This is a genomic window from Sinorhizobium sp. FG01 (genome assembly GCF_002531875.1).
In the GTDB taxonomy this organism is placed as follows: domain Bacteria; phylum Pseudomonadota; class Alphaproteobacteria; order Rhizobiales; family Rhizobiaceae; genus Sinorhizobium; species Sinorhizobium fredii_C.
This window is the reverse complement of record NZ_NWTB01000006.1, coordinates 398,225-452,614: the sequence shown is the minus strand read 5'-3', so window position 1 is coordinate 452,614 and position 54,390 is coordinate 398,225. Positions and strand designations below refer to the sequence as shown.

The following is a 54,390-nucleotide window of genomic DNA, read 5'->3' as shown; positions in this document are numbered from 1 at the left end:
GGCAGCGCGCCGATCTTCCAGCGGTAGAGCAGGTCGTTCAGGCAATGGCCGAAACGCGACACCATCAGCAGCACCTTGGTGCGTTCCGCCTGGTCATAGAGCGCCGTTTCCATGGCGAACTTTTCGGCGATTGGCTTCAACCCCTCCTCGAGTGCGGCACGGCCGACGCCCTCTTCCGAAATGAAGGAAATGCGCATGAAGAACAGGCCGGTTTCAAGATCGTCGAATTGCGAGCTGTCGATGATGTTGCAGCCCTGCTCGGCGAGATAGGCGGAAAGCGCCGCGACGATGCCGCGGGTGGATTTGCAGGTTACCGTCAAGACATAGCTGTTCATCATTTGTCCTTAGCTGTCGCATCATTGGGCGTTGCGCCCATTTGCTTCCCTACTGCATGTTCCTTAAATCGATCTCGATTCAAGGACAAAGACATGCAGCAACTCAAGGTGCTAGCGACCTTTGCGCGTCTGATAACACGCGCGGTGCTGTAAACCGGAGCCAATTAAAGGATAATTCCTGCAGCAATTGAAAGTGCTGCAGCGACCTTTTGCGTCTGAAACGACGCAACGGCGCTGTCACGATCATCTTACGCGGAACGCCGCGTGCTCCTGCTTATCGATCTTGCCGAGGAATTCCTTCAACTCCGCCGGCTCGATACCGACCAGATGTGCCTTCTCCGGGTAGGCGCCGGAGCGGACATCCTCGGCATATTCTCGGAAGGCGGCGATACGCTCCCGCTGCAGCCGCTCGAATTCGGCGGCAAAGTTGCGATAGACCTTGGCATGGCGGGGATAATGGCCGCGGTTCTGCCCGAGCACGTCTTCGGCAAAGAGATACTGGGCATCGCATCCGGTGCCCGCTCCCATCGAAAGCATCAGCAGCGAGGTGCGCTCAGAAATCGCGGCCGCCACTTCTCCCGGCACAACCTCCATCTCGGCCGAAAAGGCGCCCGCCTCTTCGAGCGCCTTCACCTGGCGCCAGATCTCGAGCGCGCTCGCCGCCGTCTTGCCGACAGCGCGGAAGCCGCCGGTCCAGGTGGCCTTTGACGGGATCAGCCCGACATGGCCGCAGACCGGGATGCCTTCCTCGCGCAGCCGCTTGACCGTCGAAAGGCCGGCCGCACAATAAACGGCATCGCCGCCCGCCCGCATCGCCTGGAACGCGCCGCGCAGATAGTCTTCGGCGGTGACAAAGTCGCCATATTCGAGGCCGGGAAAGGCAAAGACCGTCGGCGCCGCCTCGCGGAATTCCGGTCCCAGCAGCGCCGGCGGAACGGATACGAGGTCGATGCCGGCCTTCTCGGCGGCTTCGGCCTCCTCCAGCGTCACGACGCGCAGCATGGTGAGTTGTCGCTTGCCCTTGATCGACAAGAGATCGGCAACGGTCGGGCGACGGTGTTTCATGGAAATCTCCGGTGAATGCTTGGAAGGGGGCGAACTGCAGCGGCCGTCAGGCCGCCAGCAGCGTCTTCAGCTTGGTTTCGGGCGAGGAAAGCGCCGCCGGGTCGGGCCTGCTGCCGGCGGCGATCAGCATTTCGGCGAGGCGAATGTCGCGGGCGACCGCGTTGCCTGGCCCGATGCCGCTTGCGGCAATCAGCCGGCCTTCGCCATCGAGATGAAAGAGAACGAAGCCGCCGTCCGTCAGATCGCGCCGTACTGTCGTCGCGGCGCCGTCGGCAAGGCCGGCGATCTGCAGGGTCAGCTCGTATTGATCCGACCAGAACCACGGCACGCTCGCGACAGGCTCGGCCAAACCCATGAGATTGGCCGCAGCGAGCGTCCCCTGATCCTGCGCGTTTCGCCAGGCTTCGAGGCGCACCCGCCGCCCGTCATAGTGCGACAGGGGAAAGGAACAGCAATCGCCGGCCGCATAGATGTCGGGGTCCGATGTCCGCAGCGTCTCATCGACCGCGATGCCGTTTTCGATCAGAATGCCGGCGGCTTCCGCAAGCTCGGTATTCGGGACCGCGCCAATGCCGACGACGATCAGGTCGGCGAGCCTGCTGGTGCCTTCGGCGAAGAGCACCCTTGCGCCGCCGTCATCCGCCTCGAGCGCGGCGATGCGCCCGCCGCATACGATCTCGACACCTTCCTGCCGATGTCGCTCGGCAACGACATCCGCGATTTCCTGCGGCACGCCGCGCGATAGGACGCGCGGCAGGCCCTCGATGAGCACGACGTCGGCGCCGAGCTTGCGGGCCGTCGCGGCAAGCTCGAGGCCTATGAAGCCGCCGCCGATGATGGCGAGCTTTCGGCCGGGTACCAGCGCCCTGCGGATCGCCAGAGCGTCGGCGTGCGTCCGGAGCATCCGGATGCGCTCGGCGTTTCCGCTCATGCCCGGAAGGGCGCGTGGCCGGGCGCCGGTCGCGAGCAGCAGCCGATCATAGTCGATCGCACGGCCGCCTTCGAGCCGCACAGCCTTTCGCCGTCGGTCGATCGCCTCGACCGCGACGCCCGTCACCACGGTGATGCGCGCCTCTTCGTAACGCTCGAGGCCGGCCACATATTTCGGCGGCTCGGCCCCGACGAGCCCGTCCTTGGAAAGCGGCGGACGCTCATAGGGGAGATGCGGCTCGGCGCCGATCAGCGTGATTTCGCCTTCGAAACCCTTTTCCCTGAGAGCAAAGGCCGCCCTTGCCCCGCATTCGCCGGCGCCGACGATAACGATATGGCTCATGTTCTCCTCCCCTCGCCCCTGAAGCGTCAGGAAATCGCGATAAAGACGCTGCCGGCCTCGACCTTGACCGGATAGGTCGTGAGATTGACGCAGACGGGCGCGCCCTTGGACTGGCCGGTCTTGTAGTTGAAGCGGCCGTTGTGCTTCGGACATTCGATGATGTCCTCCATCACCAGCCCGTCGGCGAGGTGGATCTGCTCATGCGTGCAGAGCCCATCGGTGGCAAAATATTCGTCATCGGGGCTGCGGTAGACGGCAAAGGTGCGCCCTTCATGGTCGAAACGAATGACGTCTTCCTCGTCGATTTCGTCGGCGGCACAGACCTCGACCCAGTTCGAGCTCATGGGTTTCCTCCATTCAGTCGTTTGTTCTGATTTGCGGGATCGCCTGCCGCTCACTCGGCGGCCTGGGCTTCCCGGTCGTTGTGGAATTCTTCGCGATAGGGCTTTGCCGTCGGCGGCAGTTCGCGCTTCAGGAAATAATCCTCGTTACGCAGCTGCCGGAGGAAGGCCGGGATCATTTCGCGATAGCCGTCGAGGATCGATGGGTTGGCCGCCGGCAGGTCGTGCTTGATCATCGCGTGCAGCCTCGGCAGCGCGTGATAGGGCACCATGGGGAACATGTGATGCTCCACATGGTAGTTCATGTTCCAGTAGATGAAGCGGCTCACCGGATTCATGTAGACGGTGCGGCTGTTCAGCCGGTGGTCGATGACATTGTCGGCAAGGCCGCCATGCTGCAGCAGGCCGGTCAGCACGTGGTGCCAGGCGCCGTAAAGCCGCGGCAGGCCGATCAGCATCAAGGGCAGTATCGAGCCGAGATAGACCGAGAGACCGGTGGTCGCCAGATAGATGGCAAGCCAGATGCGGGCGACGAGAATCGCCTTCGACCGTTCCATTTCCGGAATGAAGGTCTTTTCCGCTGCGCTGATCACGCCGAAAGCGTTGCGCAGCATGTCGATGACCGCATACCAGACATCGATGATGCCGAAGAAATTGAGGACGAGACGAATGAGATCCGGCGGCCGCATGACGGCGATTTCCGGGTCGCGGCCGACGATGACCGTGTCGGTGTGGTGGCGCGTGTGGCTCCATCGCCAGGTCACCGGATTGCGCATGATCATGAAGCAGGCGATCAAGTAGACGGCGTCGTTCATCCACATCGTCTTGAAGGCGGTGCCGTGGCCGCATTCGTGCCAGCGGCTGTCGGAGGCCGAGCCGTAAAGGACGCCATAGGCAAGGAAGAACGGCACGGCGAACCAGGTGCCCCAGAAATAGGTGCCGAGCCCACCGAGGACAGCCATGCTGCCGAGCCAGATCGCTGTGTCGCGAATGGCCGGACCATCCTCGCGCTTCATCAGCTCCTTCATCTGCTTGCGCGGAATTTCCGTATGGTACCACTCGGCCGCGGCGAGGCCGTTCGCCACCGCGGCTTGGGCATCGCGGCCCAGCAGGCTGTAATCTCGTTTCGTCGGACCTGTCGTCATCCCTGCCTCCCGAAGAGCGCTCCGGATTGCGCCTTCATCTGATGCGAGGAGAATAAGTTGACTTTTGACAGCTCTCAATGCAGCTATGATATATTCTATCAAAACACATCATAACTGTGGCCTCATTCATGAGGTAATGCTGTCAGGGAGGCGGAGATGAGCAGCAGGCCGACGATAGCGGATCTGGCGCGGGCCGCGGGGGTGAGTGTTGCGACGGTGGACCGGGTGCTGAACGGACGCCACCCGGTGCGCGAGGAGACGGCGCGGCGCGTCTACGACGCGGCAAAGGAAATCGGCTACCATGCGGTCGGGCTGCTGCGGCAGCGGGTTTTCGAGGACCTGCCGCAGTACCGTCTGGGTTTTCTCCTGCAGAAGCCGCAGCAAGCCTTCTATCAGGCGGTCGCTCGGGAAATGGAGAGTGCGGCGCTGTCACTGACCAATGTCCGGGTCATCCCGCAGATCGACTTCGTCGCCAATTCGACGCCGGCGGGGATTACCGAGAAACTTAAGACAATGGCGGCACGCAATCAGGCAATCGCCTTCGTCGCCCCCGACTACCCGGCCGTCACTGCCGCGGTCGAGGAACTGAGAGAGCGCGGCATTCCGACCTTCTCACTGCTTTCCGATTTCGCGTCCGGCGTGCGCGAGGGCTATATCGGCCTGAACAACCAAAAGGTCGGGCGAACGGCCGCCTGGATGATCGCCAAGGCGGCCAAGCGACCTGGCAAGGTCGCCGCATTCATCGGCAGCCATCGCTTTCTCGGCCATGAACTGCGCGAGATCGCCTTCCGCTCCTATTTTCGCGAAAAGGCGCCGGAGTTCGAGGTGCTGGACACGATGGTCAACCTCGATACCGCCGAGATCACCCATGAGGCGACCCTCGACCTCCTGAAACGCCACCCGGACCTTCTCGGTTTCTACGTCTGCGGCGGCGGCATGGAGGGGGCGATCTCGGCGATCCGCGAGGAGAAGTTGGTCGGCAAGCTGCTCGTCGTCGTCAACGAGCTGACACCGGAATCGCGCGGCGCCCTTGCCGACGAGGCGGTCATCATGGCGGTCGCCACACCGGTCCAGACGCTGGCGCGAGAGACGGTCAACCTGATGATCGGTGCGATCGACCGGGGTACCGCCGGCGTTCCAGGGCAGACCATCCTGCCCTTCGACATCTACACGCCGGAGAATATCTGACCGCTAGGTCTAGTTCTGCGCCGAGAGCCGAATTGCGTGCGGGCGCATCGGAAACAGGTGAAGCAACGCGGGAACATCGCCCTGCCCCTCACGTTGTAAGTGACGCCGCCAGCGCACAACTGCAGGCGAGGCTTCATGAGGAGGTTGCGTGGGCAGATCCGTGAACGAAAAACGAAATGGGGCCCCGCTCATCCATGGTGCCGGCGATCTGCCGTCGGTCATGGTCGACGATTACAATCTGGGGCTTCGTTCCGGCGACGGTTTCTTAGGGGACAAGGCCAACAAATTTGCCTTTCAGGAAAAACTCGATGCCTGGCGCAAGCGCGTGCGCAAGGGCGGTGAAGACCCGCTCGGCAACACCCCGACCGACGGCCTGTCGAAAAAGCAGATCGACGCATTCCTGCTCGGAGACGACAAGGAGGCGGCCGCCCTCGTCATGGGAGCGGTCGACGAATTTGCCGGCGAACTCTCCGGCGTGCTCGGGAAATTCCTGCAGCAGAAGAGCTGGAAGAATACCGAGCGCGTGGTGATCGGCGGCGGCTTCCGAGGGAGCGCCGTCGGTGAACTCACCATTGCCCGGGCAATGGTGCTGTTGAAGGCAGAAGGTCTGAAGATCGAGCTCGCGCCCATTGTCCACCATCCGGACGATGCGGGGCTCATCGGTGCCGCTCATCTCATGCCCGGCTGGATGCTCAAGGGCCACAGGGCCATACTTGCCATCGACATCGGCGGCACCAATGTGCGCGTGGGCATCGTCGAGCTGCGCTTGAAGGAAGAGACCGACCTCTCGAAGGCCAGAGTCTGGAAATCGGACATCTGGCGGCATGCGAAGGACAAGCCCACCAGGAGCGCCACGATCGAACGCCTCATAGCGATGATCGACAAGCTCGTCGCTAAGGCGGACAAGGCCGGCCTCGCGCCGGCACCGGTGATCGGCGTCGCCTGCCCCGGCGCCATCAATGCCGATGGCTCGATCCTGCGCGGCGGCCAGAACTTGCCGGGCGGCAACTGGGAGAGCGAGCACTTCAACCTGCCCGTCGCGCTCAAGCGAGCCATTCCGCAAATCGGCGAGGAGGAAACCTTCGTCATCATGCACAACGACGCCGTTGTTCAGGGTCTCTCGCAGATACCCTTCATGCAGGACGTTTCCGACTGGGGAATTCTGACGATCGGCACCGGCCTCGGCAACGCCCACTTCAGCAACAAGGCTGATAACTGCGACCCGTCCTGAACCGCGCCAGCTCTGACGCCACAGCACGCAGCGGTTGCCTTTCCCGCCAGGTTTCCTAGCTACGGACATGTCAACGCTTTGAAGGAAACGCACTGAATGAGCCGGAATGGCCTCTATCTCATCATCACTCTTCTCGCCGTGGTCGCTGTCGGACTGGGCATCTACGTCTACCGCGAAGAAAACCAGCCAGGCATCGAGATCAAGATTGGCGAGCAGGGTATTTCGGTCGAGGAGAATTGACCTACCTGTGCCTCAAGCGGAGGTCTGGCGACCCCGTCCCCGCACGCAAGACATCGACCGTCCGATGCAGGCCAGCCTCGCTAAGCGCGACTTCGCAGCACCTCATCGCGCGTGGCCCCCTCGCCTACAATGATAGTGTAGTGCAAGCTATGATGCTGCCGCCGACTCGCCGCAGCTGGCGCTGGTGTTTCTCATCTTATCCGCTGGAGCCGCCATGTTCGACCTGATCATTCGTAACGCCAATCTGCCGGACGGGCGCAGCGGCATCGATATCGGCATCCAAGGCGAAAGGATCGCCGAGGTGGCGGCGAAGATCGAAGCGTCGGGCAAGGAGGAGATCGACGCGACCGGCCGGCTCGCCACGCCGCCCTTCGTCGATCCGCACTTTCACATGGACGCGACGCTGTCGCTCGGGCTGCCGCGCATGAACCGCTCCGGCACGCTGCTCGAGGGCATCGCGCTCTGGGGCGAACTGCGCCCCACTCTGACGCGCGAGGCACTGATCGAAAGGGCCCTGCGCTATTGCGACCTGGCGGTCTCGCAAGGGCTCCTCGCCATTCGCAGCCACGTGGACATCAGCGATCCGCGGCTGGTTACCGTCGAGGCGCTGCTCGAAGTCCGCGAAAGGATCGCGCCCTATATCGACCTGCAGCTCGTCGCCTTCCCGCAGGACGGCTACTACCGCTCGCCCGGCGCCGTCGACGCGTTGAACCGGGCGCTCGACATGGGCGTCGACATCGTCGGCGGCATTCCGCATTTCGAGCGCACCATGAGCGACGGGACGGCGTCGGTGGAAGCGCTGTGCCGGCTCGCCGCCGAGCGCGGAATGCCCGTCGACATGCATTGCGACGAGACCGATGATCCGATGTCGCGTCATATCGAAACGCTGGCAGCGCAGACGATCCGCTTCGGCCTGAAGGGCCGGGTGGCGGGATCGCACCTCACCTCGATGCATTCGATGGACAACTACTACGTTTCGAAACTCGTCCCGCTGATGGCGGAGGCCGAGATCAACGTCATTCCCAATCCGCTGATCAACATCATGCTGCAGGGCCGGCACGACACCTATCCGAAGCGTCGCGGCCTGACGCGCGTGCGCGAGCTGATGGAGGCCGGCCTCAACGTCTCCTTTGGCCACGATTGCGTCATGGACCCCTGGTACTCGATGGGCTCCGGCGACATGCTGGAGGTCGGGCATATGGCGATCCACGTCGCCCAGATGGCCGGGATTGACGACAAGCGGAAGATCTTCGACGCGCTGACCGTCAATTCGGCGAAGACGATGGGCCTCGAAGGCTATGGTCTCGACAAGGGCTGCAACGCCGACCTCGTCATTCTCCAGGCACGCGATACGCTGGAGGCCCTGCGGCTGAGGCCGAACCGGCTCGCCGTGATCCGTCGCGGCAAGGTCATCGCCCGCACGCCGCCACGGCTAAGTGAGCTGCATATCGAGGGACGACCTTCGGCCGTCGATGCCGCCAATTATGCGCCATGGTCCGGGGACTGACGTCTCCTGCGAGTGCCGCTACTGCGCGACCGCTCGCCTCGGCGAACTTGCCATCAGCCGCGCATAGGCGATCGCCGAAAGCATGTTGACGTGGTTCGCCTTGCCGGTGCCGGCGATGTCGAAAGCAGTTCCGTGATCGACGGAGACGCGGTCGATCGGCAACCCGAGCGAGACGTTCACCGCCGTATCGAAGGCGACGAGCTTGATCGGGATGTGTCCCTGGTCGTGATATTGCGCGATGACGAGGTCGAAGGCGCCGTTATAGGCGCGCGCGAAGACGGTATCGGCCGAGATCGGACCGGAAACGTCGATGCCCCTGGCCCTGGCCAGTTCGACGGCGGGCGCCAGGAAGCGGGTGTCCTCGTCGCCGAAGAGACCATTCTCGCCGCAGTGCGGGTTAAGGCCGGCGACGGCGATGCGCGGCTTCATACCAAGTCGCAGGAAATGATTGTGGCCGGCCTCGATCGTCGCCAGCACCCGCTCGACCGTCGCGCGCGCGATGGCGCCGCGCAGCGACACGTGAGTCGACACGTGGATGGTGTTGAGCCGCTCGGAAGCAAGCAGCATGAAGGAGCTTTTCGAGCCGGTGAGGTGCGCCAGAAGACCGGTGTGGCCGTCGAAATGATGGCCCGCGAGATTCATCGCCTCCTTGTTGATCGGCGCCGTCACGATGCAATCGGCCTCGCCCGCCGTCGCCATTTCAACGGCGCGGCGGATATAGCGCACCGAGGCCTCGCCGGCCGTGGCGTTCACCTTGCCGATCTCCGGCAAGGGCGCGTCGATCGGCACCTCCTCGACCAAAACGGCGCCGTCCGTCGGGTGCGACGCGAAGTCGACAGCCGCGGATGTGGCGCGATTCGCCCGTTCCAGCGCCTCGATATTGCCGACGACGATAAAGCTCGCGAGCTCCTTGCGCGGCAGCGAGGCGAGCGCCTTGACGATCACCTCCGGCCCCACGCCGGCCGGATCGCCGAGCGTGATTGCGACGCGGGTGTCCTTGCCCATGGTTTTCTCCCTGTGCCCCGCCTAGAAGGCCGCTTCATAGATTGTGAGAATGTCGGCGCGCGACAGGTCGCGCGGATTGTTGTCGAGCAGCCGCCGGATGGCGAAGGCATCGTCGGCCATCGTGCCGAGGTCGTTGGCAAGCACGCCGAGCTGCCTGAGCTTCATTTCGATGCCGAGCGCGGCGCAGAACCCATGCGCGGCATCGAAGACCGAGTCGACGCGCTCCGAGGCAGGCAGGCCGAGCGCCTCGAGCACCGCCCTCGTCTTGTCCGGCACGGCCGGCGTGTTGAAGGCGAGCACATGCGGGAAGATCAGCGCATTGGCGGCGCCATGGGCGACGTGCCAGCGCGTGCCGAGCGGATAGGCAAGCGCATGCCCGCCGGCCGTATTCACCGGGCCGAGGCAATAGCCGCCGTAAAGCGAGGCGAGCGACAGCCCGGCGCGGGCCTCCGCATCATTGCCGTCGCGGACGGCGCGGGCGAGATAGCGGCCGACAAGCCGCACGCCTTCGATCGCATAGATGTCGATGGCGGCATGGGCCTTGCGGTTGGTGAAGGCCTCGACGCAATGGGCGAGCGCATCCACGCCTGTTGCCGCGGTCACCTTCGGCGGCACTGTGAAGGTGAGCACCGGGTCGATGACGGCGATATCGGCGAGCATATGGATGCTTTCGACGGCGAGCTTGGCTGTCGTCTCCGGGTCGGTGACGAGAGCGCGAATTCCCGCCTCGCTGCCGGTTCCGGATGTGGTCGGCACCTGGGCAAGCGCGGCTTTGCGCGGGCCCGCGACCTTGCCGGCTCCGACGACTTCGGCAAGCCGCTGCGGCGAGCCGGCAAGAACCGCCGCAAGCTTGGCGAGGTCCATGGCGCTGCCGCCGCCGAAGCCGACGATCAGATCGGCCCTGGCATCCTCCGCTGCCGAGAGCACACGCTCGAGATCGCTCGTATCCGGCTCGGCCTTGACCTCGCCATAGACGGTCACCTCGCCAGCGAGCCCGAGAACTTCAGTCCGCGTTGCGTTGAAGGCATCGGAAATCACGAGGACACGGCGGTATCCCTTGCTGGCGGCCCATGTGCCGAGCCTTGCCGCCACACCGGTGCCGAATTCGATCAGGTCTGGTCTCACCATGGAAATGGGCGTTTCCAGATTGCTCATCCGCTCGATCCTCCCTGAACCCGGCGCCGCAAGTACGACAAGATGTAAAGTTGTTATCCTTTATGTCGCCCTATGGCAAGAGCCGTGACCGCTCTTTTGTCCGTGACATGTTCTTTGCTGCTTCACCGTGGCCGATGACGACGCCGGACGGTTACCACTATCGCTTTGTAAACCAAACGCAATTCCTGTTCGCGCGCTGCGGCTTCCGCCAGCGCACAGCGATTGACCCTGGCAAGCCGGCGATGCGATGGCAGCAGCTCCACTTGTCAATTCTGGGCCGCGGCCGGTCAGCCGGACGCCAGTTCACCCGGCATTTTCGAGGAAGCCCGGCTCCAACCGGACGTATTTGATCGCCCGACGAAAGTAGGTGTAGGCGACGTGCAGCCGGCCCTCGGCGTCCTCAACGATCGACGGATAGGAGAATTCGCGATTGAGCGAATCCTTCGAGTTGTTGCTGAGGCAATAGCCATCGCCCGTGTCGAGATCGATGCGGCGCGGGAAGGTTCGGCCGCCGTCCGTCGAAAAAGCCAGGCTTAACGGCGCGCGCGGCACGCCCCAGACGGCCGGACGGGCGGAGACGACCTCATTGGCGGAAGCGCCCTCCTCGCCGCCGTCGATCTCGTCATAAAGCGAGTGCCGGCGCGCATCCGACATGGACGCATTGCTATGGTTGTAAACCATTGTAATGGCGCCGTTTTTTGTGCGAATGGCCTGGATCGACGAATTGTTGTTCGGCAGGTCGACCGCTTCCGGCGCCGTCCAGTTGAGCCCCGCATCGTCCGACTGGCTTCTGAGCACATGGGTCGCAAAACGGTTGCGATAGAAGGCGATCATCGTGGCACCGTCGGCCGGAACGATGTTCATGTGAACCGCGCCGATGCTGTCGGGCACGTCGGACATCGTCCAGCTCCTGCCCTCGTCGCGCGAAATCAGCACGGCGGCGCGATCGACGTCGCCGGTCCAGCGCCGGCCCGCTTTCCCGATGCAGCGAAACACCGGCAGAAGCCAGGCGCCGGCGTCATTGACGATGATCGGCTGGCGCACGAAGGTGCCGGGAATGTCGCAAAGCACTTCCGTCGGACCGAAAGACTTGCCGCGGTCATCGGAAATGCGCCGTTTGACCACCGCTCCATCCTGGTTGCCGGAGGTCTGCGAGGTAAAGAGCAGCCAGACGCGGCCGTCCGGCGCCGTGAAGATCAATGGATTCTGCTCGGACTTCGCCGGGTCGTCCGACATCTTTTCCGGATTGGACCAGCGGCGCTGGCCGGGCTCCAGCCGCGACATGTAAACCGAGATATCGCCCATGCCCTCCATCGTTCCGCCGAACCAGACGCAAGTCAGGGTGCCATCCGGCAGAAAGGCAAGATTGGCCGCGTGGTTCTGCACGCAAGGGGATGGAAGATAGGCGTCGCAGCGGCCGGGCTCGGCCGGGGTCGGCACGAGCTCGCCCGTCATCCGGGACGGAACCTCGTGCGGCTCCAGGGCGGAATAGGTCATCCGATCCTCCTCAGTCCAAAGCCGCGAATTTTTCGGCGAGATCGGCGCGCTCGCTGTCGTTCAGCGGCACGAGCGGCGCGCGCGTCTGGCGCCAGGCATCCTCCCCGCGCCTCAGGGCGACCATCGCCTTGATCGTCGGGATCTGCACATAGGAATTCGACAGAGTCCGATAGGCGTTGATGCGCGCCTGCGCCGCCTGGACCTCGGCCGCCTTTGCCGGATCCGAAACATGGTCGAAAATCAGCCGCAGGGAATCGGCGACGAGATTGGACGTAGCGGTGATGCAGCCCGCGCCTCCGACCTGCAGGAGCGGCAGAAGCAAGGGATCGGCGCCGGCCAGCACGGAAAAGCCCGGCAGCTCCGCCACCAGCGCCTGCATGTTGGCAAAGTCGCCGGCGGAATCCTTGATGCCGACGATGGTCTCGGGAAAGGCCGCCGCGAGCCGCTTGACCAGCGGGATCGAGAGCGGAATCCCGGAGACCTGCGGAATATGATAGAGGATCACCTTCAGCCGGTTGTCGGCGATCTTTTCAACGATTTGCGAATAGGCTGCGTAGAGCCCCTCGTCGCTGACGCCTTTGTAGTAGAAGGGCGGAAGCATCACGACCTTCGTCACCCCGAGCGAGAGCGCATGCTTCGTCAGCGCAACCGTTTCCGGTATGGCGGCAACCCCGGTGCCGGGCATCAGCCGGTCGGCGGCAATGCCGGTTCCGAGGGCGCTCTCCAGGATTGCCCTGCGCTCGTCCTGCGAAAACGAATTGGCCTCGCCGGTCGTGCCGAGGAGGGCGATTCCATGGCACCCCTCCGCCAGCAGCCTGCCGCAATGATCGGAAAAGAGCGCGAGGTCGGGATCGCCGCTGGCCTTAAGCGGCGTCGCAGCGGCGCAATAAACGCCGGTCACCACATGTCGTCCGTTCATCTGCGCCTCCTCCGCGGTCCCGCAAACGGTTGACGAACTTGTCAGATGCGGCCTTCCGGACCGCTTTTCGCCGCTTCCCGATGCGCTTCATCGCTCCTGTTTGGTTCAACATGACCCATGTTGTCAATATGAAAAACGGAGCTCCAATTTTCGCGCATCTGCAACCAATTGATTATACGTGATTTTTTCAACAACGCCGACCTCGCTGTTGAACGGACGTGCAATTTTAGTTGACATATTTACAATATTGTCCAGTGTAGGGCCAATCAGAGCACCATGATCCGGGGAGAGCGGAGGCGCTCGATTTCACGCACGGGAGGAAGAAATGACCAGACGGAATGACCTCGACTCCGCAACGGCGGGCATCTCGCGGCGGGAGGCGCTGAAGCTCGGTCTCGGCGCCACGGTGGCGCTGACGATCGCCGGCATGAACGCGCGCATCGTGATGGCCCAGGAAGGCCAGGTGCTGAAGGTGGCCAATCCGGCCTTCAACCAGGACTGGTCGCCGCTGCGCGGCGGCGGCGTCCCCTATCGCTGGAACTCCATCTGGTGGGCCTCGCCGATGTTCTTCGACAGCGAAGGCAAGATCAATCCTTATGTCTTCACGAGCTGGGAGTCCTCCGAGGGCGATAAGGTCTGGACCTTCAAGATTGATCCGAATGCCACTTTCTCCGATGGCAGCAAGATCACCGCCGAGGACGTCAAGGGATCGTGGAACGTCTCGGCGATGCCGAACACCAAGAACCAGCGCGCCGACCAAGTGTTGAGCAAGGTCGCCGGCTATGCGGAGTTAAGCGGCGGCAGCGCCAAAGAGATTTCCGGCATCGCCACGCCGGACGAAGGCACCGTCGTCGTGACGCTGAGCGAGGCCGACCCGATCTTCTTCATGCGCCTTGCCAACCATATCGCGCCGATCACCAAGGCCGAGCAGTCGCGCGGTGAAGACGGCGAGGAGATCGCCGATTGGTACACACCGGACAGCGGCGCCGTCTATTCCGGTCCGTTCAAGTTGACGGCGATCGACATCGATGCCGGCACGCTCACCTTCGAGCCCAACGAGAATTTCTTCGGCCCGAAGCCGAAGCTGGCGCGAATCGAGATCGGCTCGATCGAGGACAACGTCACCGCGACGTCACTGTTGAAATCCGGCGAATTCAACGCCCATACGGAACTTGTCACCTCGACGATCATCCAGGACCTCGGAGCGGACTTCGCCTCCGGCCCAATCATCCCGACCAGCCAGCATTTCTGGTTCAACACGGCGCGCAAGCCGATGGACGATCCGAAGGTGCGCGAGGCGTTGATCCGCGCCGTCGATCGCGAAGGGCTGATGAAGGCCTCCTTCCCCGACGGTCCGCACAAGAAGACGGACCAGATCCTGAACTCCGTGCCGGGCGCCGACAATTCCGGCTTCGAGCCCTACCCTTACGATCCGGAAGGCGCCAAGAAGCTGCTTGCCGAGTCGAGCTATGGCGGACCGGAGAAGCTGCCGAAGCTTCTCTTCGTCGGTGTATCCGGCCCGGCGATTGAGGCGGCTGCGCAGTTCATCGCCGAACAATGGCGCCAGAATCTCGGTATTTCCGCCGTCGACATGAAGCCGCAGCAGGACGCCTATGCCGGCCCCGACCAGAATGCCGTACAGATCTTCCGCGACGACGTCGGCACCCGCGTGCCGGATGCCGTCTCCTACCTGCAGGGTTCCATCGCTTCGACCTCCTCGAATGCCCAGAACAAGCTCGGCGGCTATAAGAACGACAAGGTCGACAGCCTGCTGAAGGAAGCCTCAACGAAGGCGGCCGACGATCCGCAGCGCGTGGCGCTCGCCCAGGAGGCGCAAAAGGCCTTCCGCGACGACTGGACCTTCATCCCCTGGTATGCTCAGGCGATGTCGCGCTGGGCGACCGCCGAGGTCAAGGGCATCGACAAGAACCTCGACTGGCAGGTTGCCAAGCCCTGGGAGATTTCGGTCGGCTGATACGGCCGGCTGCTGTCGACCTTAAACAGGACGAGTCGCGCGAAGGCTTCCGGGCCTTCGCGCTCAAATAGGCGCATGGAACGCAAGCTTCGGCTTCCGTGGCGGTCCTGGCGCCCATAACGGCCGGCACGCCAGCGCCCTTTACGGACCCAGGGCGGCTCAGGCAAAGCATGACGCCCGGAGATCGCCATGGCGGGTTGGCCGGCACCATGCGGGAGGAATGAGCGACATGCTGCGTTACGTCGCGACACGATTTGCCATCTGGATACCATCGGTTCTCTTGGTGATGATGGCTGTCTATGCCCTCGCCTTTTACGGCGCCGGCGACCCGATTAAGCTGATCTTCCTGCGTGCGCCGGGAGACGTCGCCTATAATCCGGAACGCATCGAGGCGATCCGCGAAGGCGCCGGGCTCAACAAGCCCTTCATCGAGCAGTTCGGCTACTATGTTTGGAACCTGCTCCAGGGCGATTTCGGCAACTCGCTGAACTCCGGGCGCTCCGTCTGGGCGATGGTCAAGGCGGCCGCACCCGTCTCCTTCAAGCTGGCGCTCTGCTCGATCATTCTCACCGCGCTCATTGCCATTCCGCTCGGGATGATCGCGGCGCTCAACCAGAACCGCCGCCTCGACTACATCATCCTCGGCTCGGCGCTCTTCCTCTGGGCGATCCCGGCCTATGTCGCGGGGCCGCTCTTGATGGTCGCCCTTATCGTTCTTCTGCCGGGCGTCAACGTGCCCTACGGCTGGGGCGGTGTCTTCGACATCCGCATCCTCCTGCCGCTGGTCGTGCTGTCCTTCCAGCCGATCGCCCTCATCATTCGCCAGACGCGCGCCGCGGTGATCGAGGTGCTTTCCGAGGATTTCGTCCGGACCGCCCGGGCGAAGGGCGTGCCCGAGATCGTCGTGGCGCTCAAGCATATCCTGCGGCCGGTGCTGACCCCGGTCGTCACCCAACTCGGCCTCATCATGATCACCATCGTCAATGGCGCGATCTTCGTGGAACTCGTCTTCGGCCTGCCGGGCCTCGGCCGGCTGACCGTCAAGGCGCTGACCAATTCCGACTATCCGGTGATCCTGGCGATCACCCTTATCGGCTCGTTCCTGGTGATGATCTCGAACCTCCTGGTCGACATCCTCTATCCGTTCCTCGATCCGCGCGCCGTCGATGCCAAGAGGAGCCGCTGACATGTCTAGCGTTCAAGCCCAGCCCGCCCCTCTTATGGATGAAGCGCCGGTCAGCCTGTGGCGCGATGCCTGGTACCGACTGAAGCGAAACCGCCTGGCGATCTTCGGCCTCGGCATCATCATCCTGCTCGCCTTCGTCGCGCTGTTCGGCCCCTATCTGACGCCTTACGACTTCCTCAGCCAGGATCTCGAGGCCCGCAACCAGGCGCCGTCCCTCGCCCACCTCTTCGGTACCGACGATCTCGGCCGCGACGTCTTCAGCCGCGTCGTTTACGGCACGCGGACCGCCTTTGTCGTCGCCGTCGTGGTGACGGCAATCGCGCTTGTCATCGGTACGGTTCTCGGCGCGGTCGCCGGCTTCTTCGGCAACCCCTTCGACCGGGTGATCATGTGGCTGACCGACATCACCATGTCGGTGCCGAACCTGCTTCTCGTCGTCGTCATCAACGCATCGCTGAAGACGCCGATCGCGCAATGGATGGAGGCGCGCTATCTCGAAACGCTGAATCCGTTCTACCGCGAGACGGTCTGGATCGATTTCCTGCTCGTCTTCGGCTCCATGGCGCTGATTTCCTGGCCCCCCTATGCGCGTCTGGTGCGAGCCCAGGTGCTCTCCATCCGCAGCCGGCCCTATATCACCGCCGCCCAGGCGCTCGGCCTGTCGAACCGCATCATCCTAATGCGCTATGTGATACCGAACGCGCTCGGGCCGCTGATCGTTGCCGTCAGTGCCGGCCTCGGCACCGCGATGGTGCTCGAGAGCGCCTTCTCCTTCCTCGGCGTCGGCGTCAATCCGCCGACGCCCAGCTGGGGCAACATGATCTCGGACGGACTGCGCGTCTGGCAACACTACCCGCATCTGCTCGCCGCACCGGCGGCCGTCCTCGGCCTCGCATCCGTCATGCCCTGAACCCGCGAGGTAGCAAATGATGAACGCGAACACGGAATATCGCCTGCTCGACGTCAAGGGACTGACGGTCGAAATCGAAACGCGTAGCGGCCCCGCGGTCATCGTCGACGGCATCGACCTGCATGTCGACAAGGGCGAGACGCTCGGCGTCGTCGGCGAATCCGGCTGCGGCAAGAGCCTCACCATGCTGAGCCTGATGCGGCTTTTGCCCAACAAGATCCGCGTCGCCAAGGGCGAGGCGCATTTCGACGGCCACGACCTGCAGAAGATGTCGAATCGGGAGCTGAGAAAGGTGCGCGGCGGCGACATCGGCTTCGTCTTCCAGGATCCGATGACCTCGCTCAACCCGGTAATGCGGATCGGCGACCAGCTCGCCGAGCCGTTGATCTACCATCGCGGCATGAACAGGAAACAAGCCCGCGAACGTGCCATCGAGCTACTCCGCCTCGTCGGCATTCCGGGGCCCGAGGACCGCATTCAGGCTTATCCGCACGAACTCTCCGGCGGCATGCGCCAGCGCGTCATGATCGCCATCGGGCTTGCCTGCGAGCCGAAGCTGTTGATCGCCGACGAGCCGACAACGGCGCTCGACGTGACGATCCAGGCGCAGATCGTCGACCTGGTGAAGGGCTTGCGCGAAAAGCTCGGCATGTCGGTGGTCTGGATCACCCATGACCTGGCGCTGATCGCCGGCCTCGTCGACCGCGTTGTGGTGCTTTACGCCGGCACCGTCGTCGAGGATGCCCCGGTCGACGCGCTCTACGCCAATCCGCGCCACCCCTATACGCGCGGGCTGCTCGCCTCGATTCCGAAACTCTCCGATGCTCCGGCCTCGCGGCTGAACTCGATCGGCGGCACGCCGCCGGAACCGGGCCGCAGGCCTGAGGGCTGTCCCTTCGCGCCGCGCTGTCCGCTGGCGATGGACATCTGTCGCTCGCATGTGCCGAAGCTCGAGCCCGTTTCCGCTGCAGGAAGCCACCGCGCCGCCTGCTTCGCCGTCGAAAAAGCGCTGGAGGCCGCCTGATGGGTGCAGAACCGCTGCTGAAGATCGAAAACCTCGTCAAGCACTTCCATGTGCGGCTCGGCGCCTTCGGCGAACGGGCGGCGACAGTGCACGCGCTCGACGATGTCAGCCTCGATATCGTCGAAGGCGAGACGCTCAGCCTCGTCGGCGAGTCCGGTTGCGGCAAGTCGACGACCGGCTTCACCATCCTGAACCTCCATCGGGCGACCTCCGGCAAGGTTCTCTACAAGGGCCAGAACCTGACGGCGCTTGACGAGAAGCGGATGCGGCCCTTCCGGCGCGACCTGCAGATCGTCTTCCAGGATCCCTATTCGACGCTCAACCCGCGTATGACCGTCGGCGAGGCGATCGGCGAACCCATCCTGTTCCACAAGCTCGCCAGCAAGGCGGAACTCGAAGCAAAGGTTGCGGCACTGCTCACCGATGTCGGCCTGCCGCCGCGCTTCGCCTCACGCTATCCGCACGAGCTTTCCGGCGGCCAACGCCAGCGTGTGGCAATTGCCCGGGCGCTCGCCTGCCAGCCGAAGTTCATCGTCTGCGACGAAGCGATCTCGGCTCTTGATGTCTCGATCCAGGCGCAGATCATCAATCTGCTGCTCGATCTGCAGGAGAAGTACCGCCTCACCTACCTGTTCATCGCCCACGACCTGGCGGTCGTACGCCACATCTCGACCCGCGTCGGCGTCATGTATCTCGGTCGGCTCGCCGAGCTTGCCAGCCGCGACGCGCTCTTCGAGACGCCATTGCATCCCTATACCAAGGCGCTGCTCTCGGCGGTGCCTGAAACCGATCCCGAACATGAGCGCAGCCGCAAGCGGCAGATCCTCGAAGGCGACGTGCCGAGCCCGCTTGCCCCGCCCTCCGGCTGCCGCTTCCACACCCGCTGCCCGATCGCCATGGAGGTCTGCCGCCGGGTGGTTCCGAAGTGGAAGGAGGCGCGGCCGGGGCATCTCGTCGCCTGCCACGCCGTAAACGGCGAATAGCATGACCCTCAAAGTCGCCATCATCGCCGATGATCTGACGGGCGCCCTCGATACCGGAACGCCCTTCGTCGATGCAGGCCTGAGCGTCGCCGTGGCGCTCGACGTCGAGGCAGTCGAGGCCGCGATTGCGACGGGCGCGGAGGTCGTCGTGGTCAATACGGTGTCGCGCGCGCTCGATTCCGTCCGGGCTGCGGATCGCGTCAGGCGGGCCGCCGCCGCCCTGTGCCGAACCTCGCCCGTATTCGTGCTGAAGAAGATCGACTCGCGCCTCAAGGGCAATGTCGGGGCGGAGAGCGAAGCGCTGGCCTTTGCCGTCGGCCGCCGGCGCTTGGCTGTCGCTCCTGCCGTGCCCGACCAGGGACGCTACACCCGCGAAGCCCGTGTCGCCGGTTTCGGCGTCGGCGAACCCCTGCCGATCGAGCCGCTCTTTTCCGGCAGCGCCATCGACGTTCGGATCGCCGACGCGGCCTCAGACGAGGATCTCGACGCGCTAGTCGAAAGCCTCGACTGGTCGACCAGCATCGGCGTTGGAGCGCGCGGCCTCGGGCGTGCGCTTGCCCGGCGGCTCGCCCGGCCTTCGTCGCCGGCACCTTTCGCGCCGTCGCCGTGCACGCTCTTTGCTTTCGGTTCGCGTGATCCGATCACCGAGACGCAGATGGCGGTGCTGCTCGAAAGCGGTCACATCGCCAGTCACGTCGATGCACCGGCCGGCGAAGTGCCTGGTGAGCGCGGACCGGCGCGGCTGCCGGCACTGTTGAGATGCACCGGGACGTTGGCCGAGGCACCGGAGATTGTGGCGGAACGCTTCGCCGCAGGCGTTGCCCGTCTCGTCGCCGCCATGGCGCCCGACATGCTGATGATGGGCGGCGGTGATACGGCCTATGCTATCCTGCATACGCTGGGGGCTCGCGTGCTGTTGCCGAGGGGCGAGATCGAGGCGGGAATCCCCTGGTTCGAGACGGAGCGCCGGGGCGGCGGGAGGATGCGGTCAGCGATGAAGTCGGGGGGCTTCGGCAATGCGCAATCTCTGCTAAAGGTTCTGCGAGACGCGCCAGAATTACGGCATGCGGCCGATGAACAGGATGGGTAAGCGAATGGCGGAGAATGGCGGCCTTGGCCATGAGGCGGCAGCCGAAGCGAAAAGCGAACGCGGCAAATCGGTAAAGCTCGTCGATCGGGTCTTCAACCAGTTGCACGAGCGGATCCGCACCGGCAACTACGCACCGGATTCGAGGCTTCCGGGCGAGCATGAGCTCGCCTCGATGCTGGGCGTCTCCCGCCCCGTCGTGCGCGATGCGCTCGGGAGGCTGCGCGAGCAGGGCCTGATCTATTCGCGCCAGGGTGCGGGCACCTTCGTCAGCGCCCAGGTCTCGGCCGCCGCGCAGCTCGCCTATTCGCCGGTCAAGTCGATCGCCGACATTCAGCGCTGCTATGAATTCCGCCTGACGATCGAGCCCGCCGCCGCCTATTACGCCGCCCAGCGACGCGACGAGGCGGCGATCGCTCGGATCGCCGCGGCGCTTGCCGAACTGCGCGAAGCGACAAGCCATCAGTTGCACCGCACCGATGCCGATTTCCTCTTCCACAAGGCGGTCGCCGAAGCGGCCAACAACCACTACTACACCGCCTCGCTCGAGGCCCTGCGCGCCCATATCGCCGTCGGCATGCACCTTCACGGCCTTTCGCTGATGGGCCCGCGGCCAGGCCTGGAACAGGTCTACGAGGAACACCGGCAGATCTACCGCGCCGTTCAGGAGGGCCGCGCCGAAGAGGCCCGCGACCTGATGCGCAAGCACCTCGAAGGTTCGCGCGACCGGCTCTTCGAGGGCAAGGTCCTCGATCTTTCCTTCTGAGTTCAGGGCTTCGAAAGAGGAACGAAAAAGCCCGGCACTTAAGTGCCGGGCAGGAAGCAGGGTTTTGGCAATCCCTGCGGGGAAGTGGTATGTCGGGGGATCGGATGTGCCGCGCGGCTGCATTCAGTATCGATGCTGCAGCCGTGCCGTCCTTCTATTGCCCGTAGGCACCGGCCGGCGCGCCCTCGTCGGCACGCCGCTTGAACTGGCGGATCGAGGCGTTCATCCAGACTATCGAGACGGCGACGATCACGAAGAGCAGCATGAAACAGCTTGACCAGAGGCCGGTCCAGTCCTTGAGGAAACCGAAGGCGACGGGCAGGATGAAGCCGCCAAGGCCGCCCATCATGCCGACGACGCCGCCGACAGCGCCGACATGCTCAGGATAATAGGCGGGAATGTGCTTGTAGACGGCCGCCTTGCCGAGGCTCATCACGAAGCCGAGCACGAAGGTAACGGCGACGAACACGACCGGGGTAATCTGGAACGCGCCGCCCTCGGGCACGGAGAGGATGAGCGTTGCGACGGCCGACACGGCGAACATCGCATACATGATCTTGCGCGCGCCGATCCTGTCGGAAAGAGCGCCGCCATAGGCACGGAAAATGCTGCCGGGAATGGAGTAGGCCGCGGCGATCATGCCCGCCGTCTCGAGATTGAAACCGTAGACGCCGACGAGGTAACGCGGCAGCCACAGCGCTAGCGCGACGAAGCCGCCGAAGGCGAAGAAATAGTAGAGCGAGAAGCGCCAGACCTGAACGTTCCTGAGGGGCGCGAATTCGGCGAGGAAGCTCTTGCGCGGCTGGCTCACCTCGCGGCGGGCACGGAACTTCGGATCGTCGTCAGTCGTGAACCAGAAGACGATGGCCGTCAGCAACAACCCGGCCGCCCAGACCTGCGCGACCGTCTGCCAGCCATAGGCGACGAGAACGAACGGCGCCAGGAACTTGGTAACCGCCGCGCCGACATTGCCGGCACCGAAGATGCCAAGCGCCGTCCCCTGCTTTTCCGGCGGGAAGAAGGGGGAGACATAGGCGACACCGACGGCGAAGGAGCCGCCGGCAATGCCGACGCCGAGGCCGGCGAGCAGCATTTCAGGGAAGGTGGTGGCGTAGGCGAGGAGAAAGGTCGAAAGCGCGGCCGCCAGCATGGTGACCGTATAGACGAGCCGGCCGCCGTAGCGGTTGGTCCAGATGCCGAGCACGATGCGGATCAGCGAGCCGGTGAGGATCGGCATGCCGATCAGCAGGCCGAACTGCGCTTCGCTTAGTCCCAGTTCCTGCTTGATGCGCACGCCGATGATCGAAAAGATCGTCCACACGGCAAAACAGATGGTGAAAGCGGTCGTCGAGATCCACAGGGCGCGGCCCTGCTCCCCGGCAGTGATCTTCTGTGACTGGTGAACAGCGGACATAGCTTCTCCCGGCGCAAAGGCGCCATTCGATCGTTGATCCTGGAAATGCCCCGAACAACGCGCGTCGCTTCTCAGCGATCGCCGCTTCCATCCTGCTTAAGCAACCTTGCTCCTGGTGCGCGACATTGGGCACCGCCGGCGGTCAGCTCGGGCTCGCCAGATGAGAAGCAAGGGACATGCCAACTAAAGCGATTTGCCATAAGCGCTGCAAAAGCAGTGGCTTGCTCGAAGAAGCTCTACCGTCTCGCTGGGCAGGTGACCAAAAATTAGCCTGCCGGGGTAGGCCTGATGAAACAATGGGCATGTCCGATGGCGATTTATCCGCAACGGGTAGACGGCCTCTTGGACGTAGGGCCGCGCGGGAGATGCGCTGAGCGGGCCGGCGATCCGGCTAAGGGGCAGCGGCAACACCGCTGCCCCTTAGCCGGATCACATTGCAAGATCCAGCCGTGGCGCCAAGCTGGCCGTTAGCGCGCCGCCACGAAGAACGCCTGGCGAAGGTCCGCAATCACCTCTTCCGCCTGTGGAGGCCGACATTCAGCCGGATCGTGCGGTCGCTGACGCCAAAGCGCGCGACGATCGTCAGGACGCCGTGGTCGCGGGAGGCCTTGGTGATCGCCGGCAGTTCCTGCAGCGATCATACGATCCGTGTCCGTACCGTCTATATAGTCGACCTCACCGTCATCGAGAAGCGACTGTTGCCCTGGGCGATCGCCACGAAATCGCAAAGCGTCTGCAGCAGGCCGAAAACGATGCCGAAGGCGAGCAACCGGCCGTAGGCCGAAAGGTGCCGTAATATAGGGCTGACGAAGGCCGCCCTTGTAGTCGCCGATCGTCGTTACGATCAGCGGCGTTTTGATCTTACTGGCACCGGAACTGCTCTTCGCCGTGACCGTCTCGCCGTCCTTTTTCTGTCCCCTGCCGCCCGAGATCGTCAGCGGCTGCAGCGCCGTGGCGCCCCCTGCCGCAATGCAGCAAGATTGATATATTGTTCAATCAAACTGAGTTGCATGGCCCTATCACCGGCGTGTGCTTCTCCGGTTCGGACGCGCCGAGGTCGGTCTCGGTGGTCATGCGCAAGGAAATGGACGAGCGTGGGGCGCAGGACCATCAATATTTCCTTGAGTGAAGAGTCAGTTTTTCCGAGAGTGACTTTCAAACCTCGAATGATAGCCGGCCGCTAGCGCCGCATCCAGGCGTGTCAGGGAACCCCGGCGACGCGATTTCGTTCTCCTATGATCAAGGGAGTAATGGCTATGTTCGCCCGAAGAAATGAGCGCCTGGCGCCCGAGAAGCAGGCCTCAGCCACCTTCCCGGTCGCGGTCCTGCTGTTGCGCCATTTTCGTCTACCTGACGATCGGCGGCGGCTTTTTGGATGGCGGAGCAGACACGGTCGTCTATACGCCGCAGGTCGCCGACTCGGCGGGGCAGCGCTGATCGGCCGAACGCGCCGGCTGACGCCCGCATTCGCGACTTGTGAGGAGGCGAGCGGTCCGCAGTCTTAATGTTGCCTCAGCCTCGTCAGCAGGAACAATCGTCACACCAGTGGACTGTCCGGACGTATCAAGGGAGTTCCGCCATGAAACCCGACCCCACCGGCCCCGGTCCCGGACCGGGCCGAGCCGCCCACAGCAACAAGTGATCCATCATTGCCGCGTTCCCGCATCAATGATGCAAGCCAAGATGGAAAGCACGGGAACGAAAGGGTTCAGAGGCAGTTAGGTGGGCCAGAAGCCAAGGGACGCCGACATGTTCAAGTCATGGAACGAATGCGTCATCGTGGACTTGCCCGATCTCGACGGTGTCCAGATCGTCTGGAGCCGGCCGAAGCGGCAAGGTTGCTTAGCGAACATTGGCCAGTCTCCCATGGCAACGCCTACAACGCCGCCCTCAATGCCTGCACCGACGCCATGCTCGGAACGGCCCCAGAGGATCAAGCGCGCCAAGCTTTTGTCGCTGCGGTCAAGGAAGCGAAAATCAAGATGATGCGGTGACGGTGTGTCACCAGCGTGTACTCTTCTCCCTCATTCCTGTGACGAGCACAAGAGATGAGGAGGGAGAAGCATCCCCGAGACCAAAGGTGCGCACGGTCATGTGCAGTGTCCGACGAAGGAATGCCGCGAATATCAATCCCTCCTCAGCACATCAGAGCTCGTCGTCCGTCACCTTCGGCGGAACGCGGCCCGTATGATGGACCGGATTGTCCTTTCCGGCTGCTTCGGTCGGCTTCTCGCGCCGCTCCGACGTTCCGCTCCTTGCCGGCGGTTCGTCGGCCTCCTCGCCGGCTGGGCGAGCTTGATCCGGCAAGGGCTTCGGATCCATATTCATCTCCTTCGGATCGGGCTTCCAGGTAGGAGACGGCATGGGTTGATTCTTGAGGGCTTCGTCCTTGGGATTGCTCATCGTCACGATCCTTTTCCAGCTCCAAGGATCGAACCCTCGGCTCGTCCGAAGGTTCCTTGACGTGGCCGGGCGTATCGGAGGTGGAACCTATCTTGTGACAAGTCTGTTCGGGTGGCGCCAGATTGTTCGCAAAGGAGCGATTTTCACGTGGCGAGGAACGTTTCGGCCGAGGCAGAACAGGAAGCTCCAGATCGATTGCTGACCGCGCGACGTTCGCGGTCATTGGTGATCCTGATCGCAATCGCAGCTGGAATCGTCGTTTGCTACCTGCTGGCCGTGCCTTTTCTGCCGGCGCTGACCTGGGCGCTGGTCCTCGCGATCATGTTCCACCCGCTCCACCGCCGGATCGCAAAGGACCTCCGCTACCCGGAAATCGCCGCTGCGGCGACGGTGGCGATTGCCGCCTTCATCGTCGCCGTGCCGCTCATGCTGATTGCCGAGCGGCTGGTCAACGAGGCAGCCAAGGGCGCCCAGATCATCGCGGAAGGGCTGAGGACGGGAAGCTGGCGCGACGCCATTGCCAGCTATCCGCGTATCGGGCTGGTTCTGCTGTGGATCGAGACCCAGCTCGACCTCGCTGGGCTTGCAGGCAACGCCGCGACCTTGCTCACCAATTTCAGCGCAATCCTGGTCCGCCGATCGGTGGTGCAGATTATCGACCTCGTGCTAACCTTCTATTTCCTGTTCTATTTCCTGCGCGACGGCCGCGAAGCCCTGGCCATGCTCAAGAACTTCTCTCCGCTGACATCCCCAGAGATGAACAGGCTGTTCCTGCGCGTCAGCGAAACGGTGCACGCGATCGTCTTCGGGACCTTCGCTGTCGCGCTGGTGCAGGGCACCTTGGGCGGCCTGATGTTCTGGCTGCTTGGTCTGCCGTCGCCGCTCCTCTGGGGTCTTGCAATGGGCCTGCTGGCGATGGTGCCGGTTCTCGGCGCCTTCATCATCTGGATTCCGGCCGCTCTGTCGCTTGCGCTGACCGGCGAATGGGGCAAGGCGCTGATCCTGACTGTCTGGGGCGCCGGCGTGGTGGCAACCGTCGACAACCTGCTCTATCCGATGTTCGTCGGGGAACGGCTGAAGCTGCACACCGTCGTGGCATTCATGAGCATGATCGGCGGCGTCATCGTCTTCGGACCGGCAGGGCTGGTGATCGGACCGGTGACTTTCACGGTGACTTTGCTGCTGCTCGATACATGGCGTGCCCACAACCGGGAAAGCGACAGTTCATCGCCGCCTCCCCCACTCTAGATCCGTCACCGGCGTTGCGTCCCTTCCAGGCGATCGTCCGCCTCGGTCAGGCACCCTTTGGCAGTCGGCTCGATGTCTAATTCGACCAGGATCGGCAGATGATCGGAAGCAACCCGCGCAAGGACGCTGCTATGCACCTTGCAATCGCGGACACTTATCCCGTCGCCGACGAAGACATGGTCGATCCGCAGCAGCGGCAAGCGGGAGGGAAAGGTCGGGCGCGGCTTGGCATTCGATTGGACCTGTACATCCTTGAGATGTGTCGCCAGCAGCCTGTAAGCGGCCGAGCGGGCGATGGCGTTGAGGTCGCCCGCAAGGATCACACGCGCGTCTCCCCGCCCTATGCCGCCGAGCCAGCCGGGACCGAGCAAAGCCGTCGCCTGGCGGACCCGCTCCGAACCGCGCAGCCCGAGATGGGTGACGATGACTTGAAGCTTGGCATGAGCGAGATCGATCTCCACCCAGAGCGCTCCGCGCGGCTCCCCGGTCGACGGCAGCACATCCGCCTTCACGAGCCGCATCGGCAGCGCCGTCAGCACCGCGTCGCCGTACCGCTCGTCCTTCAGGTGCAGAGCCGGATGAAAATGCGCGGCCATGTTGAGGTGGGTGGCGATCATATGCGCCTGGTCTGTGCCGCCGCTGCGGGCACGTCCGACGTCCACCTCCTGCAGGGCGATGATGTCGGGCCGGCATTCGCCGATCACCGCGGCTATGCGCGCCGGGTCGAGCCTTCGGTCGGTCCCGAAGCAGGCATGGACATTGTAGGTGAGGAAGCGAAGCGGTCGAGCCATGGTGCTTTTTCGGGCAGAGATCAAAGTGCTGCAGCGACCTTTGCGCGTTCGATAGGGCAGCGCGTCGCTGCAGGTCCTGCGTTCGGGAACACACGGGACCTGCATTTCGTTCCGGTGGACGCGCAAAGGAACGAGGCCGATGCCGAAGAAAATCATTGCCAGACTATTCATATTCGCCGCCATCGGCGTCGCCGCCTGGCTGATCTACCGAACGCTTCGTCAATACACGTTCGAGGAGATCGTCGGCTCCATCCTGCAGATCCCATTTGCACATCTGCTGGCGGGGATCGGCTTCGTCGTCCTCTCCTATCTCTGCCTGACGCTGTTCGACACGCTCGCGGTGCGCTATGTCGGCCACAAGCTTCCCTATCGTCAGGTGGCGCTTGCCTCCTTCACCAGCCTGTCGATCGGCCACAATGTCGGCATGGCGGCCTTGAGCAGCGGCGCGGTCCGGTATCGGTTCTATTCGCGCTGGGGATTGAGTGTCGAGCAGATCGCCAAAATCATCCTCTTCTGCGGCGTCACCGTCGGCGTCGGCCTCCTGACCCTTGCCGGCCTTTGTTGTCTGATCATGCCGGAGAGCGCCGCGCCGATCATCGGCCTGTCGGAAGGCGGCGCCCGTCTTCTCGGCATCACCTGCCTTGCCGCCTCGGCTGGCTATATCGTGCTCGCCGGGTTCTTGCGCGGTTCGCTTCGCCTATTCCGATGGTCGTTCGAAATGCCGCCGCTGCGGATCGCCGCCGGCCAGGTCCTGGTCGGCACGGCCAACTTCCTCTGCGTCAGCGCCTGCCTGCATCAATTGGTGTTGGCGTTCGGAACTCCTGGCTTCTTCGAAACCGCGACGGCCTATGTCGGCGCCAACCTGACCGCTCTCGTCAGCCACGTTCCGGGCGGCATCGGTGTGCTCGAGGCAACGATCGCCTTCCTGCTCGGGCAGTCGGCGAGCATCGGCGCCCTCATCGCCTTCAGGGCGATCTATTTCTTCCTGCCGCTGCCGCTCGGCTTGATTTCGCTGTCGATCGCGGAAGTCCGCCGCTGGGATAATGCGAGAAGCCTGGATAGCAAGGCGAAAAGCTGACCGATCCATCGCCGCAGCAGAGCGCCTGTGCGGCGGAAGGGCCTGAACGGCCCGCGCGGATCGACGATGTCGGTTGCCCAGACCAGCGCGGTCGCGCCGTGGCCTTCGATCCCGTCGAAGGTCCGCAGACCACGCCGACGCGTGTTCAACCGTTCGACGACGGCGACGAGGGAGCCTGTTTCCTGCAGCATGCTCTCGATCTTCGCCGGCTCGACGTCCAGATGCTCCGCCAGAAGCGCGTTGCGAAAGCCTGCGATCGCGGCACTTTGCTCCTCGTTCGCCGCCTCCACCGCAACGTCGCACTCGGTATCGAACCCTTCCGAACGGTGGTTGAAATTCGACGACCCGACCCGAAGAAACCGCTCGTCGATAGCGACCACCTTGGAATGGATGATCACCTCCTGTTCGGAGCCGTCCGCCGCAGGGACGACGGGATAGGCGACCCGCAGCCTGCCGTAGCGATCCGTCCGCTTCAGCCGCCGGATAAGGCGGTCGCGATTGCCCCCCATCACCACCCTTTCGAGAAACCCGTGCGAACTGCGCGTCGTGATGACCACGATCTCGGGTCCGTCGGGCTCCTGCAGCCGCTCGCACAGAACCTTGCCGATCCGATGCGAGGCGAAATACTGGTTCTCGATATAGATGTGGCGCCGGGCACTTCGCAAAGCGTCGAGGGTGAGCCGCAGCGCTTCCTGCCGCCCACGCCTCTTGCCGAAGCCTGGCTCGGTGCGGGCGATCCCGATCCGGCAATTGGTCAGGAGAGGTTCGATGCCGGGCGGCCAGGCGACCGCCGACGAGCCTGGAGCGCCGATACCTTCGCCGACCGAAGACTTCCAGCGGGAGCGGCAGAGATCGCCGATCGCCCGGCTCGCCTCGCCCTCCAGCACCACCTGGATGTCATGGACCGGATCATAAGGATTTCCGTCCGGATCGCGGCGCAGGTCATTCTCGGCCAGGTGGTCCGGCGTGTCCCAGCGCCGGGCGGTCAGATCGATGCCGCCGACGAAAGCGATCCGGTCGTCGATGGAGACGAGTTTCTGGTGATGAGAACCGCGCAACGCGTGGTGGCTGGCGAAACGGAGCTCGACCTGCGGATGGGAAGCCCATTGCTGGCCGCGAAACAGTCGCAACGACTTTCCCGAATAGATCGGCCCCATCGCCCAGATCAAAATGCGGATCCTGAGATTCGGCTTTTGCGCGACCAGCGCCTCGAGCTTGGTGCCGAGCGCCTTTGCGTCCGGATCGTCCGGCCGCAGCTTGATGCGCGGATCGAAATCCCATCCGGTGATCCAGACCTGCTCTTCGGCCTGTTCGAGCACCCGATCGAGGCAGGCATAATAGGCCGCCCCGTCCACGAGGAAGGACACCCGCTCGGCCGGCGCGCTGCGCCAGATATTCTCGGCTTCTTTGATGATCGGTCGGCGTGCCCGGCGCAATCGGCTGGGCGGGGTGCCAGTGAAAACGGTCTTCCAGGCCAAGCTTCTTTTCCCGTGGGTGGCGACTGCAAAAAAATCCATTTCAACCGAGATTGTTCCCGCTACGCCCGCGGAACAAAGCTCGGCCGCAGCGTGTTGTGCCCGCATAGATGTCAAACCGACCTGCCATGCCCCTGCCCAAAGCGACTTACCGACTGCAATTTCGAAACGGGATGGACTTCGAAAAAGCCGCGGAGTTGATCCCGCATCTCGTCGATCTCGGCATTTCACACCTTTATGCCTCGCCGATTTTTTCCGCGGTCGGCGGCTCGACGCATGGCTATGACATAGTCGACTTCAACGAGATCGACCCAGCCTTGGGCGGTATCGACGGGTTACGCCGGCTCGTCCGAGAACTGAGAGCGCATGGACTCGGGATCATCCTCGATATCGTGCCGAACCACATGGCCGCGCATCTCGAGAACCGTTGGTGGCACAGCGTCGTCGAATGGGGACAGGCGAGTGCGTTCGCCGGCCATTTCGACATCGACTGGCGTGCGCCGCTCACACTTCCGTTTCTTGGCCGGCAGTTCGAAGAGGAACTGGCGGACGGCAGCATACGGCTGACATTCGATCATGACCGAAACTGCCTGGCCTTTGCCTATTACGACGCCCTCTACCCTCTCAACCCCGCCTCCTACCCGGCGGCCCTTGAAGGTTGCAACCTCGCTCTCGACAGGCTGATCGGCGTCGCCAAGAAAGCGGAAGCGAACAATGCCGTAGGCTTTCACTCCGAAGTGGCTTCTCTCCTAAAGACGCCCCCTGTTGCCGCCGCTCTCGACGCGCATCTTCAGCGGGTCTCCGCCGACAAGCCGTTGCTGCAGCGACTTCACGACATGCAAAGCTGGCGGCTGATGAGCTGGAAAGCGGCGCGGGACCACCTCAGCTATCGGAGGTTCTTCGAGATCGCCGGCCTCGTCGGCCTTCGCGTCGAAGATCCAGCGGTCTTCGAGGCCACCCACAGGCTTGTCCTCGGCCTTGTCGAGGAAGGATTGGTCGACGGACTGCGCGTCGATCACATTGACGGCCTTGCCGATCCGGAGGTTTATCTTCACAGGCTGCGGGAACGCGCCGGCGAGCACACCTATATCATCGTCGAGAAAATACTCGAGGCGAACGAGGTGCTGCCGGAGGAATGGCCGGTCGATGGCACCACGGGCTACGAGTTCATCTCGACACTTGCCGATCTGCTCTCCGACGAATCTTCCGGGCTTTGGAAAGAAGATCACCGATCCGCGACGGAGAGGGACGTTACCGAAAGCAAGCTGCAGGTGCTGAGCCACAATTTCAACGCTGAAGTCCGACGGCTCGCCGCATTGGCGGGGCGCGCGCAGGGCTATGACAACGCACCGGCCGGAAGCGAGCAAATCGCCGAGGCCATTCGCCATCTGATCGCAGCAATGCCGGTTTACCGCACCTATCTCAGCGACCGTGGCGCAAGCGAGCACGATCGGCGGATGCTCGACGGGATCGAGTCCCGGTCACGCGCTGCCGCACCGGAGGTCGGCGCCGAGATCGCGACGATCACGGCTTGCCTGAGGTCGAACGATGCCGAAACGGATCGACAGGCGGCGACCGAATTGCGGGCGCGCTTTCAGCAATTGAGCGGCGCGGTCATGGCCAAGGCGGTCGAAGATACGTTTTTCTACCGCCGCGGCGACTATCTCGCCGCCAATGAGGTGGGTGCTGCGCCCTCCTGGGCGCCGTGTGGCGTCCCCCGGTTCCACGAGGGGATGCGGGAACGGGGAAGCAGAAGCCTGGCCGGCCTGTCGACAACCGCGACCCACGACACGAAACGGGGCGAGGACGCCCGCGCCCGCCTCTACGTGATCAGCGAGGCACTGGAGCTCTGGGCGGCGGCAGTCCACCGCTGGCGCGACATGAACCGGGCTGGCCTCCAGCCTGGCGCCTTTGCCCCGGAAACCTCCGTCGAGCAGTTTCTCTATCAGAGCCTGCTCGGCGCTTGGCCGATCAAACCCCACGCTGACGAGAAGGATCTGCTTTCCCTGCGCGAGCGTATGGAAGACTTCGCCGTGAAGGCGCTGCGCGAGGCGAAGCTCCGGACAAGCTGGGATGCCCCGGACGAGCCCTATGAAGCGGCGGTCACCGGATTTCTTCGCGGCATCCTCGACTGGCAAAATCGAGCCTTTCTCGACGACTTCGAGAATACGACCGCGCCCTTCATCCGCGCCGGCCTGATCAACAGCCTCTCGCAAACGCTGGTGAAACTCACCGCGCCGGGCATTCCGGACATCTATCAGGGCAGCGAGCGCCTCGACCTCTCGCTGGTGGATCCGGACAACCGCCGCGGCTTCTCACCGCGGCCCTCGCTGCGCGACCTGCGGCGTCAGCCGACAGCCGGCGACTTCGAAGACTGCAAACAGTGGCTGATCAGGCTCTGCCTGAACCATCGCCAAGGCCGAGGCGCGGCGCTGCTGGCGAGCGGCGAATACCTCCCCTTGGATATCCAAGGCCCTGCCTCCCGACACGCCGCCGCATTCATGCGCCGCAGGGAGGATCAGCTTTCGGTCACCCTCGTCCCACGGCTCGTCTTCAGGCATCTTGGAGAGGGGCTGTCCGTTCGTTCCGACCTTTGGCGTGACACCTACCTGTTGTGGCCGGAGGAGTGCGAACCGAGGCGATTGCGAAACCTCGCAACGGGCGCGACCGTCGACTCGCAGCGACGCATTGTGATCTCGGAGGTTTTCCACGGCTTCCCGGTCGCGTTCCTTGTTCCGGAATGACCCGGGTGCTGCTCCTCAACGGACCCGCCGGAACCAGTCCTCTGTTTGCAAAACTCTGATCCGGTCCAGATCAAAATCCGCGAACACGAGTTCCGGCTGCGGTCCGCCCATGGAGAGGATCCTCCCCAGAGCATCGACCGCAAAGGACCGCCCGTCGTCCTTCGGCGCCGGATAGTTCGCTACCGCCACGCCGAGGACAGATTGAAACGCCAGTGCCCGCACGCCTGCGATCCGGACGTCCCCGACCGCGGGATCATCAACCAAGGGACAGCTGTTCGGAACGAGAATGACTTCGGCGCCGTCCCGCACGAGGTCTGACGTGACGTCGGGAAATTCTCGGTCCATGCAGATCATGATGCCGATCATGACCTCGCCCGCCTCAGTCCTGAGCCGCGCCACGCTGGAAGTCTCGCCGGCGGCGCAGGCTTCTTCCGGAGCGTCGAAGAAGCAGACGTGCCGCTTGCGCTGGTGGAGGACAACCTCGCCTCGACTGTCGATCAGGACTGCGGCATTGAAAGGCTTGGGGCTGCCGCCCTCGAGAAAGGTCGCCACCATCGCCAGTCCGTGCCTGCGCGCCGCCTCCCGAAAGCCTTTCACAAAGGCGCCGTCGATCGGCACCGCCGCATCGATCCAGGCCTGCCGGGCGACCGGATCTTCAGGATCGAAGCGGCTGTAACCGTTCGAAAACATCTCCGGGAAGACGATGATGTCGGCGCCTTCTGCGGCTGCCGACGCTGCGATCGCGTCGACATCCGCATCGTTCATTACCTGCGCCATTGCCGCGCGGAAGGACCTACCAGCCACGCAATACTCCCAAGGACCTTTGAAACTTAGGGGGCAGATAGGAATTGCTCCGGCGGAGTCAATGTTCACACCCCTATGCTGCGCCGGGAGCCAGAACGAAGAGCGCGCTGGCGAGCGTTGCGGCGGCGCAATAACTGATGGCGCCGAGCGGTCCAAAGCCGTCGACGAAGAGGCCGCCTAGAACCGCGCCGCCGGCAATCGCCAACTGGAACGTGGCGACGATCAGTCCGCCGGTGCTTTCCGCGTGGTCCGGTGCCGCCCGGACCATCCATGTCTGGACCGCAACCGGCAGGGCTCCGAAGGCGAAGCCCCAGAGGGTGACGGCGCCCGCCGAAACAAGATCGTTCGCACCGAAGGCCACCAGCGCCAGCGCCGTCGCGGCGATGAGAAGCGTGCCGAGACTGACGGCGGCCGTGATGCTGCGCTCGATGACGAAGCCGCCGGCCAGATTGCCGAAGAAGCCGCCGACGCCGTAGGCGAGCAGGGTCAGCGAGATCGCTTCGATGCCAAAGGCGGGTATCTTTTCCAAGAACGGCCGGACATAGGTGAAGCCGGCGAAATGACCCGAGACAAAGAGCTGGACGGTGATGATGCCGATGCTGATGCTCGGGCGGCGTACTAGATCGAACAGCAGCCTGATGCTCGGCACCGATTGCGGCGGCAGGCGCGGCACGCTTGTCATCTGCACCGCGAGCGTGACGACGCCGAGCACGGCAGCCACCAGGAAAGTGACGCGCCAGCCCAAAGATCGCCAATATAGGCGCCGACGGGCGCTGCGCAGACGGTCGCGAGCGAGACGCCGGTGAAGATGATCAACATGGCGCGCGGCACGAGACGCGTCGGAACGAGGCGCAGCGCAATCGCCGCCATCATCGACCAGAAGCCGCCGAGCCCGATCCCGAGGATGACGCGGGCAAGCAGCATGGTGAGGTTGGTGGCCATGGCGGCGAGCAAGTTGGAGAGGATCAGAGCAAGGGTAAAACCCCAGAGCACAAGCCGGCGGTCAAATCCGCGGGTGACGATCGCGATCGTCGGCGCAGCGATGGCGCCGACCACGGCGGTCGCCGTGACCGCCTGCCCTGCGGTACCGTCGCTGATAGCGAGATCGGCCGCCATCGGAGTCAGCACGCTTGCGGGAAGGAACTCCGCGGTGACGAGGCCGAACACGCCGAGCGCTAGCGAGATGACGCCGGCCCAGGCCGGCTCGCTGCGTCCTTCGATCTCAGTGGCCACAAGGGGAGCATGCATGCTTTGTCATCAAAGCAATCTCCAACGATCCGAGTTCTCTTAGATAAGCCGTGAGGGTATGATTCGGAGGCGGCTTTCAGCCGCGCCTTCAAGCGCGTCATCGGCGCTCCGCCGAGCGACTACCGGGCGCCGAGGAGCCCGGGATGGGTATTCGCAGTGAAAAGTAAGTCCGCAACGAAGACACCCGGCACTGCTGCCGGGCGTCAACGCCGCACTTCCCGAGGGAGGATCACGGGGCGATGCGGAAACGGAGCTTTATTTGCCTGCATCCAGACGATCGATCGCCTGGACATTGCCGGCCGACGGACCTTGCGGATCGAACTCGGATGCGAGCCAGGTATCGACGATCGATTTCGCCAATTCCGGACCGATGACCCGCGCGCCCATGGTGATGATCTGGGCGTTGTTGGATTTCGCCGCTCGCTCGGCCGAATAGGTGTCGTGGGTGAGCGCCGCGCGGATACCGGGCACCTTGTTGGCCGAGATGCAGACGCCGATGCCGGTGCCGCAGATCAGGATGCCGCGATCGTTCTCGCCGGCCGTGATCGTCTTTGCCAGATGCTCCGAGAGTTCGGCGTAGAAGCCTGCCTGGCTCAGATCCTTGACCTCGACGTCGCTCCGGCCGGCGAGATGAGCGGCAATGACATCGAGCAACGGTTTGCCTGCACTATCTGCACCGATTGCGATTTTCATGGGGCTTCCTTTCCGCACTTGTTCCAAACCTTTGCCGGTCAGATCGCGCCGGCGACACGCTTCAGAATGTCGAGATAGCCGCCGACCTCCCAGGCGGAGCGGCCGATGAAGAGGCCGTCGATATGCGGTTGGGCGACCAGCTCCTCGCAGTTTTCGGGATTGACGCTGCCGCCGTAGAGCACCGGCACCGCGACGCCGAGCGCCGCCGCGGCCGCCTCAGCTATCCGCCGGTGGCGGGCGTCGGCATAGTCGGCGGTCGCCGGTATGCCGTTCACGCCGATCGCCCAGACGGGCTCGTAGGCGAGCAGGACCGGCGCCCTTCTGGCGTCGCCTTCGAGAAGCGCGAACGCCCCTACCACCTGACGCTTCAAAACGGCATCGGCCTCGCCCGCCTCCCGTTCGGCAAGCGTTTCGCCGATGCAGATCAGCGGGACGAGACCATGGCTGACGGCCGCTGCCGTCTTCAGCCCGACGGTGCGGTCGGTCTCGCCGAAATGTTCGCGGCGTTCGCTATGGCCGAGCTCGACGAGATCGAGCCCGCAATCCTTCAGCATCAAGGGAGAAATCTCGCCGGTCCAGGCGCCGGCATCGTCCCAATGCATGTTCTGGGCGCCGACCTTGACGCTCGTCTCCTTCAGCCTCTCCTTCACCTCGCGGACCGCCGTAAACGGTGGTATGACGAAGCGCTGGATGCGCGGGTCGCGCTCCGCATCGGCAGCCGCCAGGCCCTCGGCGAAGGCCGTCGCCTGCGACAGCGTCTTGTTCATCTTCCAGCTGGTGCCGACCCAGACCTGCGACTTGCTCATGCCTTCTCCGCTATTTTCTGATCACTGACAGCGATGAGCTTGATGCCGGCCTCGCCGAGGGTGGCGGCATGGTCCTTCGAAACCTCGCTGCCGGTCAGAACCGCATCGAAAACGTCGAGCCCGGTCAGGAAATGCAGGGCGGAGCGGCCGAACTTGCCGTGATCGACGAGCAGGTATTTGCGCGTCGCCGATTTCACCATCTGCCGCTTTGTCTGCACGACCTCCTGGTCCTGGTGGAACGCCGTGGCGCCCTCGATTGCCGAACTCGACAGGAAGGCGACGTCGGCTCTGAGCGATCGCAGTGCTTCCTCCGTGACGATGCCGAAGAAGCCGTTGAATTTCTTGCTGTACTGGCCACCGAGCGCGATCAGGTTGATGCCCGGTGCGCCCGATAGCTCGGCAATGACGCCGAGATTGTTGGTGATGACGGTGAGCGGACGAATGTCCTTGAGGCATGCGGCAATTGCACCGGCGGTGGAACTGTCGTCAATGATGATGCTCTGGCCCGGCTCGATCAGCGTCGCGGCATGTTCGGCAATCCGTCGCTTCTCCGCCGTGGCGATCTTTTCGCGATAGCGGAAGTCGCTCTCGAATTGCGGGCTCGACTGGATCGACGCGCCGCCGTGGACCTTGCGCAAGAGGCCAGCCTGCTCCAGGTCGTCGAGATCGCGATGCACGGTCATCTTGCTGACGCCGAAGCGAATGGAAAGGTCCTCGACCCAGGCCGTGCCCGCCTCCATCAGGACGTCCATGATCGCCTGTCGCCTGTCTTCCGGTTTCACTGCCATCATCCTCTCGGCGCCGCGGTCTTTCGCTACGCATCTCAACAGAGAGATAACATGATTTTGTGATTTTTCAACTTGTTTGCGATATTTTGTTATGTTGATGTGTGATCTTCCTCATCATTCAGCCCGGTATCGATATGAGGCTCCCAGTATTCCACGGACTCGCGGATCATCTGGACCACCTGGTGATCGGTGGGCTCGCGCTCGCGGAACGACAGTTCGAGGCAGATCTCGTTGTCCGTTCCCCCGCCGCTCCTCACCGCATCGAGCAGGCGCTCGGGCGTAATGCGGCCATCCTTGTTGTAAGCGGCGGTAAAGGGCCAATGGCCTCCCTTGTTCATCGACGACTGCTTGACGTGAATGATCGGCGATCGCCGCGGAAAGGCTTTCGCCCAGGCGTAGGGATCGATGTCGGCCGGGTTGTCGGACGTCACGTCGCCATGATCGATATCGACCATCATCTTCAACGGGATCGGCAACTCGGCCCGCGCGAGGCGACCGTCCAGTTCCCGGCACGCCGCGATCGTGTGGCCAAATTCGCGGCCGACCGACATCGGCTCCCAGAAGAGATAGGAGAGCCCCGCCGCCTTAGCGTGCTCCGCCACTTCGCGCCAGCAGTCGATGGCGATCGCCATCAGCTCCTCGCGCCGCACCGGGTCGTCATAGTCCTTCAGCGTGAAGATCGCGAATTGCGTGCCGATGGCGGAGGCGCCGAGTTCCGCCGAGATATCGGCGAAGGTCTTGAACCAGTCGACATAATAGCGGCGCACATCCGGGTCAGGATGGCCGAAATGGTTGAGCCGCCCATAGGGTCCGGTCATGCCGGAGGTGATCTTCACGCCGGTGCGGGCAAGCGCCGCCTGGAACCGCCGGGTCACCTTGCTGATGGTCGCCGCCGGCCAGCTCGGATTGACGAATTCGTGGGTGAGCTGCACGTGGCCGATCCGGATCCTCTCGGCGATCGCGTCGATCAGATCGTCCGGCTCGGCAAAGCGGTTGACCAGGGGATTGGTGTTGAGCGACAGGGTGAAGGGCATGGCCGGGCTCCTGGCTACCAGAGAAATTTCGGCAGGAGGAAATCGGGCGTGGCGCCGTGTGCCGCGAACAGGCTGTGGCGCCCCTCCTCCGACTGCCGTTCGAGAATGCCGGTCGTGACCAGCACAGAGCCGAGCCCGGCGTTTGCGGCGCCGGCAATGTCATGCTCGACGCTGTCACCCACCGCGCAGACCCGCGTGGGATCGGGCTTGCCGAGGAAATCGAGCGCGAAATCGTAGATGTCGCGGAACGGCTTGCCGATCCAGCGCACCCTACCGCCGAGTTCCTCATAGAGCTCAGCAATACGTCCGGCGCCGAAGGCATGCCCGGTCCGCGTCAGCATCACCTTATCCGGATTGGTGCAGAGGCAGGGGACACCGCGCTGCGCCGCGGGCCGAAGCAGATCCTCGTAATAGCCAAGCGGATGGACGTCGCCCTCGCTTGCCGCGAGCAGCACGATGTCGGCCTCCTCGCCGCTCTCCGTCCGAAGGAGATCCAGGCCATTCAGCGGCGACAGATCGCCGTCGCGGCTGATCAGCAGGCATTTGCGCATCCCTCCCGCTGGGGCTGCCTCTTCCCGCTTCAGCAGCTGCCAGGCAACCTCGCCCGAGGTCAGGAACCAGTCCCAGCTGCCCGGCTCGAAGCCGAGCGCTGCCAACCGGCGGTCGTTTTCCGCCGAGCGCTTGCCGGAATTCGAAAGGATGATAATGCGTTTGCCGGCCTGCCTGAGGCGGACAAGCGCCTCGGCGGAACCCGGATATGGCCCGCGCCCGTCTCTTAAGACGCCGAACTGGTCGATGAGGAAGGCATCATAGGCCTCGGCGATCACCGAGAGGCCGGGGATTGTCCGGACGGCACTCATAGCACCCCCGCTTGTTTTGCACCGGACAGTGCCAACCGCGCCGTGCCGGCGGCCGCTTCCTGGGAGCGCGGCGGCAGAAAGGGCACGCGGAGTTTGCGGGCGCGGATGGCCTTCCAGGCCCTGTTCCCGGCGCCGCCACCGACGCTGCGGACCGTCCGAAGCGGTGGGCTGCCGAGTGAGGCGAGCCGCTGATAGGCGAGGCTCTCGACGGCCGCGATCCCCTCGAAGATCGCCTTCAGGAACTCCGCGTCATCTGCCGGGCGCGGCGTCATGCGCGGCATCAGCGCGGGATCGGCGATCGGAAAGCGTTCGCCCGGTCTCGTCAACGGATAGAAATCGAGACCCGTCTCGGTTGCCGGATCGATCTCCGCCGAAAGTTCGCCGATCCGCTCGGCGCTGAAATGCGCGGCAAGCACCGCACCGCCGGTGTTGGAGGCACCGCCGGCAAGCCACATGTCGCCGATCCGGTGGCTGTAGAGTCCGAATTCCGGAGCGAACAGCGGCCGATCCGACAGCATCTTCACCGTCAGGGTCGTGCCCAGCGCGCTGACCCCATCGCCCGGCCCGTCGGCGCCGGTGGCGAGGAACGAGGCGCAGCCGTCCGTCGTGCCGGCGACGACGACCGTATCGCGCGGCAGGCCGAAGGCGTCCGCCGCCGCCGGTGAAATCGTCGCGATGGGCGCTCCGGCCGGCTGGACGTCCGGCAGCAGCTCGACCCGCGCACCGGTCCGCGCCAACCAGTCCGGCCAGCACCGTTGGACGGGATCGTAGCCGGTCTTCAGCGCGTTGTTCTCATCGGCGACGTCGTAGAGGCCGGTCAAATGCCCTGCGAGCCAATCGGCCTGGTGGACCACGCGGAAGACACCGGGATACAATTGAAACGCCAGCAGCCTAGCGAGACCGGAGGTCGCGCCGTGCGCGGCGCTTTCCAGCGGCGCATGTGCGGCGATGCGGTCGACAATGGCCGGGTCGCCGACCGGATCATTGTACATCAGCGGCGCCGCAAGCGGCTCTCCGTCGGCCGCAACCGGCAACATCGTCCCGGACGTGCCGTCGATGCTGATTGCACGCACGCGCACCGGATCGATTGCCGCAAGCGCCTCCAGAAGTGCGGCCTGTACCGCCTTCCACCAGCCGATCGGATCGCGATGGTCCTCGGAAAAGGCGCCGAGCTTGGCGGCGCCCGAGGAGGCGACGTTCCCGGCTTCGTCCATTGCCACGGCGCGGGCACCGGACGTGCCCATATCGATGCCGAGGACGAGCCCGTCTCCACCGCTCATTGCAGCACCTGCCCGGCGCGGTTCAGCTGCTGACGGTATTTTTCCGCATCCCAGCCGAGAAGCTCGGCATTCTCGGCATCCGTCAGGTAGCGCAGCCGCGCGCTCGCCGGAATGCGCGCCGCCACATCGGAAAGGCAGCGGGCCATCGCAAGCGCCCCGGCGGTTATATCCTTGAGGACCAGCACCCCCTTGCCCGGAAAAAGGAGAACCGGCGGCAAAGGCTCTCGCGCTTCAAGAAAGCGCGCCTCGATCGCAAGAGCCGTATCCTCCGGCGCGGCGATCACCGAACCCTTGCCGAGAAAGATCACATGGTCGGGATAGAGGCTGCCGCCGGCGGCGATCCTGCAGCTTTCGAGATCAGTTGCGGCGTCATGCAGTCTTCCTTCCTCCGGAAGACGATAGGCGCTGTTGACGGCGAGGCGCGACAGCGCCGACAGGTCCGCGGGCGGAGCCTGGCGCACGAGGCCGGCAAACCGCTCGGAGACGTCGACGAGGAGAAGCGCCGCATCTTCGATCGTATCGCCGGCGACCGCCAGCCCGTGATTGCCGAACACCAGCACGGCCGTATCGGCATCGATCCGTTCGCCGATCGCTCTGGCGAGCGGCAGGCCGGGGCGGGCATAGGGAACGAAGGCATGGGGAATGCCGGCAAGCCTTTCGGCCGCGATGGCCGCCGCATTGGTCTGCACGGCGGCTGCGATCGTCGCCACGCAATGCACATGGATGACCACCTTCTGCGGCATCAGCGCGTGCACCGTGGTTTCGATCGACGGCCGGAGGCCGGATGGGTTGAGCTCCTCGATGACGAAGTCCTGGGCCCTCTCCGCCGCCGGATCGTCGCGCTCCAGTGCGTCGATCAGCGGATCGAGCGCGACCGGCACCATGATATCGCGCGCCCGAGCCTCGGCGAGCCAAAGTCCTGAAGCCTTGATCCAGAGGGTATCGCCCTCCTTGATCGAGGTATTGCCGCCGGCGCCCTGGACGAGCTCCGGATCGGCGCCGATCCTCGCCGACAGATCTAGAAGCGCTTCGAATTCGGAGCTTCGCAACATCGCCTGCCCCTTTCTCATGCGGCCGCCTGCTGACCCTTGAGCCAGCCGCCGAAGGCCCGCTTCTCGGCTTCGCTCATATGCAGGCCATGCTTGGTGCGACGCTCGAGCAGATCCTCCGCCGTCCGTGCCCATTCGGTTTCGATTAGGAAGCGGGCTTCGCGTTCGCGGAAGAGCCGGCTGAAGCCGGTGCCGAGCTCGTCGAGCGACGTTGCCCCGTCGATCAGCGCGTGGGTCCGCGTGCCGTAAAGCCTGGCATAATGCTTCAAGAGATCGGCCGGCAGCCAGCGATAGCAGGCGCGCAGCTCTCCAAGGAATTGGTCGAAATCCGCATTCGCCATATCGCCGCCCGGCAGGTGGGCACCCGCGGTCCAGGCCGGACCAATTTTCGGAAAGAAAGATTTCAACCGCTCCAGTGCATGTTCGGAAAGCTTGCGGAAGGTGGTGATCTTGCCGCCGAAGACGGAAAGCAGCGGCGCCTCGCCGTTCGCCGCATCCAACTCGAAAATGTAGTCGCGCGTCACCGCCGAAGGATTCTCGGCATTGTCGTCATAGAGCGGCCGGACCCCGGAGAAGCTCTGGATGATGTCTGCCTCGCTGAGCTGTTGCTTGAAATAGCGGTTCACCGATTTCATCAGATAGGCGATCTCGTTGGCATCGGCGGCAACGTCCTCCGGCCGTCCCTCGTAGGGAATGTCGGTGGTACCGATCAGCGCCAGATCGTTCTGATAGGGATTGATGAAGATGACCCGTTTGTCGGGATTCTGGACGAGATAGGCCTGCCTCCCCTCCCAGAACTTCGGCACAACGATATGGCTGCCCTTGACGAGCCGGACGCTGCGGCGGGAGCTGAGCCCGGCGACCCGGCCGATCATGTCGTTGACCCAGGGGCCGGCGGTGTTGACGACGCAGCGCGCCCGCGCCTCCGTCCTCGCACCGGTCCCGGCATCAGTCATCTCGACCTGCCAGAGCTCGCCGCGGCGGCGGATGCTCGTGCAGGCGGTGCGGGTGAGGACTCGGGCGCCTCGCTGCTCCGCATCAAGGGCGCTCAGGACGACCAGCCGGGCGTCGTCCACCCAACAGTCGGAATATTCGAACGCCTTGCGATAGGACGTTTTGATCGGCGCGCCTTCCGGCGCCGTCCTGAGGTCGAGCGTCCGCGTGCCCGGCAGGCGCTTGCGGCCGCCGAGATGGTCGTAGAGAAAAAGGCCGAGGCGGACAAGCCAAGCCGGTCGGTCGGCCGGGTTGTGCGGCAGCACGAAGCGCATCGGCCAGATGATGTGCGGCGCCGATCGGAGCAGCACCTCGCGCTCGATCAGTGCCTCGCGGACCAGCCGGAACTCGTAATATTCGAGATAGCGCAAGCCCCCATGAATGAGCTTTCCGGACCGCGAACTCGTGCCCTGGGCAAGATCGTCCTTCTCGCAGAGCAGCACGGAAAGGCCGCGGCCGGCTGCATCGCGGGCAATGCCCGCGCCGTTGATGCCGCCGCCGATGACGAATAGGTCGTATGTCCCGGGCTCGCTCATCGCCCTCCCCTCAGCACGGATTGACCGGCGGCAGGCCGGCGATGTAGCGGCGCACCTCCTCCGCCGCCATTTCGGCTGCATAGGTAACGGTCCGGACCGAGGCGCCGGCGATATGGGGCGTCAGAGTCACGTTCGGCAACTTCAAGAGCGGCCAGTCGTCCGGCACCGGCTCGACCGCGAATGTCTCCAGCATGGCGCTCGACAGGTGACCGCTGACGAGGTTTTCGTAAAGCGCCTCATAATCGCAGAGCGGGCCGCGCGCGGTGTTCACGAAGATCGCCGCCGGCTTCATCTTCGCGAAGGCCTCCGCATTCATCATGTTTCGCGTTTCGGCAGTGACGCGTGGATGCAGCGTCACCACGTCCGATTGCGCCAGCAGGTCGTCGAGCGAGACGTGCTCGACACCGGCGTTGCGGTCTTCGGCGCTGAGCTGCACATAGGGGTCGTGGACGATCACCTTGGTGCCGAAGGCGCGCAGCAGCCGGACGACCTTGGCACCGATATTGCCGTAGCCGACGACGCCGACAGTCAATTCCGAAAGCTCGCGGCCGGTGCGGTCGGCGCGGTAGAGATCGCCGCGCCATTCGCCCTTGCGCAACGCCTCGTGGCCCACCCGGATCAGCCGCGTCTCGGCGAGAATGGCGCCGATCGTGAACTCCGCGACGGCGCTCGCATTTCGTCCCGGCGTGTTGACGACCCGCACACCGGCATCGCGGGCGGCACTCATGTCGATATTGACCGGCCCGCCGCGGGAGACGGCGACGAGCTTCAGGTTCGGCAGTTCGGACAACATCGCCCGCGACAAGGGCGCAAGCTGCGTCACCAGGATTTCGGCGTCGCCGACGAAGCGGATGATCTCGGCGGGCTTGCCGAGATATTCCTTGAGCCCGTCCATCCCCTCGACCGCATAGCCATGCTCCATCGGCACATCCGGCCAGGGCTGTTCAAGGATGCGGATCTCATGTCCGTCGCCGCAGGCCGCGACGATCTTGTCGCGGAACACCTCCGGCAGCATGAACCGGTCGCCGATGATGGCAATCTTCTTCATTTCGGTTTGTCCTGTTGATCTCCCGAGCCGGCCGCGTGGGAGAGCGCGTGCCAGACGGGCCTGAGTGCGAGGCGCGATTGCTGGTAGGCGGGGAAAAGCGCGTCATAGCGCCGGACCAGTTCCTCGTCGGCCGGCTCGGCAGGGCGCAGTTGCGGCCGCACCCAATCGCCAGCGCAATCGGCCATCGAGGGGTAGATGCCGAGCGAAACGGCAGCGATCATCGCGGCGCCCGCGGCGCCCGCCTCCTCGCGTTCGCTGGTCTGGATACTGGCGCCGAGCGCACCGCCGAGGATGCGGCGCAAAGAGGCGCTGCGCGCCGCCCCGCCGGTCAGCCGAATGCGCTCCGGCAGCGGCCCCATTTCGGCATAACAGTCGCGGGCGGCAAGGGCGAGGCCGTCGAAGACGGCCCGGACCATGTCGCCGAAACCATGGGTGCTCGACAGGCCGACGAAGGAGGCACGCGCCGAAGCGTCGACGAAGGGACCGCGCTCGCCGGCTTCGGAAATATAGGGCTCGAAGAGCAGCGGCGTGCCCCTCGCCTCCTCAAGCCAGCCATCCACATGGGCGAGCAACTCGCCCTTCGATTTCTCGACCCCCATCCCCTTTAGGACGCCGCCGGCGATCGAAAGGATCCAGTCGATGTTGAGCGTCGCCGCCATGTTCGATTGCATCTGCGTATAGGTGTTCGGGATCGGCATGCACATGGTGTAGCCGGTCAGGTCGCGATTGAGCCGAACGTCGTCGGCGCTCTTCGCCAGCCGCATGTGCATGCCGGTCGAGCCGATGATCGAACAGCCTGCATCGGTTCCCGGATCATAAAGCCCTGCGCCGAGCGCCGTGCAGACCACGTCGACATAGCCGAGCACCACGGGCGTCCCGGCCGGAAGGCCGGTGGCCGAGGCGGCAGCCTTAGACAGCGGATGATGCGACGCCGCCCCGTCAACGATTTCCGGCAGCAGATGCCTCAGCCTCTCGAGATCGAGGAAGGAAATCACCGCGTCGCAATATTGCCGGGTACGGAAGTCTCCGTAGGTGAAGTTCGCCTCCGACGGATCGGTGGCGCGCCTTTCCGTGAGGTTGAAATAAAGCCAATCCTTGCAATGGAAGGCGGTGGCGGCTCCCTCCAGCATCTCCGGCGCGTTTTCCAGCATCCAGCGCAGTTGCGGCCCCTGCTGGCAGGCGGCAAGTCCCGAACCGGTATGCGCGAAACGCTCGACATCGCCGCTGTCGCCGCGCAGCCGCTCGACCGTTTCGCTGGCCCGCGCATCGAGCCAGAGCCAGCCCCTGCCGACCGGCTCGCCGTCGCTGTCGATCAACCACGTGCCGTCTCCCTGACCGGTCACCGCGATCGCGGCAACGCGGCCAGGGAGGTTCTCGATCCTGGCCGAGAGCTCGACCAGGGTTTTCACGGTGTCCGCCCAAGTGCGGCGCAGGTCCTGCACGCTGCCGGTTCGCCCCACCGCCTCGTAGCTGTTCGGAACGGCCGCCATGGCGAGCTGCCGGCCGCCGAGGTCAAAGGCGACCGACTTGATGACCGACGTCCCCGCATCGATGCCGATCAGGATGTCGCGCATCAGGCGAGCTCCTCCCCATGCGAGATCGCCGCGCCGCTCTCGCCGTCGAAGACATGCAGGCTCGCCGGCTCGAGGCGGATGCCGATCGGCTGGCCCACCTCGAGCCTTGCCCGATCGTGCTCCACCAACACCAGCGTCCCGCCGGCGAAATCCGCAGCGATATGCGTCTGGTCGCCTAGCCACTGGTTGACGGCGACGCGGCCGGTGACGCCGTCGGCGCTGCGTTTCACCGCATAGGGCCTGACGCCGAGAACCACCCGCTGGCGCTTTCTCAGCGCATCGCGCACCGCATGGGAAAAATCGGAAGCGGCATATTCCAGCCTGATACCGTCCTTGAGACCGAAGGCCAGGCGGCTTTCGGAGGCGGTGACGCTCGCCTCGAAGACGTTCATCGGCGGCTCGCCGACGAAGGTGCCGGTAAAGAGATTGGCCGGCCGCTCCTTGATCCGCTGCGGCGTGTCGAACTGCTGCAGCACGCCGCCCTCCATGACGGCGATGCGGTCGGCAAGTGCATTTGCTTCGGTCTGGTCGTGGGTGACGAGAATGGCGGTCAGCCCGCGTTCCTTGATGTAGTGCTTGATGCGGCCGCGCAGCACGGCGCGCAATTGCGGCTCGAGCTGCCCCATCGGCTCGTCGAGCAGATGCAGGCTGGCGTCGCGGATCAGCGCCCGGCCGAGCGAGGCGCGCTGCTGCTGGCCGCCGGAGATCGAGCTTGGATAGCGGCCGAGTATGTCCTCGATCTCGAGCAGCCTGGCGATGCTGGCCACCTTCTCGTCGACGGTGCTCTGCGACAGCTTCGAGGCCTTGAGCGCGAAGGCAATGTTCTCCCGCACCGTCAGCGGCGGATAAAGCGAATAGCCTTCGAAGGCCATGGCCACGTTGCGGCGAACCGGCGGGAATGTCTGGATTTCGCGGCCGCCAAGCGAGATCTTGCCGCGAGACACCGCCTCGAAGCCGGCGATCATCCTGAGCGTCGAGGTCTTGCCGCAACCAGACGAGCCAAGGAGCGCGATGATCTCGCCCTTCCTGACATCCATGCTGAGTTTCTTCACGGCATGGACGCCGTAGTCGATCGGCCCGTAGAACTTGTCGACATCCTTCAGCAGGAGCGCAATGTCGGTCATGCCGCTTCTCCATTCCGCTTGGAGGCAGGCTCCGACGGCCGCATCAGCCGGCCGCTGCCCTTGTCGAACAGCAGGGTCGCCCGGCTGTTGACCGCAAGGTGCGCCGGCCCGGCCTGCGGGCCTGGTGTGCCCGCCGGGCGCGAAACGAGGATTTCCCGGCGGCGCGCCGTTAGCGTCAGGGTAACGGTTTTCTCGTTGAGCGGCGTTTCGGCCTCGACCGTGACGGGGATTGCCCCGGGCGCGGACGCCTCGGTGAAGGTGATGTTTTCCGGCCGGATGCCGAGAACGCAGGCCTTCCCGACGATTTCGGGCCCGAACCCCGGCAGCCTAAGGCGAACGCCGGACAGTTCGGCAAAGGCGCCGTCCGGCCCGCGCTGCGGCACGACGTCGAGCAGGTTGATCGTCGGGTCGCCGAACAGCCGGGCGATCTCGAGTTCCGCTGGCGTGTCGTAGATGTCGGCCGGCGTGCCGATCTGGCGAAGCTGTCCCTCGAACATTACGGCGATCCGGTCGCCGAGCGCCATCGCCTCCTTATAGTCCTGGGTGACGTAGACGACGGTCGCACCCTGGGCGGCAAGAAGACGCGGCAGTTCCAGACGCATCTCGAAGCGCAGCTTGGCATCGACGTTGCGCAAGGGGTCGTCGAGCAGGAGCAGCGGCGGCGAGCCGACCAGCGCCCGGGCAAGCGCCGTGCGCTGCTTCTGCCCATTGGAAAGCGCCTTCGGATGGTGGCTGAGCACATGGTCGATCTTCAGGAGCTTTGCCACCTTCTCGACCCCGGCGGCGATCGCCTCCTTCGAGAACCTGCGGGCTGTCAGCGCGCTGGCGATATTGTCGAAGGCGCTCATATGCGGGAACAGGGCGAAATTCTGGAAGGCCATGCCGACGCCGCGATGCTCCGCATCGACGTCGGTCAGGTCGTCGCCACCGATCAGCACGCGGCCCTCGTCCGGATCGATCACGCCGGCAACGAGCCTCAGCAGCACCGTCTTGCCGGCGCCCGACGGGCCGAAGAGCACCAGCCGTTCGCCATCGGTCACATCGAGCGACAGATCATCAAGGACTGTCTGGCCCTTGTACCTTTTGACGATGTTCTTCAACTGCAGAGTCGTCATCAGCGATTATCCCTTCACCGCACCGAGCGACAGGCCTTCGACGAGGTAGCGCTGGGCGTAGAGTGCGAGAGCGAGCGTCGGCGTGATTGACAGCACGATCGCCGCGGCGATCTGGCCGTATTGGATGCCTGAGGCCGTGACGAAGGCAAGCGCGCCGACCGTCACCGGCTGCTTGTCGGCCGAGGCCAGCACCAGCGCGAAGACGAAGTTGTTCCAGGCGAAGATGAAGGCGAGCAGGCCGGCCGCCGCAATGCCCGGCCCTGCCAGCGGCAGGGCGATCTTGCGGAAGGTCGAGAACCAGGAATGGCCGGCAATGCGATAGGCATATTCGACATCGGCCGAGATGTCCTCGAAATAGCCGCGCACGATCCACAGGATGAGCGGCAGGCAGATCAGCTGATACACCCAGATGAGGCCGAAATAGGTGTTCGCAAGGCCGAGCCACTGGAAATATTGGGTCAGCGGCAGCAGCACCAGCAGGGGCGGCGCGAAGCGGAAGGAGAGCAGCGTGAAGGCGATATCCTCCGAACCCCGGAACTTGTGCCGCGCGAAGGCGTAGGCGGCGGGGACGCCGAGGGCGAGCGCCACGGCGACGGATACGACCGACAAGAACACCGAGTTCCCAAGATTGCGCATGAAGGCGATGTCGAGCGTGCCGGCGGCGGTCTGCAGCTTTCCGGTGATCAGCGCCGCATAGTTGTCCAATGTCGGCGTGAAGACCACCGATGGCGGTATCCTGAGGATCGTCTCGTTTGTCTGGAAGGACATCAGGAAAATCCAGACGATCGGGAACATGAAGAAGACGACGACCAGCGTCAGGGCAACGCCGCGCAGGAGCCGTTCGAGCGGAGACATGGCTTCCATCTTGACCTCTCTACGCCTCGCCGCGGGCGCGCTCGCGCAGCCGGAGCCAGTTCTTGATGAAGACGTTCGACAGAATGTAGGTGATCGCCCACAGGATGATCAGCAGCGCGGCGGAACGGCCGACATTGGTCGACTGGAAGAAATTGAGATAGGCCTCGACCTGGAAGACGGTCAGCGTATCGCCCGGGCCGCCCTGCGTCATCGCATAGATGATGTCGAATTGCTGGATCGAGTCGAGCAGCCGGAAGAGTGTCGCCGTCAGGATGTAGGGCGTCAGCATCGGTAGGGTGATGCGGAAGAACACGAAGCTGCGCGGCACGCCGTCGAGGGCCGCCGCCTCGAAGGGCTGGGTCGGCAGGGAACGCAAGCCTGCAAGCAGCAAGATCATGATGAAGGGCGTGTAGACCCAGATGTCGACGAGCACGACCGTCAGGAGCGCCGTGTCTGGCGAGGAGGCCCAGCGGAAATTCTCGAGGCCGATCAGGCTGGCGAAGTAGCTGAGGATGCCGAAGCCCGGATTGGTCATCAGCTTCCACATCAGAGCCGCCAGCGCCGGCGCCGTCATCAGCGGCAAGAGCAGCATGATCGAGATGAAATTGTTGACGGTCGAGCGTCGCTGCAAAAGCAGGGCAATGCCGAGGCCAAGCAGCAGTTCGAGGACCACCGTGGTGCCGGCATAGACGAGCGAGACCCTGAGCGTATTCCAGAAGCCGGAATCGGTGAAGAAATTCAGGTAGTTCTCGCCCCAGTTGAACTGGCGCGCCCAGGGCTGGCTCAGCCGGTAGCGCTGGAAGGAATAGACCACCGCCGAGAAAAACGGGATCAGGATGCCGATGCAGACGAGAAGCGCCGGCAGGGAAAGCACATAGGGCAGAACCTTCTTGCTGATCCTGAAACCGCGGGGCGTTGCCCCGGATTGCGTCACTGAAGCCATGGCCAGCTCCGTTCAAATGCCATTTCGAAAGGCGATGAAGGGGCCGGCCGCGGCCGGCGCAGCCAGACCCCCTCCTCGTATGCGCATTCGTTGCGGTGTGCCGGGCCCGGCGTGCGGGCCGGCGCCGCCGGCGATCAGCCGAGTCCTGCTTCCGCGAGCTGGCGATTGATGCTCTCGGCGAGCTTGTCGAGCCCCTCGTCGACCGGCACTTCCTTCGCCACCATCTTCTGGAGCGTTGCCGCCCATTCGGTGGTGAGGTCGAAGAACAGGGGCTGGGCGGTGAAGTGGATCTTGGCGCCCGGCGCGGAAATGTCGTGCATCTCCACATAGCCCGGATAGCTCTTCTTCAGCCGCTCGCGGAAGATTTCGTCCTTCCAGACGGTCGCCCGCACCGGGTTGACGAAATCCATCTTCGTCGCGCCGAAGATCGCGTGCTCAAGTCCCGTCGCCCATTGCAGGAAGTACCAGGTCGCGTCCTTGTCCTTGGAGAAGTTGGACATCGACAGCGACCAGATCCAGATGTTCGGCGTCGGTGCGGAGGCGGCCGGATTGGCGGCAAACGGCGCATAGGCAAGCTTGCCAGCCATCTTGTTATCGCCGCCGTTCATGAAGTAGCCGAGGATGTCGGCGTCGTAGATCATCGCCGAGGCGCCGGCGCCGAGGTCGGTGCCGACCTGGTACCAGGTATAGGTCGACCAGTCCTTCGGGCCGCTCTCCTGGATCATCTGCACCCACTTGGCGTGGAAGGCCTTCGATTCCGGCGTGTTCATAGCGGCCGAAAGCTTGCCGTCGGCCGAGACGTTCAAATCCTTTTGGCCGAAGTTCGCATAGCCCGAAAGGAAGCCCGGATGGATCGTCGCCCAGGAGCGCGAGCCGCGTACGCCGATGCCGTAGACCCCGCCGCCGACGTCCTTGGTGAGCTTTGCGGCCGTCGTCAGTAGTTCATCGAGGTTCTTCGGAACGCCGACCCCGACCTTGTCGAACATCTCCTTGTTGTAGGAGAGGTTGTTCTGCTCGTAGCCCCAGGGAATGCACCATTGCTTGGCGTCTTCCGAACCGAGCGCGCCACCCGGCTGGCCGTTCCAGGCGCAGGACGCCTTGACGCCCGGCAGGAAATCATCCCAGCCATATTGGGGGTTGGTCTTCGTCGTATCCTTGATCCATTCGTTGAGATCGGTGATCCAGCCGGCCGGGCCGTAGGTCCAGGTCATGTAGGCGCCGGTCATGAAGGCGTCGTATTCCGACGAACTCGAGGACAGCGCCGCCGTCACCTTGTCGAAATAGACGTCCTCCGGGAAGACGTCGTAGGTGACTTCCATGCCCGTCAGATCCTTGAAGGTCTGCAGGTTGGCGATCATCGCATCGGCATAGGGATGCTTGTTCAAGAGCAGCTTCACCGACTTGCCGGAATGCGCCTTCCAGTCGAAATCGGCGGCAAGCGCCCGGGTCGACATCATGTTGAACAACGTGCCGGCGGTGCCTGCCGTCAGACCTGCCGCACCGAGGCCCTTCAGCATCCCGCGGCGGTCCACCTCGCCGCGCAGGAATGCGCTTATGAGGTCTTTCTCCTTCTCATACATCTGTTTTCTCCTCCGTTGCGGGTAAGAATGCTCCAACGAGCTGACCGGCTACCCGACCGGTACTGCCTCCCCGGCCGCGGTGGTTTCCTCCCCCTGCCGCGGCCTCGAATGTTTCTCCAGCGCCGTGCGTCCTTCTGGACGCTCAGAGGACGCTATAAGTCTTTGAACCTACGCATCGTGCTTTCCGAAAATCGGGTCCGATTTTCGGGCCGATGCGCTAGGCAGCGAGCGCCTGCGCCGTGCGCTCGTCGGTGATCAACCCATTCAAGAGCCCGCTTTCGAGCACCGCACGGATCGCGCGTGTCTTGATCCTGCCGCCGGCGACCGCCACGGTGCGGCGGTCCCGCAGGTCCTTGCGGCCGAGCGTGAAGGTGCGGTTGGAAAGCGTCGTCTCGATCGGCCGGCCCTTTGCGTCGAAGAAGTGGCCGAGCAGCTCGCCCGTGGCACCGCTTTTCTGAATGGCCTCGATTTCGCTCATCTCGATCATGCCGGTGGCAACCAGGGATGCCTCGCGCTCGGCCGTGCCGATGCCGACCATCAGGAGATCGGCCGATTTCGCCAGCTCGAAGACCTCGCGAACGCCGCGCTGGCTGAACAGCACGTCACGGTCCTCGACCGTGTTGGCGAAGAACGGCACCGGCATCACAAAGGCTTCGGCACCGGTACGCTCCGCCAGCCGATGGATCACGTCGTGCGGATTGGCTGAGAACTTGCGCGTCAGGCCGCCGAGCAGCGAGACGAAGCGCGTGTTGTTGCTGGGCGTGCGCGGCAGGTATTCGACGCACGCCGCAAGCGTTCGCCCGTGGCCGACGCCGATCAGCGCCGTCTCGCCCCGCTCGATCTCGCGCCTCAGGAACTGCGCGCCCGAAATGCCGAGCGCCTTCAGCGGCAGATCGTCGCTGTCGAAATCCGGAACGACCTCGCAATAGTCGAGGCCGTAGCGGCCGGAAAGCTTCTGTTCGAGCTCGACGCATTCGGAGACGTCGCCGTCGATATAGACCTTCACCAGGCCTTCCTGGTTGGCCCTCATGATCAGCCGGTGCGCCTTCAACGAGGTGAGGCCGAGGCGCTTGGCGACTTCCGCCTGGGTCAAGCCGCCGGCGTAGTGCAGCCAGGCCGCCCGCGTCGCCATGCTGGCTTCATCATCCCGAACCGCCAATCCCCCGATGATCGCCATCGCTTCCCGTCCGATGCTGCGCCGCGTGACTTTTTGCATTGCATGATATTTTTATCGCCTACTGAAAGAAATTTCACGTTCTGCAAAAAATGTCAACAACGGGGTGGTTGCAGCGGCTCTGTTATGACGATGACTGGAAGTGGACCGGCGTCCGAAGCGCAGTCGAAGGGCAAATGCGGCCCGCCGCCGGCCCCCGTGTGGCTGGGAGGATCAGACTATGAGGGGTGGGGTGGCGAGAACTTCGATGCCGGCGAGGCGAGCATGGTCAAGGGGCGACAGCGGAAACTGTCGCCCGTCGATTGGAGCGGCTTATCGCGGCACTCGTCGATCGGGCCACCGCAGGCGAGCCGTCACTCCCGAAGCGTTTCGCGGACACGGTCCCTGGCGGCGTCGTGGGCTTCCAAGGCGGCATTGCTCGTCTTGTCCAACACCTCCTGTGCCGTGCCGATCGCCTCGCCAACTGCGGCATTTGCCTTCGCGGCGAGGTTGCTGCGCATTTCGTCCGCCGCCTCGCCCATGGCCTCGTCTTCGGCCTCCGTGTGCGGGAGCGTCGCGCCGATTGCCGCACCGACCGCAAAGGCGAGCGCGCCGCCGACCAGCGGCTGATCGCGGAAATGCTGGAGGATCGCGGCATTCAATCGCGCGCCCTGGTCTTCCAGCGACCTTCCCGCCGACTGCACGCTTCCCGCGAGCGACCGGCCGGTGTCCGCAAGGCTCTCGGACATGCGGCTCGCCGAAGCGCTCACCTGCCGCCAGGTTCTCGACGCCCAACCGGAGGCCTCGTCGAACAGGGCACCGGTCTCGTCCCTTATATCCTCGATCTGCTGGCCGGCTGCGTCGGCAAAACCGCGATAGATCTTGCCGCTCTGGTCGATGAAGTGGCCGGCGCGGCGCCCGGCGGCATCCGTCATCGCCCGGAAGCGATTGCCGCTTTCGTCCGCGAAGTGGCTGTAGCGCTCGCCGAAGCTCTCCTCGATCGGGCCGGTGCGTTTCACCGGGCCGGTCACGGTGGCGAGCGGATACTCGTCCGCGGTGTTATCCGGGTATTTCGGCGCGCGTGAGCCCGGATTGGCGAGGAGCCAGGCGAGGCTTACTCCCATCAATGCGACCGGAATGGGATTCGCCTTGAGCGCGGCGCCGAGATTGCCCATATATTCGGCGCCGCCGCTCGATTTGGCATATTCAAGCATCTCGTCCATCAGTTGGCCCGGCGACATCCGTTCCTGGATGGCGTGGAGCTTTTCCTCGATCCGCTGGCGATCGGCCTCGATCTCGCGCTGCAGTTCGGCAGCCGAGTGCGTGTGGGAATAGTCGTTCATTGCACTCTCTCCTTCACGACGTCCAGGTCGCGCTGCAGGGAGCTGGCCGTCTTATCGAACTTGAGGCTGTTGCCGCGCAAGTTCGAGAGACTGCGGGAAATCATCGCCCAGGCGAGAAGCGCGACTACGACGCCTATGATGACGGCCGACAGGGCGTCGGCGTTCGGCTCGATCATGCCCCGCGCGATGAGAAAGGCGGCCAGTCCCTGGACGGCCGCGCTCAACAGCACGCCAATGGCACCGATGGCGAAGATCAGGCCGATTAGTAGCGTCTCCAGGCTGCCTATCGCCCGGTTGACATTCTCCGACGCCTCCGCCTTGGCGAGATCGATTTCCTTGCGGAAAAGTCCCGATATATCCGCCACCAGCCCGGTCATCAGTTCCGATAGGGGGCGGTCGTCCCGATGGTTAAGCATTGCGCCGATCCTCCGTAAAATTCCACCCGCCTTCACTTGGTCGGCTGCTTCCCGATGGCGTTGGCGAGGACGGTTGGGAAACGCTCCGCCTGCTGCGGCGATGAGCCGAGGCCGTCAGGAAACGGCTGGCGGCCAACCCGGCAATGGCCGCCATGCCCAGGAAGGCCAGCGGCTGCTTCCGGCCGAAATCCTCCGCCATGGCGGCAATTTCGCCGAGCTCGCGGCCCTCGATGTCGCGTGCCAAGTCTTGCAGCGAACTGCCCATCTGCTTGGCATAGCGGCCGAGCGCGCGTTGATCCGACTGTTCGAGTTCGCCGCCGACTTTCTCAAGCGCCGTCGCGATGCCGCCAAGCTGGCGTGCGGCCACATTCTTCTCGTCCTCCGCAGCGCGGCTGACGGCTTCCTTGGCTTCTTCCGTCCGCTCATCGGCAAATTGCCGAAGTTCGTCGAGGTCCTCGCGGACGGCTTGCTGCAGGGAACGGTCCATGCCGCCTTCGCCTTCCCTTGTTCCGGCTTCCGGCTGGTTGCCCGCACGGTCCGGCGTCGTTGCGGGGGAACCGGGCTGGTCCCCGAGGTTGCGTCCGCTCGTGTCATTGCTCATCTTGGCTCCTCCCGTCGTGGAACGCGACTGGTTATGTCATTCAAACCAGCCACTTGCAGCCTTGTTCCATGGAGGCGGGTGAGGTTGCCAAGCCGTGCCTCGTCAACGCCGGTTGGCTCCTGCGCAATTGTCCATCCGCTGCCCACTTATTTCCTCAAACTGGGAACAAAATCAGCAGGGTGTTGTTAACGGACATCTTCGCGGGGCGCCCCGCGGTGCGTGCCAAGGGAAGCGCCATGTCCCCTGAGAACGTCGACTCTCCGGTCACCGAGCCGCCCGAATATGCGGTTGCTGCAGCCACCTCCCTGCAGGAACGACGTCCGAACACCTTGAAGCACGGCGATACCTTCGCCGTCTTCGACCACAACGGCGACGCCTATTCGGGTTCCGGCAGCCCCGAAGGGTTGTTCCACCGCGACACACGGCATCTCTCCCATCTCGCCGTGACCATCAACGGCGCTCGACCCTTGCTCCTCTCCTCCACCTTGAGAGACGACAACGCGACGCTGACCTGCGACCTGACCAATCCTGACTTCCTGGACGAGAGCGGCGCACTGGCGCT

Annotated in this window: 49 protein-coding genes and 2 pseudogenes (1 of these 51 running past the window's edge); 17 read left to right on the top strand and 34 right to left on the bottom strand. The window is 64.1% G+C overall.

The genetic code is table 11. The features are described from left to right. The 5 genes from CO656_RS12445 to CO656_RS12425 form a co-directional block, all read right to left on the bottom strand. Positions 1–335, bottom strand: a 335-nt coding sequence (locus CO656_RS12445; protein ID WP_280951802.1) for an ACT domain-containing protein, incomplete at its 3' end; no start/stop codon positions are given. 243 nt (positions 336–578) lie between these two features. Beyond that, entirely contained in the window at positions 579–1,400 is an 822-nt protein-coding gene (locus CO656_RS12440) for a 3-methyl-2-oxobutanoate hydroxymethyltransferase (RefSeq protein ID WP_037419733.1), read from the bottom strand. A 46-nt stretch (positions 1,401–1,446) separates the two neighbouring features. After that, positions 1,447–2,673 (bottom strand): FAD-dependent oxidoreductase, encoded by a 1,227-nt coding sequence (locus tag CO656_RS12435; RefSeq protein WP_097525960.1) that lies wholly within the window; start codon positions 2,671–2,673, stop codon positions 1,447–1,449. Between the two features lie 26 nt (positions 2,674–2,699). Continuing rightward, complete coding sequence (locus CO656_RS12430; RefSeq protein WP_097525959.1) at positions 2,700–3,017, bottom strand: MocE family 2Fe-2S type ferredoxin; 318 nt, start codon at positions 3,015–3,017, stop codon at positions 2,700–2,702. A 50-nt stretch (positions 3,018–3,067) separates the two neighbouring features. After that, complete coding sequence (locus CO656_RS12425) at positions 3,068–4,159, bottom strand: fatty acid desaturase family protein (protein WP_097525958.1); 1,092 nt, start codon at positions 4,157–4,159, stop codon at positions 3,068–3,070. A 156-nt stretch (positions 4,160–4,315) separates the two neighbouring features. Here CO656_RS12425 and CO656_RS12420 point away from each other — a divergent pair, with 156 nt between their 5' ends. The 4 genes from CO656_RS12420 to CO656_RS12405 all read left to right on the top strand — a co-directional run bounded on the left by CO656_RS12420 (position 4,316) and on the right by CO656_RS12405 (position 8,325). Further along, on the top strand, positions 4,316–5,347 hold the full coding sequence (locus CO656_RS12420) for a LacI family DNA-binding transcriptional regulator (protein ID WP_097525957.1): 1,032 nt from the start codon (positions 4,316–4,318) through the stop codon (positions 5,345–5,347). Positions 5,348–5,495: 148 nt separating this feature from the next. Continuing rightward, a complete protein-coding gene (locus CO656_RS12415) occupies positions 5,496–6,578 on the top strand; it encodes an ROK family protein (protein WP_097525956.1) in 1,083 nt (360 codons plus the stop codon). A 96-nt stretch (positions 6,579–6,674) separates the two neighbouring features. Further along, complete coding sequence (locus CO656_RS12410; protein ID WP_037419718.1) at positions 6,675–6,818, top strand: hypothetical protein; 144 nt, start codon at positions 6,675–6,677, stop codon at positions 6,816–6,818. A 214-nt stretch (positions 6,819–7,032) separates the two neighbouring features. Then, the gene (locus CO656_RS12405) at positions 7,033–8,325 is read left to right on the top strand and encodes an amidohydrolase family protein (RefSeq protein WP_097525955.1); all 1,293 of its coding nucleotides are present in this window, start codon (positions 7,033–7,035) and stop codon (positions 8,323–8,325) included. Positions 8,326–8,343: 18 nt separating this feature from the next. Here the strand turns inward: CO656_RS12405 and pdxA are convergent, their stop codons facing one another. From pdxA to CO656_RS12385, 4 genes are all read right to left on the bottom strand, one after another. Continuing rightward, positions 8,344–9,330, bottom strand: a complete 987-nt coding sequence (gene pdxA / locus CO656_RS12400; protein ID WP_097525954.1) for a 4-hydroxythreonine-4-phosphate dehydrogenase PdxA — start codon at positions 9,328–9,330, stop codon at positions 8,344–8,346. 21 nt (positions 9,331–9,351) lie between these two features. Next, the gene (locus tag CO656_RS12395; protein WP_097525953.1) at positions 9,352–10,485 is read right to left on the bottom strand and encodes an iron-containing alcohol dehydrogenase; all 1,134 of its coding nucleotides are present in this window, start codon (positions 10,483–10,485) and stop codon (positions 9,352–9,354) included. A gap of 303 nt (positions 10,486–10,788) precedes the next feature. Next, entirely contained in the window at positions 10,789–11,982 is a 1,194-nt protein-coding gene (locus CO656_RS12390; protein ID WP_176536571.1) for an exo-alpha-sialidase, read from the bottom strand. A gap of 10 nt (positions 11,983–11,992) precedes the next feature. Then, positions 11,993–12,901, bottom strand: a complete 909-nt coding sequence (locus tag CO656_RS12385) for a dihydrodipicolinate synthase family protein (RefSeq protein WP_097525952.1) — start codon at positions 12,899–12,901, stop codon at positions 11,993–11,995. A 325-nt stretch (positions 12,902–13,226) separates the two neighbouring features. Here CO656_RS12385 and CO656_RS12380 point away from each other — a divergent pair, with 325 nt between their 5' ends. The 7 genes from CO656_RS12380 (at position 13,227) to CO656_RS12350 (ending at position 20,832) form a co-directional block, all read left to right on the top strand. Then, complete coding sequence (locus tag CO656_RS12380) at positions 13,227–14,876, top strand: ABC transporter substrate-binding protein (RefSeq protein WP_097525951.1); 1,650 nt, start codon at positions 13,227–13,229, stop codon at positions 14,874–14,876. A 229-nt stretch (positions 14,877–15,105) separates the two neighbouring features. After that, a complete protein-coding gene (locus tag CO656_RS12375) occupies positions 15,106–16,062 on the top strand; it encodes an ABC transporter permease (RefSeq protein ID WP_097525989.1) in 957 nt (318 codons plus the stop codon). 1 nt (position 16,063) lies between these two features. After that, positions 16,064–16,972, top strand: a complete 909-nt coding sequence (locus CO656_RS12370) for an ABC transporter permease (protein WP_097525950.1) — start codon at positions 16,064–16,066, stop codon at positions 16,970–16,972. 16 nt (positions 16,973–16,988) lie between these two features. Next, positions 16,989–17,996, top strand: a complete 1,008-nt coding sequence (locus CO656_RS12365; RefSeq protein ID WP_179864752.1) for an ABC transporter ATP-binding protein — start codon at positions 16,989–16,991, stop codon at positions 17,994–17,996. Further along, positions 17,996–18,979, top strand: coding sequence for an oligopeptide/dipeptide ABC transporter ATP-binding protein (locus CO656_RS12360; protein ID WP_037419698.1), 984 nt, complete (start codon positions 17,996–17,998; stop codon positions 18,977–18,979). The genes CO656_RS12365 and CO656_RS12360 overlap by 1 nt, the downstream gene beginning before the upstream one ends. A gap of 1 nt (position 18,980) precedes the next feature. Continuing rightward, positions 18,981–20,069: a four-carbon acid sugar kinase family protein gene (locus CO656_RS12355; protein ID WP_097525949.1), complete on the top strand. Its 1,089-nt coding sequence runs from the start codon at positions 18,981–18,983 to the stop codon at positions 20,067–20,069. A 4-nt stretch (positions 20,070–20,073) separates the two neighbouring features. After that, positions 20,074–20,832, top strand: coding sequence for a FadR/GntR family transcriptional regulator (locus tag CO656_RS12350; RefSeq protein ID WP_037419692.1), 759 nt, complete (start codon positions 20,074–20,076; stop codon positions 20,830–20,832). A 154-nt stretch (positions 20,833–20,986) separates the two neighbouring features. Here CO656_RS12350 and CO656_RS12345 read toward each other — a convergent pair whose 3' ends face one another. Next, positions 20,987–22,246, bottom strand: coding sequence for a nitrate/nitrite transporter (locus CO656_RS12345; RefSeq protein ID WP_097525948.1), 1,260 nt, complete (start codon positions 22,244–22,246; stop codon positions 20,987–20,989). A 449-nt stretch (positions 22,247–22,695) separates the two neighbouring features. On the opposite strand from CO656_RS12345, the gene CO656_RS30210 reads away from it, so the two are divergent. Both CO656_RS30210 and CO656_RS12335 read left to right on the top strand, forming a co-directional pair. Next, positions 22,696–23,025 carry a hypothetical protein gene (locus tag CO656_RS30210; protein ID WP_158254922.1) on the top strand — a complete coding sequence of 110 codons (330 nt, stop codon included), beginning with the start codon at positions 22,696–22,698 and terminating at the stop codon, positions 23,023–23,025. Positions 23,026–23,995: 970 nt separating this feature from the next. Further along, a pseudogene (locus tag CO656_RS12335) lies at positions 23,996–24,240 on the top strand (DUF982 domain-containing protein). Positions 24,241–24,391: 151 nt separating this feature from the next. Here the strand turns inward: CO656_RS12335 and CO656_RS12330 are convergent. Further along, entirely contained in the window at positions 24,392–24,649 is a 258-nt protein-coding gene (locus CO656_RS12330) for a hypothetical protein (RefSeq protein WP_037419682.1), read from the bottom strand. A gap of 147 nt (positions 24,650–24,796) precedes the next feature. Here CO656_RS12330 and CO656_RS12325 point away from each other — a divergent pair, with 147 nt between their 5' ends. Further along, positions 24,797–25,897: an AI-2E family transporter gene (locus CO656_RS12325; RefSeq protein WP_097525947.1), complete on the top strand. Its 1,101-nt coding sequence runs from the start codon at positions 24,797–24,799 to the stop codon at positions 25,895–25,897. Between the two features lie 5 nt (positions 25,898–25,902). Here CO656_RS12325 and CO656_RS12320 read toward each other — a convergent pair whose 3' ends face one another. Beyond that, on the bottom strand, positions 25,903–26,688 hold the full coding sequence (locus CO656_RS12320; protein ID WP_097525987.1) for an endonuclease/exonuclease/phosphatase family protein: 786 nt from the start codon (positions 26,686–26,688) through the stop codon (positions 25,903–25,905). A gap of 139 nt (positions 26,689–26,827) precedes the next feature. Here CO656_RS12320 and CO656_RS12315 point away from each other — a divergent pair, with 139 nt between their 5' ends. Next, positions 26,828–27,766, top strand: coding sequence for a lysylphosphatidylglycerol synthase domain-containing protein (locus CO656_RS12315; protein ID WP_097525946.1), 939 nt, complete (start codon positions 26,828–26,830; stop codon positions 27,764–27,766). On the opposite strand, the gene CO656_RS12310 is transcribed toward CO656_RS12315, so the two are convergent. Further along, complete coding sequence (locus CO656_RS12310; RefSeq protein WP_234819756.1) at positions 27,664–29,283, bottom strand: phospholipase D-like domain-containing protein; 1,620 nt, start codon at positions 29,281–29,283, stop codon at positions 27,664–27,666. The genes CO656_RS12315 and CO656_RS12310 overlap by 103 nt on opposite strands. An 86-nt stretch (positions 29,284–29,369) precedes the next feature. Between CO656_RS12310 and CO656_RS12305 the strand changes: the two genes are divergently transcribed. Further along, the gene (locus CO656_RS12305) at positions 29,370–31,985 is read left to right on the top strand and encodes a malto-oligosyltrehalose synthase (RefSeq protein WP_179864751.1); all 2,616 of its coding nucleotides are present in this window, start codon (positions 29,370–29,372) and stop codon (positions 31,983–31,985) included. Positions 31,986–32,000: 15 nt separating this feature from the next. Here CO656_RS12305 and CO656_RS12300 read toward each other — a convergent pair whose 3' ends face one another. From CO656_RS12300 to CO656_RS12200, 21 genes and pseudogenes are all read right to left on the bottom strand, one after another. Beyond that, positions 32,001–32,789: a carbon-nitrogen hydrolase family protein gene (locus CO656_RS12300; RefSeq protein WP_097525943.1), complete on the bottom strand. Its 789-nt coding sequence runs from the start codon at positions 32,787–32,789 to the stop codon at positions 32,001–32,003. 73 nt (positions 32,790–32,862) lie between these two features. Next, a pseudogene (locus CO656_RS12295) lies at positions 32,863–34,037 on the bottom strand (MFS transporter). 255 nt (positions 34,038–34,292) lie between these two features. After that, a complete protein-coding gene (locus CO656_RS12290) occupies positions 34,293–34,730 on the bottom strand; it encodes an RpiB/LacA/LacB family sugar-phosphate isomerase (protein WP_097525942.1) in 438 nt (145 codons plus the stop codon). Positions 34,731–34,768: 38 nt separating this feature from the next. Further along, positions 34,769–35,536 (bottom strand): triose-phosphate isomerase, encoded by a 768-nt coding sequence (locus tag CO656_RS12285; RefSeq protein WP_097525941.1) that lies wholly within the window; start codon positions 35,534–35,536, stop codon positions 34,769–34,771. Continuing rightward, positions 35,533–36,318 carry a DeoR/GlpR family DNA-binding transcription regulator gene (locus CO656_RS12280; protein ID WP_097525986.1) on the bottom strand — a complete coding sequence of 262 codons (786 nt, stop codon included), beginning with the start codon at positions 36,316–36,318 and terminating at the stop codon, positions 35,533–35,535. Before CO656_RS12280 ends, CO656_RS12285 begins: the two co-directional genes overlap by 4 nt. A 95-nt stretch (positions 36,319–36,413) precedes the next feature. Further along, positions 36,414–37,358, bottom strand: a complete 945-nt coding sequence (locus CO656_RS12275) for a TIM barrel protein (protein WP_097525940.1) — start codon at positions 37,356–37,358, stop codon at positions 36,414–36,416. A 14-nt stretch (positions 37,359–37,372) separates the two neighbouring features. Further along, complete coding sequence (locus CO656_RS12270; RefSeq protein WP_097525939.1) at positions 37,373–38,218, bottom strand: TIGR01459 family HAD-type hydrolase; 846 nt, start codon at positions 38,216–38,218, stop codon at positions 37,373–37,375. Beyond that, positions 38,215–39,498, bottom strand: coding sequence for an FGGY-family carbohydrate kinase (locus CO656_RS12265; protein ID WP_097525938.1), 1,284 nt, complete (start codon positions 39,496–39,498; stop codon positions 38,215–38,217). The genes CO656_RS12270 and CO656_RS12265 overlap by 4 nt, the downstream gene beginning before the upstream one ends. Further along, entirely contained in the window at positions 39,495–40,550 is a 1,056-nt protein-coding gene (locus CO656_RS12260; RefSeq protein WP_097525937.1) for a class II aldolase/adducin family protein, read from the bottom strand. The genes CO656_RS12265 and CO656_RS12260 overlap by 4 nt, the downstream gene beginning before the upstream one ends. 14 nt (positions 40,551–40,564) lie before the next feature. Then, positions 40,565–42,076 carry a glycerol-3-phosphate dehydrogenase gene (locus tag CO656_RS12255; RefSeq protein WP_097525936.1) on the bottom strand — a complete coding sequence of 504 codons (1,512 nt, stop codon included), beginning with the start codon at positions 42,074–42,076 and terminating at the stop codon, positions 40,565–40,567. 10 nt (positions 42,077–42,086) lie between these two features. Beyond that, complete coding sequence (locus CO656_RS12250; RefSeq protein WP_097525935.1) at positions 42,087–43,124, bottom strand: 2-hydroxyacid dehydrogenase; 1,038 nt, start codon at positions 43,122–43,124, stop codon at positions 42,087–42,089. Further along, entirely contained in the window at positions 43,121–44,698 is a 1,578-nt protein-coding gene (locus CO656_RS12245; protein ID WP_097525934.1) for an FGGY-family carbohydrate kinase, read from the bottom strand. The genes CO656_RS12250 and CO656_RS12245 overlap by 4 nt, the downstream gene beginning before the upstream one ends. After that, positions 44,698–45,822, bottom strand: a complete 1,125-nt coding sequence (locus tag CO656_RS12240) for an ABC transporter ATP-binding protein (protein WP_097525933.1) — start codon at positions 45,820–45,822, stop codon at positions 44,698–44,700. The genes CO656_RS12245 and CO656_RS12240 overlap by 1 nt, the downstream gene beginning before the upstream one ends. Continuing rightward, positions 45,819–46,937 carry an ABC transporter ATP-binding protein gene (locus CO656_RS12235; RefSeq protein ID WP_097525932.1) on the bottom strand — a complete coding sequence of 373 codons (1,119 nt, stop codon included), beginning with the start codon at positions 46,935–46,937 and terminating at the stop codon, positions 45,819–45,821. The genes CO656_RS12240 and CO656_RS12235 overlap by 4 nt, the downstream gene beginning before the upstream one ends. Before the next feature lie 6 nt (positions 46,938–46,943). Beyond that, on the bottom strand, positions 46,944–47,801 hold the full coding sequence (locus CO656_RS12230; RefSeq protein WP_097525931.1) for a carbohydrate ABC transporter permease: 858 nt from the start codon (positions 47,799–47,801) through the stop codon (positions 46,944–46,946). A 10-nt stretch (positions 47,802–47,811) separates the two neighbouring features. Further along, on the bottom strand, positions 47,812–48,735 hold the full coding sequence (locus CO656_RS12225) for a sugar ABC transporter permease (protein WP_037419630.1): 924 nt from the start codon (positions 48,733–48,735) through the stop codon (positions 47,812–47,814). 134 nt (positions 48,736–48,869) lie between these two features. Next, positions 48,870–50,315, bottom strand: coding sequence for an extracellular solute-binding protein (locus CO656_RS12220; protein ID WP_037419627.1), 1,446 nt, complete (start codon positions 50,313–50,315; stop codon positions 48,870–48,872). A 217-nt stretch (positions 50,316–50,532) separates the two neighbouring features. Then, positions 50,533–51,492 (bottom strand): sugar-binding transcriptional regulator, encoded by a 960-nt coding sequence (locus CO656_RS12215; protein ID WP_037419752.1) that lies wholly within the window; start codon positions 51,490–51,492, stop codon positions 50,533–50,535. Positions 51,493–51,842: 350 nt separating this feature from the next. Next, positions 51,843–52,811, bottom strand: coding sequence for a DUF3618 domain-containing protein (locus CO656_RS12210; protein ID WP_097525930.1), 969 nt, complete (start codon positions 52,809–52,811; stop codon positions 51,843–51,845). Beyond that, positions 52,808–53,227 (bottom strand): phage holin family protein, encoded by a 420-nt coding sequence (locus CO656_RS12205; RefSeq protein WP_037380277.1) that lies wholly within the window; start codon positions 53,225–53,227, stop codon positions 52,808–52,810. Before CO656_RS12205 ends, CO656_RS12210 begins: the two co-directional genes overlap by 4 nt. Next, the gene (locus CO656_RS12200) at positions 53,220–53,828 is read right to left on the bottom strand and encodes a hypothetical protein (protein ID WP_037419618.1); all 609 of its coding nucleotides are present in this window, start codon (positions 53,826–53,828) and stop codon (positions 53,220–53,222) included. Before CO656_RS12200 ends, CO656_RS12205 begins: the two co-directional genes overlap by 8 nt. A gap of 236 nt (positions 53,829–54,064) precedes the next feature. On the opposite strand from CO656_RS12200, the gene CO656_RS12195 reads away from it, so the two are divergent. Further along, positions 54,065–54,390: the 5' end (the start) of an amylo-alpha-1,6-glucosidase gene (locus CO656_RS12195; protein WP_097525929.1), read on the top strand. The gene runs 1,861 nt beyond the window's last position; the window shows 326 of its 2,187 coding nt (coding positions 1–326); it begins with the start codon at positions 54,065–54,067; its stop codon lies beyond the right edge, outside the window.

What these genes read in the sequence shown, in the direction of transcription:
- CO656_RS12210 (WP_097525930.1), bottom strand. Translation starts at nt 52,811, where the DNA reads ATGAACGACTATTCCCACACGCACTCGGCTGCCGAACTGCAGCGCGAG.
- CO656_RS12425 (WP_097525958.1), bottom strand. Translation starts at nt 4,159, where the DNA reads ATGACGACAGGTCCGACGAAACGAGATTACAGCCTGCTGGGCCGCGAT.
- CO656_RS12220 (WP_037419627.1), bottom strand. Translation starts at nt 50,315, where the DNA reads ATGTATGAGAAGGAGAAAGACCTCATAAGCGCATTCCTGCGCGGCGAG.
- CO656_RS12290 (WP_097525942.1), bottom strand. Translation starts at nt 34,730, where the DNA reads ATGAAAATCGCAATCGGTGCAGATAGTGCAGGCAAACCGTTGCTCGAT.
- CO656_RS12440 (WP_037419733.1), bottom strand. Translation starts at nt 1,400, where the DNA reads ATGAAACACCGTCGCCCGACCGTTGCCGATCTCTTGTCGATCAAGGGC.
- CO656_RS12200 (WP_037419618.1), bottom strand. Translation starts at nt 53,828, where the DNA reads ATGAGCAATGACACGAGCGGACGCAACCTCGGGGACCAGCCCGGTTCC.
- CO656_RS12365 (WP_179864752.1), top strand. Translation starts at nt 16,989, where the DNA reads ATGATGAACGCGAACACGGAATATCGCCTGCTCGACGTCAAGGGACTG.
- CO656_RS12215 (WP_037419752.1), bottom strand. Translation starts at nt 51,492, where the DNA reads ATGGCGATCATCGGGGGATTGGCGGTTCGGGATGATGAAGCCAGCATG.
- CO656_RS12355 (WP_097525949.1), top strand. Translation starts at nt 18,981, where the DNA reads ATGACCCTCAAAGTCGCCATCATCGCCGATGATCTGACGGGCGCCCTC.
- CO656_RS12225 (WP_037419630.1), bottom strand. Translation starts at nt 48,735, where the DNA reads ATGGCTTCAGTGACGCAATCCGGGGCAACGCCCCGCGGTTTCAGGATC.
- CO656_RS12255 (WP_097525936.1), bottom strand. Translation starts at nt 42,076, where the DNA reads ATGAGCGAGCCCGGGACATACGACCTATTCGTCATCGGCGGCGGCATC.
- CO656_RS12390 (WP_176536571.1), bottom strand. Translation starts at nt 11,982, where the DNA reads ATGACCTATTCCGCCCTGGAGCCGCACGAGGTTCCGTCCCGGATGACG.
- CO656_RS12350 (WP_037419692.1), top strand. Translation starts at nt 20,074, where the DNA reads ATGGCGGAGAATGGCGGCCTTGGCCATGAGGCGGCAGCCGAAGCGAAA.
- CO656_RS12435 (WP_097525960.1), bottom strand. Translation starts at nt 2,673, where the DNA reads ATGAGCCATATCGTTATCGTCGGCGCCGGCGAATGCGGGGCAAGGGCG.
- CO656_RS12310 (WP_234819756.1), bottom strand. Translation starts at nt 29,283, where the DNA reads ATGGATTTTTTTGCAGTCGCCACCCACGGGAAAAGAAGCTTGGCCTGG.
- CO656_RS12330 (WP_037419682.1), bottom strand. Translation starts at nt 24,649, where the DNA reads ATGAGCAATCCCAAGGACGAAGCCCTCAAGAATCAACCCATGCCGTCT.
- CO656_RS12405 (WP_097525955.1), top strand. Translation starts at nt 7,033, where the DNA reads ATGTTCGACCTGATCATTCGTAACGCCAATCTGCCGGACGGGCGCAGC.
- CO656_RS12285 (WP_097525941.1), bottom strand. Translation starts at nt 35,536, where the DNA reads ATGAGCAAGTCGCAGGTCTGGGTCGGCACCAGCTGGAAGATGAACAAG.
- CO656_RS12320 (WP_097525987.1), bottom strand. Translation starts at nt 26,688, where the DNA reads ATGGCTCGACCGCTTCGCTTCCTCACCTACAATGTCCATGCCTGCTTC.
- CO656_RS12385 (WP_097525952.1), bottom strand. Translation starts at nt 12,901, where the DNA reads ATGAACGGACGACATGTGGTGACCGGCGTTTATTGCGCCGCTGCGACG.
- CO656_RS12315 (WP_097525946.1), top strand. Translation starts at nt 26,828, where the DNA reads ATGCCGAAGAAAATCATTGCCAGACTATTCATATTCGCCGCCATCGGC.
- CO656_RS12305 (WP_179864751.1), top strand. Translation starts at nt 29,370, where the DNA reads ATGCCCCTGCCCAAAGCGACTTACCGACTGCAATTTCGAAACGGGATG.
- CO656_RS12410 (WP_037419718.1), top strand. Translation starts at nt 6,675, where the DNA reads ATGAGCCGGAATGGCCTCTATCTCATCATCACTCTTCTCGCCGTGGTC.
- CO656_RS12380 (WP_097525951.1), top strand. Translation starts at nt 13,227, where the DNA reads ATGACCAGACGGAATGACCTCGACTCCGCAACGGCGGGCATCTCGCGG.
- CO656_RS12430 (WP_097525959.1), bottom strand. Translation starts at nt 3,017, where the DNA reads ATGAGCTCGAACTGGGTCGAGGTCTGTGCCGCCGACGAAATCGACGAG.
- CO656_RS12245 (WP_097525934.1), bottom strand. Translation starts at nt 44,698, where the DNA reads ATGCGCGACATCCTGATCGGCATCGATGCGGGGACGTCGGTCATCAAG.
- CO656_RS12275 (WP_097525940.1), bottom strand. Translation starts at nt 37,358, where the DNA reads ATGCCCTTCACCCTGTCGCTCAACACCAATCCCCTGGTCAACCGCTTT.
- CO656_RS12235 (WP_097525932.1), bottom strand. Translation starts at nt 46,937, where the DNA reads ATGACGACTCTGCAGTTGAAGAACATCGTCAAAAGGTACAAGGGCCAG.
- CO656_RS12230 (WP_097525931.1), bottom strand. Translation starts at nt 47,801, where the DNA reads ATGGAAGCCATGTCTCCGCTCGAACGGCTCCTGCGCGGCGTTGCCCTG.
- CO656_RS12260 (WP_097525937.1), bottom strand. Translation starts at nt 40,550, where the DNA reads ATGTTGCGAAGCTCCGAATTCGAAGCGCTTCTAGATCTGTCGGCGAGG.
- CO656_RS12360 (WP_037419698.1), top strand. Translation starts at nt 17,996, where the DNA reads ATGGGTGCAGAACCGCTGCTGAAGATCGAAAACCTCGTCAAGCACTTC.
- CO656_RS12375 (WP_097525989.1), top strand. Translation starts at nt 15,106, where the DNA reads ATGCTGCGTTACGTCGCGACACGATTTGCCATCTGGATACCATCGGTT.
- CO656_RS12420 (WP_097525957.1), top strand. Translation starts at nt 4,316, where the DNA reads ATGAGCAGCAGGCCGACGATAGCGGATCTGGCGCGGGCCGCGGGGGTG.
- CO656_RS12250 (WP_097525935.1), bottom strand. Translation starts at nt 43,124, where the DNA reads ATGAAGAAGATTGCCATCATCGGCGACCGGTTCATGCTGCCGGAGGTG.
- CO656_RS12240 (WP_097525933.1), bottom strand. Translation starts at nt 45,822, where the DNA reads ATGACCGACATTGCGCTCCTGCTGAAGGATGTCGACAAGTTCTACGGG.
- pdxA (WP_097525954.1), bottom strand. Translation starts at nt 9,330, where the DNA reads ATGGGCAAGGACACCCGCGTCGCAATCACGCTCGGCGATCCGGCCGGC.
- CO656_RS12345 (WP_097525948.1), bottom strand. Translation starts at nt 22,246, where the DNA reads ATGTCCGCTGTTCACCAGTCACAGAAGATCACTGCCGGGGAGCAGGGC.
- CO656_RS12205 (WP_037380277.1), bottom strand. Translation starts at nt 53,227, where the DNA reads ATGCTTAACCATCGGGACGACCGCCCCCTATCGGAACTGATGACCGGG.
- CO656_RS12270 (WP_097525939.1), bottom strand. Translation starts at nt 38,218, where the DNA reads ATGAGTGCCGTCCGGACAATCCCCGGCCTCTCGGTGATCGCCGAGGCC.
- CO656_RS12370 (WP_097525950.1), top strand. Translation starts at nt 16,064, where the DNA reads ATGTCTAGCGTTCAAGCCCAGCCCGCCCCTCTTATGGATGAAGCGCCG.
- CO656_RS12265 (WP_097525938.1), bottom strand. Translation starts at nt 39,498, where the DNA reads ATGAGCGGTGGAGACGGGCTCGTCCTCGGCATCGATATGGGCACGTCC.
- CO656_RS12395 (WP_097525953.1), bottom strand. Translation starts at nt 10,485, where the DNA reads ATGAGCAATCTGGAAACGCCCATTTCCATGGTGAGACCAGACCTGATC.